This window comes from Allorhodopirellula heiligendammensis (genome assembly GCF_007860105.1).
Taxonomy (GTDB): domain Bacteria; phylum Planctomycetota; class Planctomycetia; order Pirellulales; family Pirellulaceae; genus Rhodopirellula; species Rhodopirellula heiligendammensis.
Map to the genome: position 1 here is coordinate 1,745,491 of NZ_SJPU01000001.1, position 57,671 is coordinate 1,803,161.

Annotated in this window: 48 protein-coding genes and 4 pseudogenes (2 of these 52 only partly in view); 23 read left to right on the forward strand and 29 right to left on the reverse strand. The window is 55.8% G+C overall.

Features of this window, described 5'->3' with window-relative positions:
• A protein-coding gene (locus tag Poly21_RS06575; RefSeq protein ID WP_302117878.1) for a reverse transcriptase domain-containing protein crosses the window boundary here: on the reverse strand, positions 1 to 167 show its 5' end (the start). The gene continues 673 nt to the left of window position 1, outside the view; 167 of the gene's 840 nt are visible here — the first part of the coding sequence; the start codon lies at positions 165 to 167; its stop codon lies off the left edge, out of view.
• A 13-nt stretch (positions 168 to 180) separates the two neighbouring features.
• On the opposite strand from Poly21_RS06575, the gene Poly21_RS06580 reads away from it, so the two are divergent.
• Both Poly21_RS06580 and Poly21_RS06585 read left to right on the forward strand, forming a co-directional pair.
• Positions 181 to 444, forward strand: coding sequence for a hypothetical protein (locus tag Poly21_RS06580; RefSeq protein WP_146406103.1), 264 nt, complete (start codon positions 181 to 183; stop codon positions 442 to 444).
• Positions 441 to 2,138 (forward strand): recombinase family protein, encoded by a 1,698-nt coding sequence (locus Poly21_RS06585; RefSeq protein WP_146406104.1) that lies wholly within the window; start codon positions 441 to 443, stop codon positions 2,136 to 2,138. Before Poly21_RS06580 ends, Poly21_RS06585 begins: the two co-directional genes overlap by 4 nt.
• A 12-nt stretch (positions 2,139 to 2,150) precedes the next feature.
• Here Poly21_RS06585 and Poly21_RS28225 read toward each other — a convergent pair.
• Positions 2,151 to 2,900: pseudogene (locus tag Poly21_RS28225) on the reverse strand (reverse transcriptase domain-containing protein); the annotation flags it as partial.
• 772 nt (positions 2,901 to 3,672) lie between these two features.
• Here Poly21_RS28225 and Poly21_RS28230 point away from each other — a divergent pair.
• The 3 genes and pseudogenes from Poly21_RS28230 to Poly21_RS06610 all read left to right on the forward strand — a co-directional run.
• Positions 3,673 to 3,867, forward strand: a pseudogene (locus Poly21_RS28230) (phage integrase N-terminal SAM-like domain-containing protein); the annotation flags it as partial.
• A gap of 60 nt (positions 3,868 to 3,927) precedes the next feature.
• Positions 3,928 to 4,185: a tyrosine-type recombinase/integrase gene (locus Poly21_RS28235; protein WP_367302530.1), complete on the forward strand. Its 258-nt coding sequence runs from the start codon at positions 3,928 to 3,930 to the stop codon at positions 4,183 to 4,185.
• Positions 4,076 to 4,666 (forward strand): annotated as a pseudogene (locus Poly21_RS06610) (IS91 family transposase); the annotation flags it as partial. The gene Poly21_RS28235 and the pseudogene Poly21_RS06610, both read left to right, overlap by 110 nt.
• 27 nt (positions 4,667 to 4,693) lie before the next feature.
• Here the strand turns inward: Poly21_RS06610 and Poly21_RS27165 are convergent.
• The 6 genes from Poly21_RS27165 to Poly21_RS06630 form a co-directional block, all read right to left on the reverse strand.
• Entirely contained in the window at positions 4,694 to 4,897 is a 204-nt protein-coding gene (locus Poly21_RS27165) for a hypothetical protein (RefSeq protein WP_302118515.1), read from the reverse strand.
• Entirely contained in the window at positions 4,894 to 5,322 is a 429-nt protein-coding gene (locus tag Poly21_RS27170; RefSeq protein WP_302118516.1) for a DUF6932 family protein, read from the reverse strand. Before Poly21_RS27170 ends, Poly21_RS27165 begins: the two co-directional genes overlap by 4 nt.
• 64 nt (positions 5,323 to 5,386) lie before the next feature.
• Positions 5,387 to 6,103 carry a hypothetical protein gene (locus Poly21_RS06615; protein WP_146406105.1) on the reverse strand — a complete coding sequence of 239 codons (717 nt, stop codon included), beginning with the start codon at positions 6,101 to 6,103 and terminating at the stop codon, positions 5,387 to 5,389.
• A gap of 151 nt (positions 6,104 to 6,254) precedes the next feature.
• Entirely contained in the window at positions 6,255 to 6,578 is a 324-nt protein-coding gene (locus tag Poly21_RS06620) for a 50S ribosome-binding protein YggL (protein WP_302117883.1), read from the reverse strand.
• Positions 6,579 to 6,675: 97 nt separating this feature from the next.
• Entirely contained in the window at positions 6,676 to 7,140 is a 465-nt protein-coding gene (locus tag Poly21_RS06625) for a hypothetical protein (protein ID WP_146406107.1), read from the reverse strand.
• A gap of 110 nt (positions 7,141 to 7,250) precedes the next feature.
• The gene (locus Poly21_RS06630) at positions 7,251 to 7,805 is read right to left on the reverse strand and encodes a hypothetical protein (RefSeq protein WP_146406108.1); all 555 of its coding nucleotides are present in this window, start codon (positions 7,803 to 7,805) and stop codon (positions 7,251 to 7,253) included.
• Between Poly21_RS06630 and Poly21_RS06635 the strand changes: the two genes are divergently transcribed.
• Positions 7,799 to 8,560, forward strand: a complete 762-nt coding sequence (locus Poly21_RS06635) for a hypothetical protein (protein WP_146406109.1) — start codon at positions 7,799 to 7,801, stop codon at positions 8,558 to 8,560. The two genes, Poly21_RS06630 and Poly21_RS06635, sit on opposite strands and share 7 nt — an antisense overlap.
• Positions 8,561 to 8,587: 27 nt before the next feature.
• Positions 8,588 to 9,034, forward strand: coding sequence for a tyrosine-type recombinase/integrase (locus Poly21_RS06640; RefSeq protein WP_302117886.1), 447 nt, complete (start codon positions 8,588 to 8,590; stop codon positions 9,032 to 9,034).
• A 274-nt stretch (positions 9,035 to 9,308) separates the two neighbouring features.
• On the opposite strand, the gene Poly21_RS27175 is transcribed toward Poly21_RS06640, so the two are convergent.
• On the reverse strand, positions 9,309 to 12,857 hold the full coding sequence (locus tag Poly21_RS27175; protein ID WP_436967476.1) for a sulfatase-like hydrolase/transferase: 3,549 nt from the start codon (positions 12,855 to 12,857) through the stop codon (positions 9,309 to 9,311).
• A gap of 236 nt (positions 12,858 to 13,093) precedes the next feature.
• Here Poly21_RS27175 and Poly21_RS06655 point away from each other — a divergent pair, with 236 nt between their 5' ends.
• The 3 genes from Poly21_RS06655 to Poly21_RS27180 all read left to right on the forward strand — a co-directional run bounded on the left by Poly21_RS06655 (position 13,094) and on the right by Poly21_RS27180 (position 17,222).
• Positions 13,094 to 14,017, forward strand: a complete 924-nt coding sequence (locus tag Poly21_RS06655; RefSeq protein WP_146406110.1) for a helix-turn-helix domain-containing protein — start codon at positions 13,094 to 13,096, stop codon at positions 14,015 to 14,017.
• Between the two features lie 342 nt (positions 14,018 to 14,359).
• A complete protein-coding gene (locus Poly21_RS06660) occupies positions 14,360 to 16,837 on the forward strand; it encodes a family 78 glycoside hydrolase catalytic domain (protein ID WP_302117889.1) in 2,478 nt (825 codons plus the stop codon).
• Between the two features lie 217 nt (positions 16,838 to 17,054).
• A complete protein-coding gene (locus tag Poly21_RS27180) occupies positions 17,055 to 17,222 on the forward strand; it encodes a hypothetical protein (RefSeq protein WP_302117890.1) in 168 nt (55 codons plus the stop codon).
• 39 nt (positions 17,223 to 17,261) lie between these two features.
• On the opposite strand, the gene Poly21_RS06665 is transcribed toward Poly21_RS27180, so the two are convergent.
• On the reverse strand, positions 17,262 to 18,152 hold the full coding sequence (locus tag Poly21_RS06665; RefSeq protein ID WP_146406111.1) for a helix-turn-helix domain-containing protein: 891 nt from the start codon (positions 18,150 to 18,152) through the stop codon (positions 17,262 to 17,264).
• Between the two features lie 226 nt (positions 18,153 to 18,378).
• On the opposite strand from Poly21_RS06665, the gene Poly21_RS06670 reads away from it, so the two are divergent.
• The 5 genes from Poly21_RS06670 to mqo all read left to right on the forward strand — a co-directional run bounded on the left by Poly21_RS06670 (position 18,379) and on the right by mqo (position 26,622).
• Entirely contained in the window at positions 18,379 to 19,668 is a 1,290-nt protein-coding gene (locus Poly21_RS06670) for an L-rhamnose isomerase (RefSeq protein WP_146406112.1), read from the forward strand.
• A gap of 72 nt (positions 19,669 to 19,740) precedes the next feature.
• Complete coding sequence (locus Poly21_RS06675) at positions 19,741 to 21,171, forward strand: purine-cytosine permease family protein (protein WP_146406113.1); 1,431 nt, start codon at positions 19,741 to 19,743, stop codon at positions 21,169 to 21,171.
• Complete coding sequence (locus Poly21_RS06680) at positions 21,168 to 21,365, forward strand: hypothetical protein (RefSeq protein ID WP_146406114.1); 198 nt, start codon at positions 21,168 to 21,170, stop codon at positions 21,363 to 21,365. The genes Poly21_RS06675 and Poly21_RS06680 overlap by 4 nt, the downstream gene beginning before the upstream one ends.
• 36 nt (positions 21,366 to 21,401) lie before the next feature.
• Positions 21,402 to 24,830 (forward strand): glycoside hydrolase family 78 protein, encoded by a 3,429-nt coding sequence (locus Poly21_RS06685; RefSeq protein ID WP_302117894.1) that lies wholly within the window; start codon positions 21,402 to 21,404, stop codon positions 24,828 to 24,830.
• Between the two features lie 292 nt (positions 24,831 to 25,122).
• Positions 25,123 to 26,622 carry a malate dehydrogenase (quinone) gene (mqo, locus tag Poly21_RS06690; RefSeq protein WP_146406115.1) on the forward strand — a complete coding sequence of 500 codons (1,500 nt, stop codon included), beginning with the start codon at positions 25,123 to 25,125 and terminating at the stop codon, positions 26,620 to 26,622.
• Positions 26,623 to 26,719: 97 nt separating this feature from the next.
• Here mqo and Poly21_RS27185 read toward each other — a convergent pair whose 3' ends face one another.
• The 6 genes from Poly21_RS27185 to Poly21_RS06715 all read right to left on the reverse strand — a co-directional run bounded on the left by Poly21_RS27185 (position 26,720) and on the right by Poly21_RS06715 (position 35,749).
• Entirely contained in the window at positions 26,720 to 26,896 is a 177-nt protein-coding gene (locus Poly21_RS27185; RefSeq protein ID WP_302117898.1) for a hypothetical protein, read from the reverse strand.
• Positions 26,897 to 26,998: 102 nt separating this feature from the next.
• Positions 26,999 to 28,165, reverse strand: coding sequence for a DUF1559 domain-containing protein (locus tag Poly21_RS06695; protein WP_146406116.1), 1,167 nt, complete (start codon positions 28,163 to 28,165; stop codon positions 26,999 to 27,001).
• A gap of 330 nt (positions 28,166 to 28,495) precedes the next feature.
• Positions 28,496 to 31,480, reverse strand: coding sequence for a family 43 glycosylhydrolase (locus tag Poly21_RS28240; protein WP_367302531.1), 2,985 nt, complete (start codon positions 31,478 to 31,480; stop codon positions 28,496 to 28,498).
• Between the two features lie 40 nt (positions 31,481 to 31,520).
• Positions 31,521 to 33,662 carry an arylsulfatase gene (locus Poly21_RS06705; RefSeq protein WP_146406118.1) on the reverse strand — a complete coding sequence of 714 codons (2,142 nt, stop codon included), beginning with the start codon at positions 33,660 to 33,662 and terminating at the stop codon, positions 31,521 to 31,523.
• 141 nt (positions 33,663 to 33,803) lie between these two features.
• Positions 33,804 to 35,231, reverse strand: a complete 1,428-nt coding sequence (locus Poly21_RS06710; protein ID WP_302117900.1) for a FecR family protein — start codon at positions 35,229 to 35,231, stop codon at positions 33,804 to 33,806.
• Positions 35,228 to 35,749, reverse strand: a complete 522-nt coding sequence (locus Poly21_RS06715; protein ID WP_302117902.1) for an RNA polymerase sigma factor — start codon at positions 35,747 to 35,749, stop codon at positions 35,228 to 35,230. The genes Poly21_RS06710 and Poly21_RS06715 overlap by 4 nt, the downstream gene beginning before the upstream one ends.
• A 400-nt stretch (positions 35,750 to 36,149) precedes the next feature.
• Between Poly21_RS06715 and Poly21_RS06720 the strand changes: the two genes are divergently transcribed.
• Positions 36,150 to 37,433, forward strand: a complete 1,284-nt coding sequence (locus tag Poly21_RS06720; RefSeq protein ID WP_146406121.1) for a DUF5658 family protein — start codon at positions 36,150 to 36,152, stop codon at positions 37,431 to 37,433.
• A gap of 72 nt (positions 37,434 to 37,505) precedes the next feature.
• On the opposite strand, the gene Poly21_RS06725 is transcribed toward Poly21_RS06720, so the two are convergent.
• The 3 genes from Poly21_RS06725 to Poly21_RS06735 all read right to left on the reverse strand — a co-directional run bounded on the left by Poly21_RS06725 (position 37,506) and on the right by Poly21_RS06735 (position 40,657).
• Positions 37,506 to 38,531 carry a D-alanine--D-alanine ligase family protein gene (locus tag Poly21_RS06725; protein ID WP_146406122.1) on the reverse strand — a complete coding sequence of 342 codons (1,026 nt, stop codon included), beginning with the start codon at positions 38,529 to 38,531 and terminating at the stop codon, positions 37,506 to 37,508.
• Between the two features lie 24 nt (positions 38,532 to 38,555).
• Positions 38,556 to 39,650, reverse strand: coding sequence for a putative zinc-binding metallopeptidase (locus tag Poly21_RS06730; protein WP_146406123.1), 1,095 nt, complete (start codon positions 39,648 to 39,650; stop codon positions 38,556 to 38,558).
• Positions 39,651 to 39,778: 128 nt separating this feature from the next.
• On the reverse strand, positions 39,779 to 40,657 hold the full coding sequence (locus tag Poly21_RS06735) for a hypothetical protein (RefSeq protein WP_146406124.1): 879 nt from the start codon (positions 40,655 to 40,657) through the stop codon (positions 39,779 to 39,781).
• A 355-nt stretch (positions 40,658 to 41,012) separates the two neighbouring features.
• Between Poly21_RS06735 and Poly21_RS06740 the strand changes: the two genes are divergently transcribed.
• Complete coding sequence (locus Poly21_RS06740) at positions 41,013 to 41,786, forward strand: hypothetical protein (protein ID WP_302117907.1); 774 nt, start codon at positions 41,013 to 41,015, stop codon at positions 41,784 to 41,786.
• Between the two features lie 308 nt (positions 41,787 to 42,094).
• Here Poly21_RS06740 and Poly21_RS06745 read toward each other — a convergent pair.
• Together Poly21_RS06745 and Poly21_RS06750 are read right to left on the reverse strand one after the other, a co-directional pair.
• A pseudogene (locus Poly21_RS06745) lies at positions 42,095 to 43,126 on the reverse strand (sulfatase-like hydrolase/transferase); the annotation flags it as partial.
• 218 nt (positions 43,127 to 43,344) lie between these two features.
• Positions 43,345 to 44,019, reverse strand: coding sequence for a hypothetical protein (locus Poly21_RS06750; protein ID WP_146406126.1), 675 nt, complete (start codon positions 44,017 to 44,019; stop codon positions 43,345 to 43,347).
• 634 nt (positions 44,020 to 44,653) lie between these two features.
• On the opposite strand from Poly21_RS06750, the gene Poly21_RS06755 reads away from it, so the two are divergent.
• Positions 44,654 to 45,934 (forward strand): reverse transcriptase family protein, encoded by a 1,281-nt coding sequence (locus Poly21_RS06755; RefSeq protein WP_146406127.1) that lies wholly within the window; start codon positions 44,654 to 44,656, stop codon positions 45,932 to 45,934.
• 94 nt (positions 45,935 to 46,028) lie between these two features.
• Here Poly21_RS06755 and Poly21_RS06760 read toward each other — a convergent pair whose 3' ends face one another.
• Positions 46,029 to 46,730 carry an ABC transporter ATP-binding protein gene (locus tag Poly21_RS06760; RefSeq protein ID WP_146406128.1) on the reverse strand — a complete coding sequence of 234 codons (702 nt, stop codon included), beginning with the start codon at positions 46,728 to 46,730 and terminating at the stop codon, positions 46,029 to 46,031.
• Between the two features lie 161 nt (positions 46,731 to 46,891).
• On the opposite strand from Poly21_RS06760, the gene Poly21_RS06765 reads away from it, so the two are divergent.
• Entirely contained in the window at positions 46,892 to 47,110 is a 219-nt protein-coding gene (locus Poly21_RS06765; protein WP_146406129.1) for a hypothetical protein, read from the forward strand.
• A 3-nt stretch (positions 47,111 to 47,113) separates the two neighbouring features.
• Here the strand turns inward: Poly21_RS06765 and Poly21_RS06770 are convergent, their stop codons facing one another.
• Positions 47,114 to 48,016, reverse strand: a complete 903-nt coding sequence (locus tag Poly21_RS06770; RefSeq protein ID WP_302117910.1) for a 3-keto-disaccharide hydrolase — start codon at positions 48,014 to 48,016, stop codon at positions 47,114 to 47,116.
• A 102-nt stretch (positions 48,017 to 48,118) separates the two neighbouring features.
• Between Poly21_RS06770 and ilvD the strand changes: the two genes are divergently transcribed.
• On the forward strand, positions 48,119 to 49,837 hold the full coding sequence (gene ilvD, locus Poly21_RS06775; protein WP_146406130.1) for a dihydroxy-acid dehydratase: 1,719 nt from the start codon (positions 48,119 to 48,121) through the stop codon (positions 49,835 to 49,837).
• Between the two features lie 38 nt (positions 49,838 to 49,875).
• Positions 49,876 to 50,319: a GNAT family N-acetyltransferase gene (locus tag Poly21_RS06780; protein WP_146406131.1), complete on the forward strand. Its 444-nt coding sequence runs from the start codon at positions 49,876 to 49,878 to the stop codon at positions 50,317 to 50,319.
• Between the two features lie 600 nt (positions 50,320 to 50,919).
• Here Poly21_RS06780 and Poly21_RS06785 read toward each other — a convergent pair.
• The 3 genes from Poly21_RS06785 to Poly21_RS06795 form a co-directional block, all read right to left on the reverse strand.
• Complete coding sequence (locus Poly21_RS06785; RefSeq protein WP_146406132.1) at positions 50,920 to 51,630, reverse strand: DUF1559 family PulG-like putative transporter; 711 nt, start codon at positions 51,628 to 51,630, stop codon at positions 50,920 to 50,922.
• Positions 51,631 to 51,927: 297 nt separating this feature from the next.
• A complete protein-coding gene (locus Poly21_RS06790; RefSeq protein ID WP_146406133.1) occupies positions 51,928 to 52,311 on the reverse strand; it encodes a SecDF P1 head subdomain-containing protein in 384 nt (127 codons plus the stop codon).
• Complete coding sequence (locus Poly21_RS06795; protein WP_146406134.1) at positions 52,292 to 53,632, reverse strand: serine/threonine-protein kinase; 1,341 nt, start codon at positions 53,630 to 53,632, stop codon at positions 52,292 to 52,294. Before Poly21_RS06795 ends, Poly21_RS06790 begins: the two co-directional genes overlap by 20 nt.
• Positions 53,633 to 53,799: 167 nt before the next feature.
• On the opposite strand from Poly21_RS06795, the gene Poly21_RS06800 reads away from it, so the two are divergent.
• Positions 53,800 to 54,360: an RNA polymerase sigma factor gene (locus Poly21_RS06800; protein ID WP_146406923.1), complete on the forward strand. Its 561-nt coding sequence runs from the start codon at positions 53,800 to 53,802 to the stop codon at positions 54,358 to 54,360.
• A gap of 128 nt (positions 54,361 to 54,488) precedes the next feature.
• Here the strand turns inward: Poly21_RS06800 and Poly21_RS06805 are convergent, their stop codons facing one another.
• The 3 genes from Poly21_RS06805 to Poly21_RS06815 form a co-directional block, all read right to left on the reverse strand.
• Positions 54,489 to 55,748 (reverse strand): sensor histidine kinase, encoded by a 1,260-nt coding sequence (locus Poly21_RS06805; protein ID WP_146406135.1) that lies wholly within the window; start codon positions 55,746 to 55,748, stop codon positions 54,489 to 54,491.
• A complete protein-coding gene (locus Poly21_RS06810; RefSeq protein WP_302117916.1) occupies positions 55,748 to 56,335 on the reverse strand; it encodes a response regulator in 588 nt (195 codons plus the stop codon). Before Poly21_RS06810 ends, Poly21_RS06805 begins: the two co-directional genes overlap by 1 nt.
• 443 nt (positions 56,336 to 56,778) lie before the next feature.
• Complete coding sequence (locus Poly21_RS06815; protein WP_146406137.1) at positions 56,779 to 56,991, reverse strand: hypothetical protein; 213 nt, start codon at positions 56,989 to 56,991, stop codon at positions 56,779 to 56,781.
• 385 nt (positions 56,992 to 57,376) lie between these two features.
• Here Poly21_RS06815 and Poly21_RS06820 point away from each other — a divergent pair, with 385 nt between their 5' ends.
• A protein-coding gene (locus Poly21_RS06820; RefSeq protein ID WP_146406138.1) for a 3-keto-alpha-glucoside-1,2-lyase-like domain-containing protein crosses the window boundary here: on the forward strand, positions 57,377 to 57,671 show its 5' end (the start). The gene runs 1,838 nt beyond the window's last position; the window shows 295 of its 2,133 coding nt (coding positions 1–295); its start codon is at positions 57,377 to 57,379; the stop codon falls past the right edge of the window.

Below are 57,671 nucleotides of genomic sequence, written 5' to 3' on the forward strand. Positions count from 1 at the left end.
TTCGCCAGTAGTGGTGAAATCGCTCCTCCAACGATATTGCAAACAATGGCGGTTTCTTGGATAGATTGATCCCAAGGACGGCGTTGTCGACGGCGTATGGCGATGGCTGGAAGTCGCCGTAAGCTGTTTTCAAGCAAGTGTTTACAGATTGATTGCAAATGTCTCATGGAGGAGATTCCGATGGCAAAGCCTGCCAAACTCAAACCCGACAGCCAATCCATTGCTGTCATTCGTAGTTACCACCCAATTCGGATCGAACGCGAGTTGCTCGATCAGGTTTTTGATCTGGCCGAGCGTGGTTGCTCCGCCGGTAACAGCGGCGTTGCCAGACTCCGTTTGGACGCTGATACGATCGACGACCAGCGGACCGAGCCTTCGAAGCAACACGACTTTGGTGCTCAGAGCGTGCCGCAGCAACGGGATCAACTGGAGGCTGTCGCATGACGACTCATTCCAATTCAAACGTCGAAGCGGCCATCTACGGGCGAGTCTCATCAGACGCGCAGGCTCAAGAGCAAACCATCGAATCTCAAGTTGCCGACATACGTCGAAAAGTGAGTCAAGACAAAGCGTTGCTGCAAGACAAGAACTGCTTTCTCGATGACGGTGTGAGCGGATCAACGCTTCATCGGCCAGCGCTCGAACGACTGCGAGACGCAGCATACGTTGGTCAGTTTCAAAGGCTCTATGTTCATTCGCCCGATCGACTGGCACGCAAGTATGCCTATCAAGTTTTGATCGTTGATGAATTGCAAAAGCTGGGCATTGAACTCGTGTTTCTCAACCGCGCGATCGGTGCCAGTCCTGAAGAAGATTTGCTGTTGCAGATGCAAGGCATGTTCGCTGAATACGAACGCGCCAAGATCATGGAACGCAGTCGTCGTGGCAAGCGTCACGCGGCCACTCGCGGCAGCGTCAACGTATTGTCGGCAGCACCGTATGGATACCGATACATCACCCGTCGTGAAGGCGATGGGCAAGCCGCTTATGAAATTATTGAGGAACAAGCGACTGTTGTCCGGCAGGTGTTTCAGTGGGTCGGTCGCGATCGACTGTCGATTGGTGAAGCGACGCGGCGGCTAACGAAGTCGGACACCGTGACGGCGACAGGCAAAGCCACATGGGATCGAACCACAGTGTGGGGAATGCTTAAAAACACTGCATATAAAGGCTCTGCAGCGTTCGGGAAGACACGCACGGGACCGCGTCGGCCACAGCTTCGCGCGCACCGAGGTAACTCGAAAACGCCGCGACGCACCGGCTCGACTTATGACACCGACACGAGCGAGCAGTTATCGATTCCGGTTCCTGCGATCGTTTCATCGGAGCTGTTCGATGCCGTGCAAACCCAGTTGACCGAAAACCGACAGCGTGGTCATGAGTCACGTCGTGGCGCGAAGTATCTCCTGCAAGGCTTGCTGGAATGTAGCAAGTGTGGATATGCGTTTTATGGCAAACCAGTCAGTCGCACGAGTGCGAAAGGCAAGGTGCGTTCTTACGCCTACTATCGCTGCATCGGAACCGATGGATATCGCTTTGGCGGCAAGCGAGTCTGCGAGTGCAAACAGGTGCGCACCGACAAACTTGATGAGGCGGTGTGGAATGATGCGTGTGAGTTGTTGCGTCATCCTAAACTGCTTCGTAAAGAGTACGAGCGACGCCTGGCAGCGCCGAGCGATAGTGACTCCGTTGCATCGATCAAGAAGCAAGTCGCGTCGTCGAAACGCAGTGTGGAACGCTTGATCGATGCTTACACCGATGGTGTGCTTGATCGGGCTGAATTCGATCCTCGCTTAAAGCGTGCGCGTGACCGTCTAGCGAAGCACGAACGGCAATTGCAGACTCTTGAATCTGAGTCGCGAGAGCAGTCGACGTTGCGTGAGTCGTTGTCGTGCGTAGACAGCTTCTGCGAATCCGTGGGCACGAACCTGGAATCCGCTGACTGGACACTGCGTCGCGAGATTCTGCGAACACTGATTGACAACGTCGTTGTCGAGCCAGATCAAATTCGGATCGTGTACCGAATCAACTTCCCCCTTTTTGCGAAGAAAACTAGCAAAAACGGAAAAGAGAAAGTTTTGCACTTTTGTTGGAGGAGCGCTCACCGCACCTTGGGGCGTCCCTACGGTTGTAGCTGACCATTGTCCATCGTCACTGACTCCCGCGCGGAGCCATTTACGAATTAACCAAAGGATTCGATTGTCGGCGATGCGGTGCTCTAAGAATTTAATCAACCACTCGTGGTCAATCGTGTCGAAGAAGCCTTCTACATCACCATCTAATACCCAGTTCACCTTTCTGTCCGAGAAGCCAACATTGAGCGCATCGAGCGCCTGATGCTGACTTCGTCCGGGCCGGAAACCATAACTGAAATTGGCAAAGTCCACTTCGTAGATGCTCTGCAATACCCAAACAACCGCTTTTTGGACTAGCTTGTCCTCGAGGGACGCTATTCCGATTGGTCGCTGTTGACCGTCCGGCTTGGGGATATAGATCCTCTTCGATGGTCTCGCCCTATAGGCTCCGCGGTGAATACGACCGTGGAGGTCCGCAATCCGATCCTCCAGGCCGATTTCGTAGTCCTGCCATGTGACCTCATCGACGCCCACAGCGGATTTCTTCTTCAGAGCGAAGAAGGCTTCCATTAGGGTTTGTTCGTCGACATGGTGTAACAAGGACGTGAATCGAAACTCGGGGTGTGTCCGAGCCTTGATACGCACGCCCGTCAGTCCGAGGGACCTTCGATTTATCCGCTTCAGAGGGCGGTCGAGGTCAGACTGCTGGGCGTTCCTTTTGGCTAAGTCCCTTTCCTCGACGGAGTCCGCTACTGGTTCAGCTCCAGCATTGTTCCCCCGCGTCGACGGTACTACGGACTTATCTGCCATCCCATCCGCGTTCATACCAGAATTTCCCTCGGAGAGGTTCGCTGGCCGCCCTGGTCGTGTGTCATCGCGACATGACCCCAGGGGCAAATGGGACTTCCCGGTTCTCGCGTTTGGAATTTTCCACGCATGCACAGGCTCTTCGACTCCGCCATGCCCAAGCTATCCTCACCTTGACGGTATAGTTGGTGTTGTCTTCCCGACGCACATGACACGGTCGGCACATGGAGGACCTGATTTCGGAGCTCAATTAGCTGGCCTACGCTTCCCCCTGCGCGGACGCTCAGTGCGATGTTGTTGCCTTCATCGCTCCTCCGCCGGAGGCCGAAGTAGTTGGCTAGACCTTCCTCGTAAGAAACTCTCATTCTCTATTCCAAACCGGTTTTATCCCGGCACTCCATGGCGGTGGCGTCGGAAATTTTGTCACGCTGATGTCAACCGATCAGGTTTCACGTGCGGAAGGGGTGGAAGTAAGCTCAGCCGCTGGGCGATTCTACAAGCAATATCCTGGTCGAACTGGACCCGAAAGGTGCCTTGGGCTGGCGGCGTCTGCGCCAGCCTTCAGCGTTATTTCTGCTACGGCCTCCTTCAATTCGGACGCCACCGCCATACCTCCAAAATCCAACATGCTGGATCTACCCACGATAATCCCGGATGGACCCCCAAATCCTCGCGATACTTCGACGGCTCACTCTATCAGATGATGAGCGAAGACCTGCAACTGGCTGGCTTCAGCAAACGAACCGTACACGGATACCTGCGAGCCGTCAGGTAACTCGCTGATTGGGCGCGAACTCAGCCCGGTCGGATCACCGAGCAGCAACTCCGACACTACTTTCTCTACCTCAAAAACGAAAAATGCTTCGCCTACGGATCTATCCGCGTCGCATTCTCCGGCATCAAGTTCTTTTACACTCGAACTTGCAAGGGTGACCGGGAAACTCTCGCCACCATGAAGCTACAGCAGGCCAGGACCCTCCCCTAAGTTCTCACTATTGATCAGGTCCACGCCATCATCGACGCGTGTCGTGTCGAATGTATTGCCTTGTTCTACTGGACCATCTACTCGATGGGCCTCCGACTCGACGAGACCAGGAACCTGCAGGTCGGTGATGTTGATGGCAAACGCATGATGGTTCACATTCACCGTGGCAAGGGAGCCAAAGATCGGTACGTACCGCTGCCAGCGGAAACACTTCTTGGTTACTTTCACAGTGCCCCGGGAGATTGGCTCGGTGCTGCGCGTCCATCAACGCGAAGGCTACCGAAGTCTGTTCGATGCCAGCAGCCAGAGCATCCGTGATGTTGGTGCGGCAACCAAGAGCTTGAAAGGATGTCAGCTCGGCTATTTCGGGGTGCTGCATACTTGGGGGCGTGACCCAGCGGTCTATCATCCTCACGTTCACTATATCGTTCCCGGCGGCGGAGTGAAGTTTGATACTGACGGACAGCCTGAGGCTTGGCAGAGCACACCGAAGAATTTTCTATTTCATCATGGCACGCTGGTGCAAGTCTACAAGGCGAAGCTTGCCGATGAACTGCGAGCTTGCGAGTTGTACGACCGCGTCCCGGTGTCGGCTTGGGCCAAGAAGTTTGTCGTCGACATTCAAGCCGTCGGCCATGGCCTTGCCACGTTAAAATACTTGGCCCCCTACGTGCATCGCGTTGCACTCAGTGACAAGCGAATCGTGAAAGTAGACGACTCATCGGTGACTTACACGGTGCGTCCATCGAAGTCCACGTCCACAGTGACGCGGACTGTTAAGGGAAAAGCATTCGTAGAAGGCTCCATATCATTGCTTGGTTCGCCGCTAGCTGGACGGAGACGAGCGAGCCTCCTCGCTGCCCTCGTAGACGCCAAGCTCTTCGTTCAGTCTAGAAATGAGTTTCCGGATTCCGGCCTTGGTGAACCCTTTTTCGCCAATGGGATGCTCGCGCTGCAACACCTCCAGGCGATCTTGGAGATCGCGGAGTTCGGTTTGCGCTTTTTCGTACTCGGTTTGCGTAGTAATCAAATCTCAATCTCCACGACGCCTTTGCGTCGGCCATCAGGCTCGCGGGTTCGACTAAAGAATTCTAACCAATCCTCCCAGTCGCGTCGATCTTCTGCGGCGAAGATTTCTTCGGGACGCCGCGTCAGGAGCACCGTTTCCAGTTCCATCGCCTCGAAACTACCATTGGACACTCGCGAGACGAAATCATCGGGTAGCCAAATGACCGCATCCACATCATTGGGCTCAGGATTCGAAGTCACGAAACTGCCGTCAACGAACAGGCGACGAGCGGAAACAGCACGAGCAAGGTCAACCCACCGTCGCAACCGAGGAGCAAGGCGTTTGCGTCGCGGTGTGTCAGAGCCGAATCGGAACGTCACCTCGGCTTCCGTTGCGAGGTGAAGCCCTTCGGGCAAATATCCATCGTCGCGGAAGTCGGGAATCATCGTCGAAGTGTCAATCCAAGGTCAGATCGGCGAACGGCGGCGTTAACGCGGTGGGCGCGTTGGACTATGACTTCAAGACCGGCGTGATCGCCCGCTCGCGTTCAACGTTTGGTTCTGTGCCTTTGTCGTGGCGACTGTAGTCTAAATAGAGGGCGACAATCATGACGCACAAGAGTGCAGCATACCACCAACCCATGTGCGTGCGAAATAGGATGCGGAAAAACGTGAGATCATCGACGTAGAGATACGAGCAGTATAGCACGGCAACAAACATCAGGAAGGAAAACCACACGATCGGTTTCCGTATGTCGGATGAAGAACGATATGACAAGCCAAAGGCGATCAACCCAGCAATCAGATTTGAGACTGAGAATATGTGAAGGTCAGCGATCAAGGCGTTCAGAGTATCGTCGTAAAATGTCCGTATCTCGTTTTTGATTGCAGCGACCTTTTCGATCAGTGGGTTCGCGTTTGCCACCGGTGCATCGCGTAGCTGCTGCCGGGTCAGATCGGCAATGTAAGCGCTGGGATCGTTTTGATAGTCCGCAATCTCACGTCGGATGGCAGTCTCATGGTCGTCCGACAGGAGTTTCTTGACCAGTGGTGAATCGAGTGCCTCGTCAGCCACGTCCACGACAGGCTTGGAATAGTCGAGCGTCTTCTCGGTTACGAAATCGCGAGCAAGAGAGTCGAGGTGCTGTCGGGCGACAAACGTGTAAGCAAGGAAGCAGATGAAGAAAGCGACGACGATCAAGTTGAGCGCTAGTGTCGTTTTACGCATGGATCATCTTTGCCACAGACCGGTAGACATCACGGGGGGACGGAGAGTTGATTCTCCAGTCCAGCAACCGCCGAAAGCCGTCCTCCTGTGCATGTTATGGTTCGCCGCGATTGCGTCGGTGACATTGTAACAAGACTGACGGCCAGCGTGTCTACGACGACCAACCGTACCATGCATCACGCAGCGGACCAGCCTGCGCGTTCAGCACGTCCGGATGCTGATTGAGCCAGTCGAGCACGGTCCGCCGATCGGATTCGGTTGCTGACCCACGGCATGGACCTTGGACGATCCCGGACCAAAGGCTGTTCCCACCGCCGCCAAATTGGAGGCCGTTGGACTCGATCATGTCGATGAACATGTCCGTCAGCGAATTGATGTCATCGTTGCTGAGCGCTGGCGACATCTCAAATGTCAGCTCGAAGCAGTCTTCGCGGAACTCGCCAAGTCTGCGTTTCTTACGCAGGCGTTTTTTCACGTGCAGCCATTTTTAGTCGGGGAACGACCGGCATCACCGGGCCGGGCCGAGAGACGTTTGATCTGCCAGAAACCGTGACGCCCGGCTCTAGTGCTATTCATTGTTCTCCGCCGGTTTCAATCCCTCCAGCGTCTACTGCGGAAATGCGACGACATGCGAGCCAGCACAGACCAACGGTATACACGATTGCCGCAGTGGGAGGAGTTGAGATCATAGCAGATTGGCTCTGGAGGGCGAACAGTACAACCGCAAGCGATGCAAATAGAATTATCGCAACGCTACGGAAGCGAAGGTATCGCAACGATACCGCCCTCGCGCAGTACCAAGAAAGCAATCCGAACGCACCACCGACCACGATATACAGACGAAAGAAAAACGGGACGTCAATATCGTAGAACGGGTCAATTACCTGGCCCAGGTAGAACCAGCCAATCGCAAGGCAGATCCATGTAGCCAAGCTGGCAATTGCGAACAGCGGTTGCGGCAAGCTGCGGTACAGGCTCGAACGCCCAGGCATCGAATCCGCAGCAACAGCCGGTGGCGTGTAGGGATTTACGTTCATTCAAGTGGCGAACGCTGGCGATCACCGAGCCGCCGGAGAAACACTCTCCATTGGCAAACCGCGCGATCGGCGGCTTCGTGTGCATCGCGTTGTTCGTCAGCATTTCGGGGCTACGGAATGGCTGGCATTCGCAGCACCGGCATGAACCGTGATTGTAATTCGTCAAAGTGCTGTCGTACATCTGCCCACGGTTCAAGTGAAAGTTCTGTCGCGAGCATGTCTAGGATTTTGGGAGCGCGATCATCAAAGTCATCATCGTCGATTCCCTGATAGTAGGCCATCGTGTCGTCAAAGAGCAGGTGCAGATTTGCGAGGTTCGCGTATCCATTGCGACAACCTAGGCATAAAAAATCGTGCAGCGTTTCCCCAACAATGAAGTTTGGCGACTCGAACGCCATTGGTATTGTGAGAACAATAGGTGCCATTGGGTCTACTACGTGAGAATCGGTCACGCAACCGACGTGTATGCCATCGACGCCGAGGCCAGCGATCGTCAACGAATTGGTGGGAGTACATCTGTAGCCGGCATTCTTGGGTGGATCATTCAAGAAGAGCCCAATCGCACCAAGTCCAACGTCGAGGTAGTCGTGCGGAAATCTTGCCGCAGCAAGTTCGTGCACACGGCGCAATCCAGTCAGATCGATCTGTTTGGGTGCTGATGCCATGCTCTATTGCTGACGAACGAGGTAATTATCGCCGGTTGGCGGGGACGTCACCCGGCGATAAGGAGCTCGTGGGACGATTATCGCCGGTTGGACCTTCGGTTCCCTCGGTGACACGGGGAGTGTTATCGCCGGTTCGAGGGAATATTATCGCCGGTTGGCGTCTGCTGAGTATGGGGGGTCTGGATTCTTGGGTCAAGCAAAATCCTGTACCCATTTCGGGCGTAAGACTTTACTTACTCTGCGGACATGCGAAGAATCAGCTCGGTCGTGCTGCGGCGATGCAGTACGGCGGAGAGGACGCCCCCAGTCCTTGGAACGCCCCTAGCTCGCATCAAAAATGGTCGTGGAAGAGGGCGGTGGTCGTCACTGGGAGGCTGCGGGTAGTTGGGACGGAATCTGCTCTGTACGATCGACTCGGCGAGTTCCGCGTTGCCGTGTCGGGGGAGTTCACACCAGGCGATGTGATTGAGTTTCTCCGCGACCACGTGCGGCGCAAGACGCCTGCTTGGAAGCGTCTGAAGATCATTCAGTCGCTGATCTGTTATCGTCGCTACGTTCAGGCGGCACCGTTCGATGACCTGAGGTTCACTCAAACGCAACTCAAAAGTCTCGCTCGTACTGAGAGGGTTAAAGAAGAGCGACTGAGAGAATCAGGCGAGGTCACGGTTGACGAGATCGAAGACGTTATCGGCTTTATCGATCCAAGGGAGCCGGATGTGATTCAGAACCTGCGTCGTGCGATACGGGGGCGTTAGGACGCGCCCGAGGCTGAACGAGCGTACGTGTCGAATGTGAAGGCGTTCATGCGTGAACGGGGGCTGCGACGTCATCACTTGCACAAGGATACGTTCCCAGCAAACTTGCGCGCGGCGGTCAAGAAGGCGGAGATTCACAAGCATGTCAGTTCGCATGTGTTTCGGCACAGCTTTGCCACGCGTCTGCTGCGTGAGGGAACCGACATTTGCACGATCCAGGAGTTGCTCGGTCACGCGGACATCAAGACGACGCGGATTTACTCGCACTCGCTCAACCGCGAGGACGTGAAGGCAATCAGCCCGCTGGCCCGGATGACGTCGAGTCATCAAACGATTCCGGCGAACCTCGATGCCGCTGACGCTGCCGCGAGAGACTTGGTGCAAGCGGACGCGAGTGGCGATAGTTCGGCAGTTGAATGCTCGGTCGCGGAGCCAGCAAATCCCGAGCATGTCGCGACTTGCGAGAACGCGTGAAATGCTCGCGAGGTGACGGCGTTGGCGAGGGAACTATCAGCACCCAAGGGTCACACGCTGACGCGTCGCAATGCGGGGCCCGGCGACACGGCGGCGAAACGCGTGAGTGAAGCCGAGCCAGGACCCGCAGCGTCATTGGCGGGGCCACCGCGAAATCGATTGAGGTGGTGGAATCACGTGGCAAGTTGGGCGTTCCAGCGAGCCTCCGTCATCGTGGGAGGTTTCCTGTCACTGAGCTGATCGATCTTTAGCGTGCGGGGACGCTTCTCGCTCTTCATTCACTCAGCGGTACGGGGTTCTCCACGAACGCGGCGGGCCGACTGTTTGCGGCGATGTCGTTGGCGAAGCGTTGCAAATGCTGTTCGAGCTGCTGTACGACCTCCGGATGCGAATCGATGACATTGTTGCGCTCGCCGATGTCGCTCTCGAGGTCATATAGCTGCGTGGGCTTTCCATTTCTGACATGCAGCTTCCACCTCCCGGATCTCACCGCCTGCAGCTGATTACCACTGTGGTAAAAGAAGGCGTCGTGGGGCGTTGGCGCCTCGCCGATGAGCGTGGGCCAAATGTCTTTGCCGTCGATTACCCGATCTGTCGGGATCGCTACGTCGGCCAGCTTGGCGAAGGTGGGGAGTAAGTCCATGGTCGTCATGAGCTGGTCATTGGCTTTACCCGCCGGAATCTTCCCCGGCCAGCGGACGACCGTGGGCTCTCGCATGCCGCCTTCGAGCGTAGTGCCTTTATGGCCACGCAATGGGCCTGGACTGGCGAAGATCGTATTCTTGGGCGGACCGTTGTCGGAGGTGAACAGCACCAGCGTGTTTTCATCGAGGCCATTGGCTTTCAGCGTGTCGAGGATTCTCCCGACGGACCAGTCGATTTCTGCGATTGCCTGGCGGAAAAGTTTGTGCCGCGTCTGATAGTCAACATTGCCGTCTTCTTCCGACAATTTTGCCACAACATCGCCAGCGACGTCTGTTAGAAACGGCGGCGAAACGTGTAACGGAGCGTGGGGAATCGGATGGGGAATATACAGAAAAAAAGGGTGATCCTGCTGTTTTTCGATGAACGCAACCGCCCGCTCTGTGATCCGCTTCGTCAAGAAATCGGCGTCGGGGTCTAATTCGATGACGGTCTCACCATCGAGCAGCGGCAATGGCGGGAAATGATAGTGACTTTGTCTCGGGTGAAACGGGTGGATGTCATGGCTGAAGGGCAGACCAAAGAATTCATCAAACCCCTGTTTCGTCGGTAGAAACTCTGGCTGATCGCCGAGGTGCCATTTGCCGAACATCCCGGTATGGTATCCTGCCGTCCTTAAGACTTCGGCGATCGTAATTTCAGCTGGGTTCAAACCTTTCCGGTCCCCAGCGAGAAGGACTCCGAAGTCGGACCCCATCGCCATGTCGATCCGTTTGGGATAGCACCCCGTCATCAGCGCTGCCCGCGATGGCGTGCAAACTGGGGCGGCCACATAGAAGCTAGTCAGCCGAGACCCCTCAGCCGCCATTTGATCAATCCGAGGTGTGCTGACGTGTCCGCCGCCAAAACAACTCAGATCACCGTAACCCTGGTCATCGGTAAAGATAACCACAAAGTTCGGCCGGCGATTTGGTTCCCGATCATCCTGCAAGTCATGTGCTGGGTGCGGCGTCATGTCCGCAAACTCTGCCAGCACCTCCCCATCAAACTGGAAGTGATCAACGGTGATGTGCCCCCAGCCACCGGTCGATTGATCGACAACCTTCAGAAAAAGTTTCTTGCCTACGTGAGGTGCGAGATCCCAGTGGCCCCTTTGCATCACTTGGTCGTTGATCCCACTTGACCTTTGCAGCTCGGTGCCGTCTGCCAGGCATAATGCCACATAGGTGTCCTGACCGCGGCCTCCGCCGACACGGAATGTCATCGCACCGCCAGCGGGAATGAACAGCGGCGACACAATCACTCCGGTTTGCGAGTCCGTTCCTGTGGTGGCGTCAGGGCTACCTTCGAGCGTCGTCAGGTAATACTCACCTTGCTTGTTGTACTCTCCTTTATTTCGAAAGAAATGATCGCGGCTACCAATTGGGTGTCCGAATTCTCCTTGCACCACCTTCCACGGTCTCAGCTCGCCCGACTCGAAATCGAAGGACGCGCCCCGCGTGCTGGGAATTGCTGGTATTTTCAGTGCAGCATCGCGTGGTGCTGGCGGCTTCACTTTTTTATTGCCCGACGGTCGGGGCGGCGTGTAGCTGGCCAGCAGTTGGCTCATTTCTTTGACCACCTCGGGATATTCGTTGTGAAGGTTCTGCGTCTGGCTGGGATCAGTATCCAAATCATACAGCTGAGCGTACGGCGCATCCGCCTTGTACGTACCATTCTCAAAATCGCTGTTCAGGCTTCCAACAAATGACGCACAGACCGGTCCGCCCGCGGCATGAACACCAGGCCGGCCAGAGAAACCTCCCGAGCCACGAGCGTCGATATACACCCACTTCCCCTTGCGAACCGCTAGATGAGTGGGCTTGTGAGGGCAGAGCACCAGGGTGTCTCGCAAGGGCGACTCAGGTTCACTGATCATGGCGGGTAGAACGTTCACACTATCAGCAAGCTGGTCGGGGTCGAGGGGTTGCTGGGTGAGGGCGGCAAAGGTGGCCAACATATCGACACCACTGATCAGCTGCGTTGAAGTGGTCCCTGGATCGATGCGGCCGGGCCACCAGGCGATGAACGGAACCCGGTGCCCGCCTTCCCAGACACCAAACTTGAATCCCAGCAGATCACCATTGATCCGATGCCCCATCTGGAATGCCTTCTGCCCACCGTGATTGAACATGCCACCGTTATCACTGGTGAAAATTACTAAGGTATTGTCAGCTACCCCTTGCTCCTCGAGCGTCGTCATGACCTCGCCAACAATCCAATCGAGTTCGTGAACAAAGTCACCGTACAGGCCACACTGACTGGTTCCTTGGAAACGCGGAGCCGGTGTGAACGGGTGATGGATATTCGTCGTGGCCAGGTAGAGAAAAAACGGCTGGTCCGACTGCTCACGGATCCAGCTCGTCGCTCGTTCGGCCAGCGTCGTCCCCAGCCTGAAGTCGTTGTAAAGTTGATGCGCTTCAGTCGCACCGCCAAAAAAGTTAGGAACTCGATTGCCGTGTTCTTCGGTTAGCGGTGTGATTGGGCTGGCCTTGTCCCCTGGCTTTCGTCCCAGATAAACCAGCGGATCGTCGGGGACCCGGCCCACAACACGGTCATTTTCCACGAACACATACGGCGGACTGCTATTCACAACCGGCACGCCGTAAAAGTAATCGAATCCAAGATCCTGTGGCCCCGGCCGCAACGGCTGCTTCCAGGTGTTTGCTTTCGTACCAAATCCAAGATGCCACTTCCCCACAGCCGCGGTGTGGTAGCCACAGTTTTTAAACAAGTCGGCGATGGTCAACTTGTTAGTGTCAACCAGCAACGGCGAAGTGACCGGTGCGGGCCCCCAGATATTCTGGCGTACAGGGTACTCTCCCGTCAGCAGACCATATCGAGACGGTGTGCAGACCGCCGATGCCGAATGCGCATCGGTAAACCGCCGTCCTTCGGCCGCAAGGCGATCGATGTTGGGAGTTTGTACCTTTGTCGCCCCGTAGCACCCCAGGTCGCCGTAACCGAGATCATCAGCAAAAATCAGTACGACGTTGGGTGGCCGCTCCGCAGCATTCGTACTCGCGCTCACGAGGCCCGAAAGAATCCACGTGCTCAATAACAGCAGCGGGAAAACTCCGGATCGAACCGGCTTCGAATTTTCTGCCCTCAACCTGCGACCCCAACGAGATTCTGTGTCCATGTGCGTTCGACCCTCTAGATAGTGATGCGATTGGGCTGGGAATTGAATCCGAGGAAGCACCAAGCTTACGTCCTCCACCGTGTTACCTTTTCCACAGTTTACCTGCTCGCCTCGAACAGGAATTGGAAACCAGTGGCAACGCCCTCACATTCGCTTTACTGCACCATCACGCTGAGCGGGTCGCGTCGTCTAGAATAACCAACCGAACTGACGATGACTGCGTGGAGGCAAAACGCTTGAAGAACCAAGGACAAGAAGGCTACTACCACTATTTACCGGTCAATGACGCAGCGATTTCATGGGGTCTCTATTTGACGGGCGTGGGCCACGAGGTCGTGCCGCCCGGCGCCGAGTATCCTCCGGAAGGGCATCCTGGACTCTACCAACTCACCTGGGCGCGGGGGCGGGTGCTGCCAGAATTCCAGGTGGTTTTGATCTCTGGCGGTGAGGGTGTCTTCGAATCGGAGTACACAGAGAAGATTTCAATCACCGCCGGTCACGCATTCCTGCTCTTCCCAGGCGTCTGGCACCGCTATCAGCCATCGACTGACACCGGTTGGCATGAACACTGGATCTCCTTCAATGGCGTCATGACGCACCGCCTGCAAGAGCTCGACCTGATGCATCCGGAGCGGGCTGTCGGTCAGGTCAAGGGATACAAAGGACTCGTCAAAAGCTTTGGTCGTCTGATCCAGCGGGTCAAAGCGTCGCCCAATCAGAATTCCGTACTACTCTCGATGCAAGCCATGGCGTTGGTTGGAAGCGTGATCGAAGCGATGGCGGACCCAGGTCAGATCCCCGGCGGCAATCGGACCGTCCGCGAAAAGGAAATATCTGACCCACTGGTGGCCGACACATTGAACCTGATTTGGACGCACAGCGATCGCGCCTTCTCCGTGAAGGCTTTTGCGGATCGCTTAGCAGTGAGCCGCCGTGTGCTCGAACGACGCTTCAGTGCAGAGTTGGGGCACTCGATTTTAGAGGAAATGATCGCCTGCCGATTAAGCCGCGCCAAGCGACTGCTACGGGAAACGGACCTGGGGGTGAAGGAGGTTGCATACATCTCGGGCTTTCCCAGTGAAGAACGCATGCGGGTGACATTCAATGCGACAGAGAACATGTCACCGTCGCAGTACCGCGTCGCCGTATTTGATAGATGACTCGGGAAGTCGCAAAACAAGGGGTGATGTCACGTTGCCGGTATCGCCAACGGCGTGTAAATTCAGGACACTGGTCCTCACTAGCGAGCCAAGGATCACCATTGAGACGTTCGCTGCCCCCAGGCGGCCACTGGCGGTGAGCCGATGACGGCGTCGCTCGCCGCAAGCCATCGAGTGCATGCGGCGGCGGTTCGGCCGATTCACTAATTCACGCCGCGGAAGCAAGCGGGAGCACCACCTCTCCAGCAGTCCTGACGCACCGCTTTCTAATTGCTCGAATGCGTCTCCGCAGGGGAATACGCCGCTTGGATGCCCTCCCTACTCTTGTACCATCGAAACATCATGACCAGCCGACTTCTTTTCATCCTGATCACCGCCCTCTGCTGCGCGAGGATGAGCACGGGTCAGGACCCGCTCGCTCCATCGATCACGAAGCCTGCCGAGGATCTCGATGGAACTGTGACTTTCGAAGCCATGCTCAGTCGTGGGTACGCTCCTCTGTTTAACGGTAAAGACCTGAGCGGCTGGCGTAACCCTTATCCTCACGGCGAAGCGAAGGTGGTCGATGGGGAGATTCATCTGCTCGGCGATGACAAGTTTTTTCTAGTAACGAAGCAGAAATATTCAGACTTTCGCGTGAGTGTGGAGATTCATCTGCCCGCGGGCCCCGCCAATTCCGGCTTGATGTTTCGCTGTCACGTCGATGACGAGGCAGAGAAAAAAGTCTTTGGCTACCAAGCGGAGTGCGACGGGTCGGATCGGCGATGGTCGGGCGGACTCTTCGATGAATCGCGACGCAGATGGATATGGCCAAGTACCAAGGGGCGTTCGACGGACCAGTTTTTGGAGCACGAAGCAGAGTCGAAGGCGGCGTTTGCCAGTCCCATGATCGCCAATGCACTGCATCGAAACGGCTGGAACCAGTTCGTGATCACCTGTATCGAAGACCGCATCACGATTGAATTGAACGGGGTTCCCACGGTTGCGTTCCGCGATACCACCGATGCGTCGGGCTACATTGGCATCCAACACCACGGCGAAGATGGCCAAGTCTATCGTTTCCGGAACCTGTTCATTAAAGAGCTCCCAGTGATACCGGCCGAAGAGTCGGTGACGCTCACCGAACAAGCTCCCGTCACGGTCAAGAAGATCAATGACAACACAACGCTCGTCGATTTCGGCAAGGTCGCGTTCGGAAATATCACCATGCGGGTGCCGCAAGGTCGCGGTGGCAACGGCCGGGTTCACTTCGGCGAAAAGTTAAAGGATGGCCGCGTTGATCGGAATCCGCCCGGCACGGTTCGATACGGAGCGAGCGACTTTAGAACGGGCAGCGGCGAGATCGGCACCTGGATCGTGCCGGCGCCGGTCGACGTGCGAAACACCGAGCAGGCGGGGGCAACGCGAGCTCATCCTCCAGCCGTGTTGACGCCAAAATCTTGGCTGCCGGTCATGCCTTTTCGTTGGGTGGAAATCGAAGGTTGGCCGGGCGAGTTCAAACCAGAGTATATCGTCCGCCGAGCCGCGTTCGCATCCGATTGGAATGAAGATGCGAGCTCATTCGCATGCTCCGATGAAACGCTCAATCGAATTTGGGATCTGTGCAAATACAGCATTCAAGCCACGACTTTCGCAGGCGTTTACGTCGACGGAGATCGAGAACGCATTCCCTACGAAGCCGATGCATACCTGAATCAACTCAGCCACTACACCACCGACGACGACGTCAAAATGGCCGCGAGGTCGTTCGATTGGTTGATGGAGAACGGCACCTGGCCGACCGAGTGGGCACCCCACATGGTGTTCATGGCGTACGCGGAGTGGATGTACTCAGGAGACCGCCAGTGGCTCGAGCAGCGGTACGAATCGCTCAAAGCCAAGACGCTGATGCACCGTAGCGGAGAAGACGGGCTAGTACGAAGTTCCGATACCGATCAACAGCGGACCGATATTGTTGACTGGCCTCAAAAGGAACGCGATCAGTTCGTGTTCACGGATATCAATACCGTGGTCAATGCATTTCACATCAAGGCACTCGAGCAGATGGCCGCGATGGCTCGTGCGATCGGAAAGAACGCCGACGCGGAGGCGTTCGAATCTCGCGTCCAACTCGCCAAAGAATCGTTTCAAGCATCCCTGTTTGATGAGTCTGCCGGGATCTATCGTGACGGAGTGGGCACCGATCACAGCAGCATTCATGCAAATTTCTTTCCGCTTGCGTTCGGCCTGGTTCCAGACAACAAGATTGATGGCGTATTGAACTGGCTGGGCAAAAAGGACATGGCTTGCAGTCCATACGCGGCGCAGTATTTCATGGAAGCATTGTTTCACTACGGTAGCGACAAACAGGCTATCGAACTGATCACGGCCGATGGCGATCGCAGTTGGAAACACATGGTCAACAGCGGAACATCGATCAGCTGGGAAGCCTGGGACCTGAAATACAAACCGAATCAGGATTGGAATCACGCCTGGGGTGCTGCGCCGGCAAACCTGTTCCCGCGGTTCATACTGGGAGCCCAACCCTCTTCACCAGGTTGGGCGACAGCGACAATCCGGCCGTGCCCCGGCGGGCTGAAGCATGCCAATGGCAAGGTGCCTACTCCGCGTGGGCCGATCCACATCGATTGGAAACAAGATGCCACCTTCAAAATCTCGTTAGACCTGCCTCATGACATGGCCGCTAGCCTGGATCTCCCGGGCACGGATGCGACGTCGGGCGTGTACGCTGATGGAAAGAAGCTAGCCGCAACCTATCAGAACGGGCGCTGGATTGTTCGGGATAATATAACCGGTTCGGTGCAACTCGAAGTCAAGTGAGGGCTTGCAGCCCAACGCCGTCCGCCTCAAGTATGCCCGACCAAGAACGCCAAACAATGACGATGATTTGGTTCGCCGGTATGCGAGGCATCTCGCGCGTGCTTGCGGCCCCCACCGCGCATGCCGAGTGATTACCTGACATTGTTGTGCATCTGATCAATGACCTATCGCACGACCGCAATACGAGCTGTTCGATCTCGATGAAGACCTCCACGAGTTGAACAACCTCGCCGGTGGCTCGGAACTGACGTCCATCCAACAGGACCTGACCTCTGAGCTGAACCGGTGGATGGAGGATCAGGGCGACGAGCTGACGGTTTTCCACGAACCACTGATGCTCAATGCCCCTAAAACTTGGGTGCCACGAAAGAAGACTGAAAACTAGGGTTAGAGTGTACAAACGCAACGTGAGTCGCTTGGTGGATCATGCAGTCCAGTTGCGCAGACCCTGTCTCGCCGGCTGATTATTGCGATACTCTCGTGGCGACAAATTCATCAACGTTCTGAATTGCCGGCTGAAATAGTTGCTGTCCGTGAAGCCAACAGCCATCGCGATCTCGGTGATATTCTTCTCGCTTTGAGCAAGCAATTTACATGCTTGTCGGATCCGCAGGCGAATCAAGTAGGCAATGGGTGGGCAGCCCATCGTTGACTCGAACGCTCTTAGAAAGTTCCGACGAGACATCCCGGATATTTCAACTAATTCATCGAGCGTGATCGGGTCCGCGTAGTGACGCTCAAGAAGTGAGATTGCTTCTGCGATTCTCAGCAGCGATTTGCTCTGTGGGTTGCGGGATTGGCTATAGCAACGTGAGAGAAACGTCACCAACTGCAACAGGGTCGTCGTTGCCATCACCTCAAAGCCCGGTCCACGGTGCAGCAGTTCCTCATCAAGCTGATCGACCAAACTGATTGCACGTACCAATTCGGGCGGAGACAACTGCAAACGACTGCTGAAACCATGTCGCTTCCGCCAAGCGGGCTCGAGCGTGAACAGCGCGTGGTAACCGGAAAGGGACTGCAGATCACCGAGCGTCATTGGCAGATCAGCTGCGTCGAACAGAACATTGATCAACCGCAATTGATCCATGTTCAGATAGTCGTGTGGGCGTGCCGGCCCGATAATGAAGGTATCCCCCGTCACCAATTTGTAAGAATCCTCGCCCGTGATGTGTTCCCCTCTGCCGCCCGTGATGATCACAATTTCGGAGAACTCATGAGCATGAAGTCCAAAGGGCTCTTGAGGATCTCGCCGCTCCACGACGACGGGGAAACCATCCTCATGAAACCAGTCCTGTTTCTTTAGCACCTGCATGGAAAGCCGTCGCTGACAAGGAAGGTTTCGGCACCACCAGATACCCGAGAAGTCACTTACCGCTCCATCAAAGCCTGCCTGGACAGCCTTCTGCGGACGGCACTATTATGCTAGTTCATGGCACAATCGTCAAGGTTTCGGATTCACCGATGGCTTATCTTGTGCATCGAGTGGCTCACTGCTCACACACCCTGAACTCGCTCTCATAGCACGGGATAAAATCTGGATGACGGACGCAGCAAACATTCACAAGGCGTATGAACTTGCCGTCGAGCAATATGAATCTCTCGGTGTGAACGTGCAGAACGCGTTGAATAGATTGAGTCGCATTGCGATTTCGGTCCACTGTTGGCAAGGAGATGACGTTGTCGGCTTTGAAGGCAACGAGGGCGCATTGGGGAACGGGCTCGCCGTGACCGGAAACTACCCGGGACGGGCGAGAAACCCAGACGAACTTCGCAATGACCTGGAAGTTGCCTATTCGCTAATCCCGGGCAAACACCGATTGAACCTGCATGCTCTATATGGAGAATTCGACGGGTTCGTTGACCGCGACGCGATCGACATTGAGCACTTTCAAGGCTGGATCGACTGGGCTCGCAGCCAGGACGTCAACCTAGACTTCAATCCGAGCTTCTTTTCACATGAGAAGGCCAGTGATGGATTCACGCTGGCTCATGCCGACTCCGGCATCCGCCAATTCTGGATTGATCACGGAACCGCCTGCCGCAAAATTGCTGCGGCGATGGGGAAAGCACAGGCCAACGCTTGTATTAATAATTTTTGGGTTCCCGATGGTCTGAAGGATACTCCGGCTAACCGCAAGGAACCTCGTGAGCGACTGGCCGCTTCCCTCGACGAAATCTTCACTGAGAACTTCTCAGCCAACCAAACGCTCGATACGGTGGAGTGCAAACTGTTTGGAATTGGTAGCGAAAGCTATGTGGTCGGGTCGCACGAATTCTATATGGGCTATGCGATTTCGCGGAATAAAATGCTTTGTCTGGACGCCGGTCACTTTCACCCTTCTGAAATGATTTCGGATAAAATCTCATCAGTGCTCATGTATGTACCGCAGCTACTTCTGCATGTCAGCCGCGGAGTGCGTTGGGATAGTGACCACGTCGTGACCTATACCGATGAACTGCAAACAATCATGCAAGAGATTGTACGCGGTGAATATTTAGACCGCGTGCATATCGGTCTCGACTTCTTTGACGCGAGTATCAACCGGGTGGCGGCGTGGGCAATCGGAACACGAAACGCACTCAAGGCACTCTTGGCAGCTTTGCTGGAGCCCACCGAGATGCTCCAACAACTCGAACGTGAAGGCGACTACACTGCTCGTTTGGCACTGATTGAAGAGCAGAAGATGATGCCGCTCGGTGCGATCTGGAATCACTACTGCCAGACGGCCGGTGTCCCTGTAGGGATTGATTGGTTGGAGAAGACTCGCCAATACGAAGCGAACGTCCAATCATTGCGTGAAGTCGAGTTAGGAGCCGCAAATGTGTAGCTCAAGACCTGACGTAGCCCACGCCGACAACGTTCAAACAACGCAAGTATGTAAAAATGGGACAACAGATTAATGAGTGAAAATCATTCGAACTCAGGCGGAGAGTTTGAACGCGAACCGGTTCCCGAGTCGGCGTTGCTGGGCTCAGGAAAGTTCTGGGGCATGTATGCGGGCGAACACGCGGCGGGTACCGAGTTCATGATCGGGCCGTTGTTCTTGGCCGCGGGTGCAAGTCTTCAGGACCTACTTCTCGGCTTGTTGTTAGGTAATTTTCTCGCTGTGCTGACCTGGCGATTCCTGGTGACGCCGATCGCGATGGCAAAACGGATGACGCTGTACTATCAGCTTGAGCGAATTGCCGGCGGTTCGCTGGTCAAGTTTTACAACTTGGTCAATGGTTTGCTGTTCTGTTTTCTCGCTGGTGCGATGGTGACCGTTTCGGCATCCGCCGTGGGGGTTCCCTTTGGAATCACGTTTGACGTCCCCGACTCGATGTTTGGATTCAGCAACCCGTCGTTCACCCTATTGGTGGCGATCGTCGGTGCCGTGATCGCCGTGATTGCCGCGGGTGGATACCAACGTGTGGCACGGGTCGCGAATATCGCAGCCCCGTGGATGATCGCCGTGTTCGCTGCATGTGGCATTGTTTCACTTGCTCAAATGGAAGCCACGAGCCTCACAGCGTTCTCGGAGGGCAAGTTCTGGACCGACGCGATCGCCTTCGTCCAGGAGAAGAATGGCACCCAGACTTTCGGGTTTTGGCAGATTGTGGTTTTCGGCTGGCTTTGCAATGGAGCGATGCATTTCGGCATGGCTGATTTGTCCATCTTCCGCTTCGCCCGCAGTAAATCCTCGGGATGGGCACCGGCGATTGGGATGTTCTTGGGTCACTACATGGCTTGGATTTGCGCAGCGTTGCTCCTAGCAGCCTTGATCAAACTGACACCTGAACTCGCACTGGGGACAGATGGAAAGGTTGCCGCCAATCCGGGGTTGCTGGCGTTTCAATCGCTTGGCTGGACAGGCATTATCTGCGTCGTGATCGCCGGCTGGACGACAGCGAATCCAACCATCTATCGAGCGGGACTAGCGTTCCAAGGAATTGTACCAAAGAGCTCCCGAATCATCATGACACTCGTCGCCGGTATGGTCGCAACGATCGCAGGCGCATTTCCCAATCTCTCCGCCAAACTGCTCGACTTCGTGGGAACCTACGGGACGGTTCTTGGTCCCATGGGAGCGATCATATTCGTTGATTACTACCTCATGAAAAAGTTTGGACTACAAGACGAATATGCCGTCCACAGCGGTACGCGAGTCAACATCGCGGTGATGTTGGCATGGCTACTTCCGGTCGGCGTCGGCCTGTATCTCATTTTCGCACGCGGTTTGTTTGCCGCCTACGCAGTCATTCCTTGCTGGATTGCATGCGGGCTGATCTATCTCGTGCTTAGCAAATTCACTCAGAACTCCGTTGCCGATAATCGAGGAGCGATCCAATGAACGCGATTGCCAAAATGATTTCTGTGATCGCCCTCGGTGCGGTGATCGTTCCATGTCTGCTGTATTTTACCGGCTCGATCAGCTTGGACGCCGTCAAAGCGGCAGCGTTGGCGGGTACGATCGGCTGGTTCATGGCAACTCCGATGTGGATGAGCCGTGATCTCCCCAAAGACGCTGCCGAAGTTGAGATCTAAATCTCCGGCATGCGTCTTTCTCTACCTCGCCCCATCATGCGTTTAATGATCCCCACAGCGATGACCTTCCAAAAATTAGCTACTAAATCCATCTGTTTCGTTCTATTAACCTGCGTTTTGGTGGTGGGCGTCGATGCCGCAGAGCTCACGCCCACTCATCTGAGATGCGAGTATCTCGACAACCCGATTGGAATCGATATCACCAAGCCGCGTTTGAGCTGGCAGGTGGAGTCTGAGGATCGGGGGCAAACTCAGAGTGCGTACCGAATTATCGTCGCGTCCTCTGCTGAAAAACTAGCGGCCGATGAGGGCGACCTGTGGGACTCTGGTAAAGTCGAATCTAACCAGACTTTGTTTGTCCCCTACGAAGGAGCTCCGTTAACGTCACGTCAGCGCTGTCACTGGAAAGTCCAGTCGTTCGATGCCCATGGGACGGCTCGATGGAGCGAGCCCTCATCGTGGTCGATGGGGCTACTCGACGACAATCAGTGGCAAGCAGAATACATCTCTTTCGCAGACGATGATGCGATCCACACCGACACCAAGAGCTTGTTCCTGCCTGCTGCGCGACAGTATCGAAAGAGTTTCGCGGCATTGAGAGAAGTCAAACGCGCGACCGTGTATGCGACTGCGTTGGGAATCTACGAACTGCATCTCAATGGCGAGCGGGTAGGCGATGCCTGGTTTGCTCCGGGATGGACAGACTACCGCCAGCGTGCCTACTACAACACGTATGACGTGACGGACATGGTGGAGCAAGGCGATAACGCCATCGGCGCATGGGTCGCTGACGGCTGGTATAGCGGATACGTCGGCTTTGGCTTGCTGACCGGAATGGGAACAGAAAAAAACGGCCGCTACACCTATGGTAAAACTCCGTCGGTGATGGCGCAGCTGGAGATCGAATATACCGACGGATCCCGAGAAACGATCGGCACGGACACGTCGTGGAAAGTCACCGGCGAAGGTCCGATTCAGGAAGCCGACTTGCTAATGGGTGAATATTACGACGCGCGACGAGAAATGCCTGGCTGGTCAACGGCCAACTTTGACGACAGCACTTGGGACACCGCCATTCTAGCCAGCGAGAATGGTCATCCCACCGCCATGTTCTACGAAGGACGCAATCCTGAGATCAAGGGGGGCGGCCCCAGGATCCAGGGTGCCGAGCGAGATCTGGGATTCAAACGACCGAGACTGGAGGCATTCCCAGGCGTCCCGGTACGAGTCACCGAGGAACTGCCAAGTAAGTCAATTACAAAACGGGATGGCGAAACCTACACCTTTAACCTTGCCCAAAACTTTGCCGGCACGATTCGCTTGAAAGTCAAAGGCCCTGCAGGACACAAAGTCACGATTCGATATGGCGAGATGCTGCATCCCGACGGCCGATTGATGACGGAAAACCTCCGCAAAGCTCGTGCAACGGATTTCTACATTTGCAAGGGCGATCCCGCCGGCGAGGTATATGAACCCCGATTCACGTTCCATGGATTCCAATTTGTCGAAGTTGAGAACTTTCCCGGTACTCCGACATCGGACTCGGTGACTGGCTTGGTCCTGCACAGCGACACGCCCATGACCAGCGAGTTTGCGTGCAGTGATCCGATGGTGAATCAACTGTTTAAAAACATTGTCTGGACACAGCGGGCCAACTTTCTCGACCTGCCCACGGACTGCCCTCAGCGAGACGAGCGAATGGGATGGACCGGTGACGCACAAGCATACGTCGCAACCGCTGCATACAACACCGACATCGGAGCGTTCTATACCAAATGGTTACGCGAGTTAATGGAATCTCAGCGGCCTAGCGGCGCGTTTCCTGGGTACGCACCGTTCCCCTTTCAACATGGCTGGGACTTCGGTTCGGCATGGGCAGACGCGGGCGTGATTTGCCCATGGACAATCTGGCAAGCCTATGGTGACACTCGAGTGATCGAAGATTGTTGGGAACCCATGGTGCGGTTCATGAACTGGCGTGACGAAACCGCCGTCAACAACCTCGGCATCGCGCACGGCAATGCATGGGGAGATTGGTTGTCTCAAGGTGCCGAAACCCCCCTTGAATTCATCGACACCGTTTATTACGCGATATCGGCTCGGATGATGGCCGAGATGGCCGATGCGATCGGACGTCAGTCGGAGGCTGAAGCGTATCACGCGCAGTTAGAAAAAACGAAAGCCGCCTTCCAGGCGAAGTATCTACGGGACGATGGAAGCGTGAATATTAACACGCAAACGGCCCAAGCACTCGCGTTGTTTGGGGACCTGGTCCCGGAGTCAAAGCGTGAGAAAACCGCGCTGCACTTGGCAAAAATGATTGCTGAAAATGGGAACCACATGGCAACCGGTTTTCTTGGCACACGGCCGCTGTTACCGGTGCTGTCAGCGTCCGGCCAGCACGATTTAGCGACCTTCTTGCTACAGTCACGCGAGTTTCCATCATGGGGCTACGAGATTTCAAATGGTGCAACCACGATCTGGGAACGGTGGGACAGTTACACTAAAGAGGACGCGTTCGGTCGGCACAACGCGGCCATGAATTCTTTTTCTCACTATGCATTTGGCGCCGTGTGCGAATGGATGTTTCAAACCCTTGCTGGAATTCAATCCGCTGGTCCCGGTTACGAGAAGATCGTCATTCATCCACATCCGCCTGCTCCTGGCAGCAATGCCATGCACGAGCCGATTGACTGGGTGCGCGCGTCCTATGACTCGATTCGCGGGACGATCTGTAGTGACTGGAAGATTGATGATGGCAAGTTCGTGCTGAACGTAACCATTCCTGCGAACACATCGGCAACGGTCTTTCTACCGACCGACGACACTCACAGCATCACCGAGAGCGGTAAACCTCTCGCGGAACACTCACATGTGCAATTGCTTCGCCATGAAGATGGCAATGCCGTATTGGCGGTAGCATCTGGCAAATATCAGTTTGTTGCCACCAGTGGTGTCTCACACGCTGCGACGTCACTGAAAACGTCGAAACCCAAAGACATGTCGATCAACCCGGACGGCATCGACCTCGCGGGTGCGACTCAGTTGGTGAGCTGGGATTTCACGAACCCAACCGATGCTGCGAAGTGGATCGACCGAAAAAGTGTGGACGTTGTCCAGCGGGATGTTAAAGCATTTTTGGTTGCAACGGGCAATGACTCGCAGATGGCAACGACGCTGCCAATGGCATTGTCGGGTAATCTGGCCATCTCCTTACGTGCGATGCCCACCGCGGGCGCAACAAGTCAGTTCTTCTGGGCGAATCCAGGGCGTGGTTTCAATGGTACCATGCAGTCCAAACGCTCCCTGACTGCCACGGAGAAGTCCAATAATTATCTATTCACTGTTCGCAGCGACGAACCAGTAAAGAAGATTCGATTTGATCCATTCGCGACGTACGACGAGCATGCCAACCCAGGTGAAATGATGATTGAATCAATCACCGTCTATCAACTGAATGACTGATCCAGTAAGGAACTCGCAATCCTGAACGTTAGCTTTCGCGCGGCCAAACGCCACCCGGTAAGTGGCATTGGCGAAGCGAATGAGGACACGCAGGAACCGCTCTGTCCACGTTCGGCGCATGCTGGGAACTCACCTGATGCAATGTCCGACCGCGATGTTACGATAGCTGGGACGCCCATCGTTTGGCGATGCTTGATTTTAGGTATCATTGGACGCTGAAGCGCGTTCAATATTTTGATCACCAGAACCATCTCCGGATGCTCTCTCCTCACGAAGTGGCCTACTTATCTCGATGTCTATCGATCATCCCGACGTCATCCTTGTCGGCAGTGGAATCATGTCTGCGAATCTGGGCGCGATGCTCAAGCGACTGGATCCGAGCTTAAAAATCCAGCTCTACGAAGTCTCCGAAGAGCTCGCTCAAGAAAGTTCTAACGCATGGAACAATGCAGGAACGGGGCATGCTGGCATCTGCGAACTGAGCTATACGCCCAATCGCAGCGACGACGGTACGGTCGACGTCGCCAACGCTGTCACCATCTTTGAGCAATTCGAGCAATCGAGACAGTTCTGGGCCTATGCTGTCGCCGAAGGCATGATCAATACACCGGCTGATTTCATCAATCCGGTTCCACATGTCAGCTTCGTTCATGGACAACCGCAAGTTGACTTTTTGCGAGACCGACATGCGGCGATGTCGTCCCATCACTTCTTCGATGAAATGGCATTCTCGACCGATCCCAATGAGATCGGCCAGTGGTCGCCCCTACTAGTCGCCGGTCGTGGGAATATTCCAATTGCTGCGACGCGGATGCTGGGCGGAACCGACGTCAACTTTGGCGCGTTGTCACGCAAACTGATTGATTGGCTGGAGACTCAGGATAACTGCGCCGTCGCCACAAGCCACCGGGTGATCGGCCTCAATCGAGACTCTGATCGCTGGACCGTTACTGTCAAAGACATCAAACACAATCGGCAGCTCACGAATTCGGCAAAATTTGTCTTTATCGGAGCAGGTGGCGGCAGCTTGCCCCTGTTGCAGAAGTCCGGCATCCCTGAGAGCAAGGGTTTCGGAGGCTTTCCAATCGGCGGACAATGGTTGGTTTGCGATGACCCTGTGATCGTTGCGAAGCATTCGGCCAAGGTTTACGGTCAGGCTCAGGACGAAGCGCCGACGATGGCAGTGCCGCATTTGGACACGCGGGTGATCGATGGGAAGAAAGCAATTCTATTCGGCCCATTTGCCGCCTGGACGACGCGATTCTTAACCAAGTCCGGTGGACTCACGGATCTACCGGGCTCAATCAGACTGGACAACGTCGCCTCTCTGTTGAAAGTCGGCGCCTACAATCTGCCCCTGGTGAAATACTTGGTTGGACAGGGTCTGCAGAGTATGGCCAGCCGCATGAAATTGCTTCGGACGTTCTACCCGGAAGCCCAAACCAAGGACTGGCGCCTGATGGATGCCGGGATCCGTGTCCAGGCGATCAAACGCGAGGACGGGGAAGCAGGGATCGTCCACTACGGGACCGAAATCGTTACCGCCAAAGACAAGTCAATCGCCGCGCTGCTCGGCGCGTCACCAGGCGCTTCGGTTTCAGTTTCTTTGATGCTGCAGGTCATCCAGAACTGCTTACCTGAGCTACTGGCCACCCCAGAAGGTGCCGGCAAAATGAAGGAAATGATTCCGACGTTTGACGTCGATCTGCAAGATCCATCATCAGCGGAATTATTCCGTGAAATCCATCAACGGTGTGATCGCGATTTGCGATTGACCGATTCTCGAAGCTGAACTCGATAACCTGTTCGGACCATCTGATGCATGCCGAGAGGCATGCATCGGACGGATTCCTCGGTCAGACATTGCAATGCGACCGGACTGGCGACGTCTACATGCCGTCCCGAATTGCTTCCTGCCGTGCCTTGTCGCTTTCCTCGTCCATCTTAAGGAGCTCCTCCTGGGAGATCTCAGGTGCAGGATTGACTGTTGTTTCGTTACCAGATCCGCAGCCGGACAACGATAACAGGCACAGCAAAAGGGCGGGTGTGCAGAGTAGAAATTTCATCAGCTAGAACTCAGGTGGAAAGGTGAGAATTGAGAGCGTCAGATCGACGCGAGCAGCACTGATTCCATTGTGGCTGCGCACGTCTCTCGGACATCATTTTAACTATTCTTTCAGCGTCGTGGTTTCTCGACCGCTGATACTGCCTGCCGCACCCCAAACTCCGTAATTGCTGGCCGATCCAGCGGGCGGTGCCGTCGGCGCGGTGGTGCCGATGGGTCCTGTATTCGTGTCCCCGGTATCGATGCTTTCGGTGATGAACTGAACCGATCCATCGCCCATCAGAACATGGCAGCCACCTTGATGCCGACTACCAGCAGAGAATACGCCACCAGGCCCGTTGGCGTCACCGTTGCCGCGCACCGCATTGGCCGAATTGGGAGGGAATGTCTCGCCCATGCCGCTCATCATCGGCTCGCCTTGTGCCCAGTTGGAACCGCGGAAACGGTTCATTTGAGCGCTGGTGTCGATCGCAAGCGTGACACCTGGTTTGTAAAACTGAGGGCGTTCTGGATCTCTGGCGAAATCCAGGATTTCACTCCGGGGCTGATTTCGCATGGTATCGCCACTGCCGTTTCGGACCAGGACATCGCCAGCCAATTCGCGAGTGCCACTGCTGCGTTGGATTTCACCCATCATGATCGAGTTACTCAAGCCATCGAGGACATCACGAAAGCGTGTCACAAATCTATCTTTGAACATCCCCCGATGCTGACCGATGTTCAGCGGAGTGCCGGCATCGTTTCGGGTGTTGTTGCAGTTCCAGAATGAATCGCCAAAACTGAAACCGTAATTCACCTGGCCGAACGCAACAACGCCATTGGGCGCGACATCGGACGGGCATAGCAGCGTTTGGATTTGCGTCCGCCACGGCACATAGGCTGCGTTGTACGCCGCCGGCCCCATCGCAGGCCAAAGGGTGCCACCGGCATCCTGATAGGGATTCGAAATCTGCTGCCACACCGCCTGCTGCTCAAAAAATGGTGTGAGCCCCACCATCGCTGACAAACGAGCGCGGTTGGTCGTGAGCGCACTGGTCGTCGGGGTACCTGATCCGCCACCCTGTTGGGGCAACTGATCATAAGCGGAATGGTAGTTGTGCAGCGCCAATCCCAATTGTTTGAAATTATTCGAGCAGGACATCCGTCGCGCTGCTTCGCGAGCCGCCTGAACGGCGGGCAGCAGCAGGCCAACCAACACACCAATGATCGCGATAACGACCAGCAACTCCACCAATGTGAACCCACTCGTACGAGTCTTTTTTGTAGGCATTCAAAAACATCCAATTAAAACTACACAGAACAGAAAGTAGTCGAAGCCACTGGCGTCAGAAAATTGCATCAGCCCCCCGGCCGAGCCGACTCAGGTGGCGTCGCGGCGGTTCTAAGAAAGTGCCGCATGGGCCGATGCAAATTCAATGGACAACCATAGCTGCGAATCGAATAAGTATTACGTTGTTACCCGCATTGACAATACTGCGGTTCCACGGATTCCCTTAAAGTTTTTACGCTGGTGATTTATGCCCTATCCAATAACCGACAGTGCGAAAAAATGCCCCGCAAGAGACGTTTCTATGCGCCGGCCGAACCAAGACATTTAGTTTCACAGAGCGGCTTCAAACTTCTGAGATTCATCTGGACCGGGATTGGCATAAGCAGGATCCAGAGCGCGTATATAAATCTCACCGTTATCCAACCTACGTACGTCCAGGGGAACGATCGTCACCCCCTGCTCATTGATCGTCTGCGCGTTGTCGCCCAGATCCTTCGATTGAATCCCATCACGGGGCACGGGGGGCACATTGGCGTTGAAAAAAGCAGTGCACCACCACTTGCCGTCCTTTGTCTGGAATGGGGTTCCATGGCCCAGAAAACGACCAGCGAACTGGCGTGGCCCATAGGGACCAGTGATCGCATCAGACACACAGTAGTACAAGTTATAGGAGCCCTTGCGTCCCTGGTCAGTCGACCAAGCCGTCCCGAGGTGAACGTATTTATCGCCGACCTTGATCATGGTCGCACCTTCGTGACCAATCCGACTGATAGGTTGTCCATTGGGACCCGGGCGAGTCCCCGAGGGATCAATCCGGACAGGCTTCGCCGTGTACTTTGACAGCTCCTGGTCCAGGGGAGCAATCAAGGTGTTCTGCCACAACAGATAAGCTTTCCCGTCCTCGTCGGAGAACAGGGAGGGATCATGGCGTTGTCCCATGCTGTCTTTCATCGGATGCGTCCACGGACCGGCGAGCGTACTGCCCTCAGTCGTCGCCAGGCTTGAGAGATAGGCGGGGCAGTGAACCAGTGCCCAGCGATCACCCATCCAATGAACTTCAGGCGCCCATATGCGTTTCGCCTTGGGGGTCTGCTTGGTCGTCTCGTAAAGATCATCTGTCGAAAAGACCGATCCGAGCGATTCCCAGTCGATCAAATCTTGACTGCGATAGACACGAACTTGATTGCCAACAATGCTCTCATTGCCCAACCCGATGTTATAGGGATCCTCGGCTTCACGCGGGTCGCCCTCGTTCGGCTGGGTTCCGGTTAAGTAGTAGTATCCATCTGGACCCAGAGTAATGTAGGGGTCACGAATCCACCCCGACTTGATGTATAACGCACGATCGCGACTTTCCAGTCCGGCACGGATCGTCTCGGCGTCCATGACGGGCCCCGGCTTGCGATCGGTATGTTCCTGGACGAACGCAGGATTAAACTTATCTCCATCGTTATGGGCGGCCCCATTCGAGGTCGCCGGAGGTGCGTCTTGGAAGAGCACCTGGTGCATCTTGGCCAATCTTTTGGCGGGAATCTTGATGACTTTGCGATCATAGGTCATCAGACCGTTAATCTCACCTTCGACATCGGTCGTCTGCGTGTACACGCCCGCCGCGATGCCTTGACCTCGTAATTGGTTGAGCGCTACCAGTGAGGTCTCGTATCGCTGCTGGTATTCCGCCTTATTCTTAGGGAGACCGCCATACCCCCAATTCCTGCGATTGGCATCCCACAAATGACCTTGGATGGGTAATCCGTGTCCTCCAAACTCACCGACCACTTTGATATAGCCTTCAAATCTGCCATCCTTTCCTTGGTCGAATGGGAAACCTGGGTGAGGGTACTTGTGAGCATCAACGATATCACCGACCGGCCAAAAATTTCCGCCACTGGCGACATTTACCAGTCGAGATGGATCCCGTTGGACGGTCCACTTCCCTACCTCCATCGTTTGGTGCTGGCCCCAAGCCTCGTTGAATGGTGTCCAGACGACGATCGACGGATGATTTTCCAGTGCCGAAATCATCTCCTCAAACTCGTACATGAACTGTCCATGAGCATCGTCCGGCCACTGGGCGTCCTTCGGATTGGGAGCCAAACGCGTCCATTTGGGCTTAGGCCCGCCACTCACTTGATCCTGCCACACCATCATGCCAAGACGATCACAATGATAGTAGTACCGGCGGGGCTCAACTTTAATATGCTTGCGGATCATGTTAAATCCCGCCTTTTTGAGCCACTCAATATCAAACAACATCGCTTCGTCAGAAGGTGGTGTCAGTAATCCATCGGGCCACCAGCCCTGGTCGAGCGGCCCCCAGTGAAAAATAGGATCGCCGTTGAGCGTGAACTGCATGTTTCCGTTGGCATCTTGGACTTTGCCAACACTTCGAATGGCGGCGTATGAACTAACACGATCGACTTCCTGGCCTGCGGTATTGAGTAGCGACACATCGAGATCATATAGATGCGGCGACGTGGGAGACCAAAGCTGAGCATCAGGAATCTTCAATGTAATTTCATCGCTTGCCGACTTTTGGGCGACGATAGAATCTCCATCCTTCACGGCAACCGCGACCGCTCCCTTGCCGTGCACGATCGGACGAACCGTAATCGACCCATCCTTAACGCTGGTCGTAATTTTAAGGTCCTTAATGTAGTTGAAAGGAACCTGCTCAAGCCACACCGATTGCCAGATACCGGACACCCGTGTGTACCAAATTCCTTTTGGATCCAGACTTTGTTTTCCTCGCAACTGGGCCCCCTCGGTCTCGTCCTCGACGCGTACGACCAAATCATTAGCGCCGTCGACCAACGCCTCCGAGGCATCACACGAGAAGGCCGTATTCCCCCCTTGATGCCCGCCCACCGACTTGCCATTGACGAACACTTCGCAGCGATAATCAACTGCTTCGAAGTTAAGCAGCGTGCGTTGACCGGCAGCGTTATCAACCTCAAACGTGCGGTGGTACCACAGCGTCTCGGCTGGATCGAGCAATCGCCCGACTCCTCCCAGTTTCGACTCTAAGCAGAACGGAACGAGGATTTGGCCTGTCCAATCCCGGGGCGGCGTGGTCTGTGTTTTCGGTGTGACCGCATAGTCCCAGTTTCCGTTAAGATTGATCCAGTTTTCCCGCTGCAATTGGGGACGCGGATACTCTGTCCACGCATTCTCCGCGGTGAGGGATTCACCCCACTGCGTCATCAGCTCCGACTGAACAGGCGTTGCTGCAGGAGCCTTATTTGCCTCAAGATCATTTCCCTGAATTGGGCTTACCGCCAACGTCGCAACCAGCAATGTGCCGATTGCAGTCATATTTTTTGCGTGGTGTCTCATGGTGTCCGACCTCATGAATTTACTCTTTCGTTAGAATTGAATTGGCTTTGTAGGTTGCGATGGAGTGTTTGATGAGCTCGCCGCTCAAGGGATTGGGCGACTGGTAGTCACCTGCTGCCGAACGGTGGTCGAACCCAATACTCAGCCCATCGACGGGTTGCACCGGTATCAAACCAGGCGACGTCGTCTTGAGGGGCTCTCCTCGGTTGACTGCAAGTGTCATCGTGTCAGCTGTCAATGTGGCCTCGAGTCGCACGCGGCCGCTAACGTTCTGGTCGGAGATCAGCCGCTGAACCTGTCCGTTGACGCGGACGTCGAAGGCGGGTCTGCCGTCGACGAAATGCAATGCGTAGCCATGCTGATTGCCGCCTTGCGCGATCACGACCCCATGGAGCGACGCACCTCTCACGTCAGCGTTTAATTTCAGTTCTTGGTTGGCAATGGGCGGTGAGTCGACTGCATCAGCGGACACCTCGTTCGGTGGGACAACCGTTGTCCACGTTACCCCGACTCGATTCGCCCACGTTTCCCAAGCCTCAATCATCGATTCCAATCGTTCGGGGTGTTTCGCAGCCAAATCATTGGTTTCGCAACGGTCGTCCGCGAGGTTGTAAAGTTCCCACTTCAACTCGTACGGCATGCGTTTACCGAAGACAATCTTCCAATCTCCGTCACGAAGTGCGTGGGCAGCCTGGTGATCAAATCCGATGATCCGCTCCGGTAATTGCTCGCCCCGGATAGCAGGCATCAGACTGGTGCCCTCGGTCGGCTGAATCGACCGCCCGTCAAACTGCTGCGGATACTGTGCACCAGCAACGTCCATCAGCGTGGGCAGGACGTCCATGAGGTGGGCGGGTTGGCGAATCCAATCATCTCGCTTCTGAATGCCAGCGGGCCAATGTGCGATGAACGGCGTGTTGATTCCCCCTTCGTTGGTGAAGTGCTTGTACATTCGCAGCGGCGTGTTACCCAGGTTGGCCCATGCACTGCCATAGGATTGGTGCGTGCCGCGACCGCCGATCTCTCGCAATTCGTCTCCGGTGCGGAGAATGGTTTCCCCACGCCGGGAGACACCATCAAATCCGAACGGCCCCCATTCGTAGCACGCGCCGTTATCGCTTAGAAAAAGTATCAGGGTGTTATGAAGGTCATCGGTCTGCTGCAAGTGGTCAACAATCTGGCCAACGCCGGTGTCCACACCCTCGACCATCGCCGCGAACACCGCCATTCGCCGAGCAAGGTCCGCCTGGCGATCGGCATCGAGCGAATCCCATGCGGGATTTTCATCTCCAGGGAAGCCATTGGCAATGTCGTCACGATCGACAGGCACCATCGAGCGCGGCGTGAGGCTCCAACGATCACCGTCGATGATTCCGAGCTTCTTCATCCGCTCGTAGCGTGCAGTCCGCAGCACGTCCCAGCCCCGCTGGTAGATCGCATCGTACTTATCCGCACGCTCCGCTGGGGCTTGCACGGGAAAGTGCGGCGAGGAGTGCCCTAAAAACAGAAACCACGGCTTGTCGGTTTGCTGTCCCTGGCGAATGAACTCCAGGGCATATTGATTGAACTCGTCCGTTGCATAAAACTCGTCCACGGGCGGATCGATCTCCTTCGGATGCGCCTCGGGCAAGCGGATGTAGTAGTCGGCGTCATACTGGTCGTGAGAGTGGTCCCGCGTGTAACCGTAAAACTCATCAAAACCGCGTTTGATCGGTCCGGTATCGGGATGCATGTGCCACTTGCCGACATAGTAGCATCCGTAACCGGCGGGTTTGAGCACTTCGGCGATAGTGACACAGTCATCTCGCAGACGCCCGAGATACCCTTGGCCCCGATTCTTATCGGGCTTGTTCGTCGTGAAGTCACCGATGCCCGCCTGCGTGGGATACAGTCCCGTCATTAACGAAGCCCGACTGGGACAACAGCGAGCTGAGTTATAAACCTGTGTGAACTTCACACCATCTGCGGCCAACGCGTCGATATGAGGCGTGCTGATCTCGCCGCCATAGCAACCCAGATCAGAGAACCCCAGATCATCTGCGAGAATCAAAATGATGTTAGGCTGTTTCGGCTTCTCAGCAGCGTGACTAGATACAGGTATCATTGCGACGAATGCGAGCAGCAACAGCAGACGAGTGCGGAAACTCAGGAGCCAGTTCATGACGTAGTTACAAATAAGTGATAGGAACGGGTTGTTAGGGGAGAACGACAGCCGTCGGCGTTATCGGGAATCTTTGCTTCGCGACACTCCAGATCGATCACGCAGATCGTCAACTTGCATCTTCGTCAACCAACATCTTCGTCAACCAGCATCTTCGTCGACGAGCACACGGATATTGTCTTGGCCAGCACCGACATACAGGTTGAAATAGAGGTGCCTGCCATCCTTACTAATCTGCAGGGAATCGGCAGGCAACAGCCCCTCTTCGGTCGTTTCCGGTTCCAGGTAACGCATCTCAAGGGACTGATAGTCAATTTCGGCTATTCCAAACAACTTATCCGACTTTGCGAGCGCATTGGCCTTCACTGCCACGCCAATAATCGGTCTTTGAAACGAGATACTCCCACTGATCGAATGTCGCTGGACATTGACGCGGTCCTTTGGGAAGTACACCAACAGATAACTGCTAATCGAGCGGGTCCTCGCGAGATGGGTACGCTCCCCCTGACTCGCTGGCCACGAAGATCCTGGGCGTTGCAACATCAGGAACTGATCTTCGTCGAGACGCCGATTGAGTTTTTCTGGGAAGAGCAATAGCTTGTCATCACTCGCCAATTGCTCAATTGATTTGATAGGTCCTGGCTTCACAAATTCAATGAGCGACGACGCGTCATCGATGCCGACGGTGAGTGGCCAAATATCGTGGTACTGAGCCGCTGCATACGCGACTCCACGGCTCCCCACTGCATCCCGCGTCGTGACAATTGATTCACCCTCGGTCACCGTCTGCCGCTGTGCGTTCGCCGGCCCGCGAACATGCTCCACCGACACCATTCCGTCAAACACGGACAGATCGACTTCGCCGTTGGATCTTGCGGTTACGCCAAATGCAGTGCCGAGATCTCGCATGACCGTTCCTCCCGAACGGACCACCAAATCAGCTTCGTCGTTGGGAAGTCGTGCGGCCAACTTTCCGGACTCTAATTCTATCTCTCCTCGACCCGTTCCCCGAAATGAAGCCGGTGCCGCGAGCGACACGATCGCACCACCTCGGACACACAAACGCAGTGCGCCGGAGGTCAAACGATATTGCACGTTCGGCACGATTTCCGCCCCAACATCGATCGCGGCTGAACCGCTATCGCTCAATACGGCGTGATTGGCATACGTGACCGTCGCGAACACATCCTCTCTGGCAGCGGTGGCTCCGGTGACCAAACGACTCGGAATATCCCCCTCAGGCAACTGACGGACAACAGGATTGAGCATCGCAAACGCGACGACCGCCGCGATAGCGATCGCAACGACGGCACCGCAGACCGTGTTGAAGCGGGACGTTGAAACCTCCCTCGCCGGGAACATCGTCGGCGAGTCTGCGAACGTGAATGCAGCGGCCCGGCAGCACTCCGCGATTTCGCCACTTCGACACTGCACCTCGACGAACAGTCGCTGCCGCTCAATATCACCGAGCAGGTCTGACTCGAATTGCACCAGCTGCGATTCAGACAAACCGCCGTTCTGGAAGGCAGCAATTGACTCCAAAAACGCATCGCGTTCGCTGTCGTTCATGCGTTGAGACCCTCCATCTGCTGACGGACACATTGCCCGAGCGATTTGTGAATCCGGGCGATTGCCTGATAGGCCGATTCGATCTTGCTGCCCATGAATGCCGCAACCTCACTACACGAGCGATTTTCGAAATACCGCATTTTCACAATCTCTCGACTTCGCGGCGTCAGCGATTGCATGCACTTCGCCAGCGCCTCGCGGCGATCATCACTGCTGTGGCGCTGACTCATGGCGTCCCACTCGCGTTCCAAGGCAGACAACGCGTCGACACTCAAGCCGACGTATCGGCCTTCTCGGCTGCGGATCACGTCGATCGCACGGTTACGCGCACACACTCGAAACCAACTGATCAAATGATCAGCCGTCTCAAAAACTTCGTCACGGCTGAGCGCCTTAACGCAAATTTCTTGGTAAACGTCTTCGGCGAGATGGTAGTTGCGGGTCACGCAAGCGATATAGGACGTTAAACCGAGTCGTTGGCGAAGCAGGTATTCGGTGGTTTGCGTTTGGGTCAACATGGAATTCTCCTCTGGCATTAGATACGAGCGGCACTAGCGTTTCTCGACATCAGGCACGCCAATTTCTCGTCAGATAGCTGACGCTCCAACGGCAGGCGAACTGCGTTCACTGATGGCGGATTCCACTTACTAGTGTTCAGAGCTACCGTGGATTCGATGTGTCCTAGGGACGCTTCATGATCGGAAGCAACCCCTTAGCCGGCACTGCATTCTGCAACCCCTTCACGGCCTGCCGGGGCGTCCTCAAAATCCTCCGACACCTCGGAAGAGATCCGGGGTTACAACCGCAGTTGTACTTTGCCGCGTTTTTTGTCCGTCAACAGACCAGCAACCCCGGGGCACCGCGTCCCCGTGCTGGAATAGCTTCGAAGTCAATTCTCCTCGACTCCAACAGTACGCTATGAAATCAATTTGCACGACATTGGGAATGCTGGCAATGGCATTCATCGCCAACACAGCTCTAGCGCAATGGGGCAGTTTCCAGTCACAAAATGATGGAGCCCATTCGATTTCAGCAGACAGGGGATTCCTATTCATTGACAACGAATACGTTCCGCCGCCCTACGAAGTAAAGCTAGGAGAAGACGAACTGATCATTAACGGGAGCGGCTTTCCGGTCGACGCTTTCGATCTCTCTACCTACCGTGTATCGACCAAGTGGCGACATTCCGGGATGGGCGGGGGTAGGCGAGGCGACTGGCACCATGAGCGGTCGCCCATGCCATCGATGGGCCGGGGCGAATGGATGGACCGGGGCGAATGGACGGGCAGGGGCAACTGGGAGGGCAGGGGCGACGGTGCAAGCAGTCCTGAACCTCCAAAGCGAGGTGGCCCGAACGCGCGTAAATCCGATCACTCGCAAGATCTCAAGGGCGAACGGAAGGCTACGGTCAAATCAGACGACACTGAGGCAGAGTCAGCGGCGTCGCAGTTCGCCTTGCGTCAGTTCTACAACAACTTTGAAATGCTCAACCAGCAAGCCATTATCGTGCTTCGCTCGGGTGCGAAACCGCTGATCGTTAACGCCCCAGAAATGGGATATGGGCTGCTCAAGCAATTGCTGGCGATTCCAATGGACGCGCAGGAACTCGCGGAAGCCCAATACGCTATTGCGGAGGGAGCGGACCAAGAAACATGGCAACAGCTAGTCAACTCATTCCAAGCCACCCCCGTTTTTATCGAGCATGCTACTTGTCTGGTCGACGAAATCGATGAGGCTCAGCGTCTGGTTGACGCTCAGGTTGCCTCCGTGCAGTTCAGTGAACGCGTGAGCTACCCCCTCACCATGTTCGCGCTTATCCTGGTGGTCGCTGGTCTGGGACACCTCATGGCGAGTGCCCACGAGGTTTTCTCGACAGCACTGAATCGTCACGAGACCGATGAACTCTCCAAGAACATTATCTTGCTGTTGGTAATCATGGCACTCATGTCGGCGATCGATCTGATCTGGACCGTGATGGCCCATCACAGTGGTGCGATGCGAGAACTCAACCCGATCGGCAGCATGCTGATCGACGATACCACGAAACTCATCGCGTTTAAATTCATCGTGACGGGGATTTCGATTGGCCTACTCTTCTGGCAGCGTCGATTGCCGTTGTCACGGAAGGCAACGTGGTGGTGCTGTCTGACGATGACACTGCTAACCGTTCGCTGGCTGTCATTTCATTCCATGCTGGTTTAGCGTGCTGGCAACGGGGATGGACCAGCCGAAGGGGCACCGCAGGGCCCTGTCCGCAGTAGGCCAGCCAACCGTCTACGCCATCCAAGCCGCTTTATAGTTCAGCCCTAGGTTCAGAATTCTCTGAATCAGGGCCTCATAGGAAATGCCAGCTGCTTCAGCGGACTCAGCGAAATCTTCGCCGTACTCGATATTCGGATTCGCGTTGGCTTCGATTACGAAAATGTCGCCGCCCGGAGTTAACCGCAAATCCATCCGGGCGTAGCCGCTCATCCCGAGAGCCCGATAGATCCGCTTGCACAGTTTGGCGATTCTCTGTTCCATTGCTTGATCGAGGTCTCTGGCCGCGTGGGTTGTGATCTGATGCCGTTCCTGATAATTGCGATCCCACTTCACGCGGCTGGTCGCAATCTTGGCGGCGTCGTCGGGCATGCTTCCGAAATCCATTTCCCAGGTGGGGAAGCAGACGAGTCGGTCGTTTCCCAACACGCCACAATAAATCTCACGGCCGTCGATGTACTGCTCAACGAGTGCGTCGTCCTGCGCCTTTTCATGTACGAATGCCACTCGCTCGGCGAGAGCCTCGTCGTTATGAACGAGCGACGCCTGTGAAATCGCGAACGAAGCGTCCTCGGTGACGGACTTTACAAACAGTGGAAAGGTCAGCCGTTTGGGACGTCGTACAGCGCGGCCCTGCTTGAACACAGCAAATCGTGGCGTGGGTATCCGGTGGTAGGCCAAGATCTTCTTGGAGAGGGCTTTGTCTTTGCTCAACAGTAGCCCGCGAGGATTGCAGCCCGTGTAGGGTTGCTGCATCAATTCGAGGTAACTGATCACCGCGAAATCGTACGTCACTACCCCATGGAATTCCTCGAGCAGCATATAGGTGATATGAGGTTCAAATTCCTTCAGCGCGCGCCGAATCGGCCCGAGGTCATCGTAGAGCCCCAGTGGCAGCACTTCGTGCCCGAGTCCGCGCAGCGTCTCGCAAATATCAAATTCGGCCTTCCATGCCCCCCATTCCTTCTCATCGATCCCCTCGAGGGATTCAGGGGGAACATGCCCGTCCCGCACCAAAACCAAAACGCGAAGTTTGCTCATGTTGATCCCATGCTGGGGCGAATCCTAGATGGCGACACGATGGCCTCCTTCATGCAAGAAATTGGTGGTGCGGACGGCAACTAAAATCATCGCGTCCCGTTTTGTTTCCTCAATCGATCCGCCCAATCGCAGGTTCAGTTCGCGACACCGTTCGATCATCTCTTGCACGACTTGATCGATCGTGTACGCGTATTGGCCTGTCCATTTCGACACCGTGCGATGCAGCTCTATGCGAATGCGGGTTAGGAATGCAGCCGCAGTCATATTGCGGCGGTGGGCCTCGTCCGCTGAAAAGAGACGACGCAGATCGCCGTCGTAAACGCTCGGCAAATCCACACCGTAGTGAGTCCGTTTACGTTGGTAATGGGTGCGGAGCGTCTTGCGCAGGCGTGACAGCGGATCGACAGTCGCCCGCGAACGGACCAGGGGCCGCTTGCCTTGGATGGAACTCATCAACTCATCGACAGTCTCGAGTTTCTTGATGGCAGGCCAGTTGCGATAACGGGCGCGCCACCGCGATCCTGGACGCAGCCATACCGCGAATGTCTCGGCGAAATCTTCGAGCGGATGTGACTGGGCGTACCACATCTCGAGATGATGTACGTAATTTCGGCTCGACGGTTTCGGTTGATAGGAGTCTGGGTAAGGCTCAGACGAACGCCCAAATACCTTTCGGTAGAGGGCCCGCCGCCGAAGTCGAAAGGCGGTGTCGATTGCGTGGCCGGTCTCATGACGGAGGATCTTCATGCACCATTCATGCGTGCCGCCTTCAACGTCGAGCAATTGCTTGCGTTCCAAACGCATCAAACGTCGGTGGGCGAGATAGAATGGAATCGCGATCCCCGGCACGTCATCAGGAGAAAACCAATCTTCGCTCAACCAGAAGTGAGGTTTGAACTTCAGGCCCCGAGCTGCCAATTCATCATTGAGTTGGGCTATTCTTTTTTCCAGATTGGTACCGCGAATAGTCAACTTCAAATTGCACATTCGCAGGTCGAGCAACTCCTCGTCGGAGAGCAGCAGTAGCTGATCATCGGCTTCCTGGACGTTCTTCTGGCGTGCCAGAGGCAATTGCTCGGGCAGGGCCACTCGCGTTCGTCGTGATTTTTGGCCGGGCATCACTCAGTTAAAATCAACTCGCAGGTGCAAACATGAAACTATCGGCATGCAGTGTATTCCAATCGAGGAGTCAGCAAGTCCCCAAGGCCGCTCAAATGGCAAAAAACTCAGTCCTGAGTACTGATAACTTAGCGGAACCACTGTGTCAAAGCAGCGTCATGGATGGCATTGAAGGCGGATGCGGTAGCCGAGCTCTCAATATCCGTGTGTAGATAGTCTTCGATCAATTGATCTGTGCGATGGACCTGATTTTCAATCCGATGCAGACACAATGATTTTAGCGTTCCCACACTGTCGAACAGTTCCGGCCGCAAGATCAATAGCAAGCTATCGGCAATGGATTGGTTTGCGTGCGGTAGGGATGCCTGCAGGGCAACCTTAGGACGGATCGATTCCAATAGTGAAGCTCGGATCAGCCACGCGATCGTTTCCCGCTGCGGCGACGTCACCTGCCAACCATAGTCATCGGCGTGACCATTCGTCCGGTCGGCATCGATTCCGTATCGCACCAGGGCGCGATCATGTCCGGCGAGCTGACCAATCAAAATGTCCATCCACCGCTCGGTGGTGCGACGGAGTCGATTCACCCGAATCGCCTCGCTCACGCTGCATCCGCGACGATCCAGAATCAACGTTTGCACTCGATTGCGAGCCTCGAGGTGCGAGAGATAGATGGCTTGAGCAATGGGGGAAAATTCGTCGCGTCCGGAGGCCCGATCGGTGCCGTCGGCGACCGCCGCAACCACTCGCGTCAACAACTCACTGACCAGTATTTCCTCGATCACGCCAATATGTTCTTGCCACCACTGCCTAAGTGAACATGGACTGGCGTTGGCCTCAGCGCGGTTGAATCGAACCAGCGTGTGATGCCACAAATCCAATCGCTGGCGTGACGCCGTCCAATAGCTGCTGACCGCCTCCGGCGGAACACTGGCGTGCCGATACAGCAGCGCCGGTCCGTGATGAGCCATCACAGCGGCAAGTTCGGCGAGTTCAACAACGTGCATGGTAGGACGAGCACCGAGGGAAGATGAAGAGGCGGCGGTGGGACCGCCGCGTAGACAACCAATCGACGTCCCCCCGGACGCTAAGATGGTGGAAGTGCATTCACCGTGCCCGCTCGCTTGCCAACTCACATGCAACGCCGCTTCTAACAACGCAAGCCATTGCTAGAGAACAACTTCCACGCCAGAGATGAGATCGAAACGAGCTCCCCGCTCGCGTTCCGACGTTTCGTTTTTGCAACATCACTGGTGATTTTAGAAAATTGCCGTCGCTCCCGCGCAGCATCGTACTCGTAACGGTCACCAGTAAAACGACGAAGCTCTCTCTGTCCGCCCTCCTCCGTGTTCTCCTACGCTCATGAATACAACGACGCACACGCCGGCCGCCCCACGCCTCGCTATGGTAGTGAAAATCGGATTCACCGCGTTCATGGCCGTCCTGGTCCCGTACTACTGGATCGAGTACGGCCCCACCAACTTCGTCTACTTTTGCGACATTGCACTGTTTCTCGCACTGGCAGCCGTGTGGACTGAAAAGCCGATTTTCGCTTCGATGGCAGCCGTTGGAATCGCGGTGCCACAACTACTATGGCAAGTCGATTTTCTTGGCAATCTCGCCGGCGTCCCGCTCACGGGAATGACGGACTATATGTTCAATCCCGAGATTTCACTGATCGGCCGTGGGCTATCGTTCTTCCACTTTTGGCTACCGATTCTATTGCTGGGCATCATCTACAGGCTCGGCTACGATCGGCGTGCCTTCTGGGGTTGGACGATGACTGCGTGGGTGGCGATGCTCATCAGCTACTTTCTCTTGCCAGCACCGGGCGACGCACTGGCCTACGTTAATCAACCAAGCAACGTCAATTATGTGTATGGGATGAGTGCGGAGGCCCCTCAATCCATCATGCCGGGCTGGGCATGGCTGGCCATGATGATGGTGGGGCTGCCAGCGTTGGTTTACGCTCCGACTCACTTAATCCTGGCATGGTTCATGCCGCAAGCTCACTCCGGTTCAGGTTTAGGCTGCCACGAGTCGTATATCTCGGCACTATCGCCAGACCAGATGGGCGAGGATCCCCATAGCGGAACCGTCGGCAGCGAGAACTCCCACTCTCCCAGCTTACTGTAAAGCTCGTTGAATCGTGTCGCTGATTCCTGCGAGAGATCCTTGTCTTCCGCTGCATCGGTATCGGGTCGAAACATCTGTGCGGGACGATGGGCGAGCGAAATCAATTTGTCCTCGCCATCACGAACCGACGTTTGCCCCTGCAAACGCCAAAAGAGCGTGCGGTGAACCGGCGGTTTGTCACCGGAGAGCTGCGGAATCAAATCAATACCATCGTAAGCACCGTACCGTTTGACACCTCGTCGCCGGTTCTTCGCATCCTCATGGGACGGCGGATCCTTCAGAGGCATGAGATCCTGTCCCGCCGCAGCCATGAACGTTGGCACGACATCCAGACTCGATACCACGCCACGGTGCAGAGTTTTCTCTGGAAAGTGGCCTGGCCACGACCAGATCATGGGGACACGCACGCCGCCCTCGCGGAGCGATCCCTTGGCACCTGAATACGGCCCATTCCAGCTACCATTGTTGGTGGCACCACCGTTATCGGCAAAGAAGACAATCATTGTGTTCTCGTAATGGCCCGTGGATTTTAAATGCTCCACGATTCTGCCGACCCCACGATCGAGTGCCCACACCATCGCCGCATAGATTCGGCGTTTGGGGTTTTGAATACGATCGAATCGGGCGAGATCCGCCTCGGTCGCTTGCATTGGTGTGTGCGGCGCGTTGTACGATATCATCAGCATCCACGGTTTTCGAACCTTCTCCGCACGCTCGCTCTGCTGGTCGATCCACCGAATGCCTTCGTCGGTGAAGAAATCAGTGAGGTAGGGGCTGCTGAACTCACGCAGCGGCTCGCCGTTTCGCTCAAGTTGATTTTTTGCGGGCTCGGGGAAGTAATCGTGATGCCCCCCGATCATGCCACAGAAATAATCAAAACCCCGGCGATTGGGATGAAAACCGGGACCGCTGCCCAGATGCCATTTGCCGATCAACGCAGTCGCGTAACCCGCACTGCGTAATTGATCACCGACGCTGTGTTCGCTCGGCGCTAGCCCGAGCAGCTCCGGTCTCGTGCCGTACGCAGCGGCAGATTGATTCAGATTGGACTCGTACCCAAATCGCCGTGGGTCGCGGCCCGTCATCAGTCCCGCCCGAGACGGTGAACACACCGAACTGGCAACGTACGCAGCACTGCACATTACCCCGGATTCCGCCAGCGCATCGATATGGGGTGTACGCAGATAGACGCTGTGCGTGCAGCTGAGATCGCCATAGCCCATATCATCGGCTAGCAAGATCAACAGATTGGGCGGGCTCGGCGAATCAGCCCGAGCAGACCCGCATATCCACGCAAAAGACGCTGCCAGCAAGATGCGTAGTGTTAGACGATAGACCATCAGTAGTAGTGGGTTCGGAGGAAGACTCGTCGCGCCACGATTGAAATAACAATCGTGAACGCGGCGGGCTCAATCACACTGTCCCTCACGTACCAGAGTCCGACATCAACGCTGGGAGGACAGTGTTTGCTTCACTATCATCCTAGTCGATCTGCACTGGCGAAGTACACCAACTTAGCCCCGTGGCATCATCACGCTGACTGCGAGAGTTGAACGTCCTAGGCAGCTCGGCGGATGCCGTCGGTGCCGCTCTGACGAACAGCCCATTTTCCTGATGTATTGCTCAGCACGGCAGTACCAACGTGGGTCACCTTGCTCAGGAACTTCGACAAACCTTCCGCATGAGCGGTTTCGACGCTGGCGTCTATCAAGATCATGTCAACGGCCCCGAACCGGTGAGCAACGTTCACGAGCCCGCGGGCAACTGACTCAGGAAAAATCACGGGGCGAATCGCCAGACCAGCGAGTTGACGATGATAGTCACGCATCGTGACCTCACCGCCCGCCATTTCAAATTCGTCGATGACGATCGCTTTAAAGCTCTTCGACTCCGTACCTGCATCAGCCAGCGACGCCAACACCGCTGGCATTCGCGAGCCGTCGCCAATGCCAACCTCGAGAATGCTGGTTGGTCGTGCTTGGCTGATCAGTTTCAGCAGTGCGTCGTGCTCGCCACGAGGCCGCAACGACAGGATGCTGCGCCGCGGGGGAACGACTTCCGCAATAGGTGCCGAACGCGGTTCCACGTTTCTCGCTGGTTGCGGCGCGGGTGCCGACGCCGGCTGCGCCGCCGGTGCGGTGGAGGGCGTGGGCGTGCTCACACTCGCGATGACGGGGGATTCCGGTTCGCTGCGACTGCCGCGAAGTGAATTCCAAAGTTTTTTCAATGACATTGGCGTCCCACCCTGATCTGTCGCTCCCACGAGACAAACGAAGCAGATACGTATGATTTTGTGGATAAGATGATTTGCGTCTCGGCTCGCTACCCACTTCTTTCGGATACTATCGAGCACGAACTCGAATCCCATCGAGCAGTGTCCGGTTGGGTAATCTGGGCGAAAGTCTCCCACCCCAATTTCGCTCAGCACTGAGACGTTTGTTCAGGCTCCCAGCAAGCTACTCAGACGTTCGTTTGCTGACTTTACCAGAGGGTGGATTCACCATTCACGGCAATTCTTCACCAGCAAGCATGCTTCCTGGCGATATTCATTCCGAATGCATTTTCCATCGGGTGGCACTGTCGGTAGTCCGCAATCACGTTGACGCCGGGCAGTAACGACGCCATCATGGAGACCGATCTCGGAGCACGTCTGGAATACCAAGATCGGTGTTCGACGGTTGTGTCAGCAACGTCGTTGAAAGCACCCCACGCGAGGTTACCTCGCGGGCTATTTTGCGCTAGGCTTTGATTGCGCGAGCAACCATCCGTCTACCGACGGATAACGGCTCGCGCCTCCACTTGGACAGGTTGGATTCCAGCGGCTTCGAGATCATTCTCCCGCCCCACTTTGCTCGTGAGCTCGCGCCATGGAGTCGTCGCTGACACGCTCGCAACTCGCGATGCTGATCTCGCGGGACCTGTCGCGGCGGTGGCTGGGAAACAGCTCGGTGATCCATCGACGCCTGCGCCGGATCACAGGCAGTCGCGCCCGTTGGACTGATCAATTGGCCGAAGCACTCCACTTGCAGTTTGGCCGCGCAGGCCACGCCCAGCAGGTTCCGTTGCAGGTTTGGCTGGACGGGCATCCGGTCATGAAGGCTGCGTTTCGCAATCGTCAGACTCTGCGGGTCGACGTGGCGACCGCTAATCAGATCAACCGCCCGGGATATCGCTGGCCGGTACCGGCTGCCGCTAACCTACTCGAACTTACGGACCTCTTGTGTCTGCGTACTCCCCGAGCGATCGATTGGTTGGTCCGCCCTCACCTCCGCCGCAGCACGAGTGTGGACCACTACGTACGGCGGAGGATCCCAGGACGCCAGGGACGCGGACGTTGGCTACATCAACCGCGCCCGTTGTTGATGCGAGTACAACGCTGCATCGCCCGTGAGATCCTCACCGAGATTCCGTTGCACGCTGCCGCCCACGCATACCGCCGGGGACTCTCGGTGCGTGATTGCGCGGCACCACACGTGGGACATCGTGTCGTGCTCAAGATCGATCTGGAAAACTTCTTTGGGACCATCTCCTTACGCCGGGTGACAGCACTGTTTCGGGCTGCCGGATATCCGGATGAGGTCGCGGTGACCCTGGGACGATTATGCACGGTTCCCGCCCGCACACCCTCAGGAACGGAAGATTGCCGCATCGCTGGGACATGCTTGCCGCAAGGTGGCCCCGCATCGCCGGCGATCTCCAACGCGATCGCGTTTCAGATGGATCGACGCTTGGCCGGACTCGCGTCGTCGGTTGGTGCGTCGTACACGCGATACGCCGACGACTTGCTATTCAGCGGCGGCCCCGATCTCGCATCGAGAATTGACCGCGTTGCAACGACCGTGTGCGTGATCGCAATGGAAGAAGGTTTCCAAGTTCAACATCGCAAAACTCGCAAGATGTATTCGGGCGACCGACAGCGCCTGCTGGGTCTCAATGTGAATACTCAGTTGAGCACCGACCGATCCGATTTCGAACTTCTCAAGGCGATCCTCACCAATTGCCAGCGACAGGGCTGGCGGTCGCAAAACCGCGACCAGCACCCAGAGTTTCGCTTGCACCTGCAAGGCCGCATCGCCCATATCGGCCAGACGAACCCTGGCCGCTACCAGAAACTGGCCCGGCTCTTTGACGCAATTGATTGGACCTGACGATCGACGATTGTTGGATCGTTTTACACTGCGTGAACTGCAACGCTCCACCCAACCATCGCGAATCGAAAGTCGACGATCGTCCGCCCGATGCCTAGCTTTGCGAACGTGCTACCAATTGGTCTGACTCAATTTGCCCGTCTCGCATGCAGATGACGCGCTGGGCTGCCATCGCTACCTCTTCGCTATGCGTGACCGTAACAAGCGTCATCTTGCGATCCGAATGCAGTTGCTCGAACAGTTCCAAGATACCAGCGGCGGTGACTGTATCGAGGTTTCCGGTCGGCTCATCGGCGAGCAGCAATCGTGGATCGTTGGCGAGTGAGCGGGCAATCGCGATACGTTGTCGCTGGCCGACGGATAGCTGCTTGGGCAAGTGTTTGGCCCGGTCGGCCATGCCGACTGCCTCGATCAGCTCGCGGGCCTTCTCCACCCGCTCGGCCACCGGCCAACCGCGACCGAACATCGGGACCTGGATGTTCTCTAACGCCGTCAGGGTTGGTAACAAGTAGAACGATTGAAAAACGAATCCGATCGCCCGTGAGCGGAGTTCATCCAGATCCGTACCGGCGTCAATGGACTGGCCCTCAAACGTCAACGATCCCGACGACGGACGATCGAGCGTGCCCAGAATACTCAGCAGAGTCGACTTGCCGCTACCACTCGGCCCCATGATCGCGACGTATTCACCCACCCCCACATCAAAACTAACATGATCGAGCGCCCGCACATTGCCATCGGGATAGTCTTTCGTGACGTCGCTGATCGATAGCAACACAGAGGCATCATCTGACATAAGATTATTTCGTTCGTCCACGAGTTTCGAATTGAAGAGTTAAAACGTGTTGACTGAAACCAAACCACGGTAACATGTTTTCCTGTATGGCGAGCAGGGTGTCATGCGCCGTTCGCTAAACGTAGCTGCGAAGAATCCCCAAACCACAACGACCTGTGTTGATGACCAGCAATAAACCTTGGCTTGACGGAGCGTCGGCCGAAGACCGCGCCATTGTGAAGATGTGGCAAGGTGGCCCGTTACTGCTGATCGGCGTGATCTCCACCGCGGGCACGGCTTACTTCCTAGGATTCGTTTGGATCTGGACGGTGCTGATTGGAATTGTTGGTCTGTTCTGGTTCTTAACGGGATTGATCACCTACTTGACGGGAGCGGAGTGACTCTCACAGGGATAGGATACGGATATTGCGGTACTCTGCTTCGGCGGGGGGACCGCTGTGGATTTGCACGCCGATCATGCCCACACGGGGGATCTCGGGGTCGGTTTCGGTGTAGCGGACCGTCAAATGATCATTCAAAAAAATCTCGATCTGGTCACCCTTGCAGACAATTCGCATCCGTACCCATTCCGTTTCGCGAACGGATTTCGCATTCTCTGCCGATTCGCGTTGAGCATCCGACGGGGCGTCAGCGGATCCTGCCACCTGCCACTTGACCGGAAAGGGTGTTTCCGGCTCAGCCAGCATTTTGCGGCGGCGGGATTCATCGTAGAGCGCTCCCCATACCGAGCGTCCCCATGCGTTGCCCATATCGGCCTGATAGCCGATGACCTCATTACGGGGTACTTCATCGGATGTGTGGGGTCGCCGCGAGCGAAATTGCACGCCGGCATTGGGGTTTTCGCCCCGCATGCGAACCTCCAACCGCAGATCAAAGTCCGCAAAGGTATCAGTCGTGCAGAGAAACTGGTTCTTGGGTACCGGCTTCTCAAGCGTCCCAGCAATAATAGTATTGCCTGCGGTGCGGAACCAATGCGCATTGCCCTCCCAGCCAGCGAGAACGGTACCGTCAAATAACAGCCGGCAGCGTTGTTCGAATTCCTGGTCGGACACCTCGGTGAGCTGGGAGGCGTCGTGGGCCTGGCCAGCTCCGGAGCCGATCAGGGCGACGAGCAGGAAAAATGCTGGCGCCACGATCGATGTTCGCCTGGAGCGCGAGCCGTAGGATGGGACCATCGTCCCGTCCGATGCCTCGTGGCCCCCGTCCGAGACCTCATTTCGTCGAACCGTCGCAAATTTGCTCGCTCGGGACAATGGTCCCAAGCTGCCACTGGGTATCTGTGTCATTTTTTGCCTCATCTTTGTGGATCGTGTCAAAAAGATCATACTCCCTCTCAACCCGTCACGTATTAACCACTGATTTTTATCTCCCCCAACGCCAATTTTGCCATGAGCACCGCCGCCGATCCGAAGTCCGCACCTGCTACAGACACCGACGTTCTCAACAAATACAGCCGCCATATCACGCAGCCCAAGAGCCAAGGCGCCTCGCAAGCAATGCTGTACGCGACCGGCATGACCTCGGAGGACATGAACAAGCCCCAGGTCGGCATTGGCAGTATGTGGTACGAGGGCAACAGCTGTAATATGCACCTGCTCGACCTGGCTGCGGAAGTTCGCAAGGGCGTTGTCGATGCTGGCATGGTCGGCATGCGATTCAACACGATCGGCGTCAGCGACGGGATCTCGATGGGCACCCGCGGGATGAGCTATTCGCTGCAGAGCCGCGACCTGATCGCCGATTCCATCGAAACGATCATGGGGGCCCAGTGGTATGATGCGCTGATCGCCCTGCCGGGCTGCGACAAAAATATGCCCGGTTGCTTGATCGCGATGGCGCGGCTCAACCGACCTGCGATCATGGTCTACGGCGGCACGATCAAACCGGGCAGCTACAAGAACGAGAAACTCGATATCGTCAGTGCGTTCCAGTGCTACGGACAATACCTCGCGGGCCAGATCAGCGAAGAGGAACGATCCGAAATTGTGCATCGCAGCTGCCCGGGCGCTGGAGCATGCGGTGGCATGTACACCGCCAACACGATGGCCACCGCGATCGAAGCACTCGGCATGTCGCTGCCGTATTCGGCCAGCATCCCGGCAGAAGACGAGGAGAAGACAGACGAATGTCACCGCGCCGGGGCGGCGATTTTGAATCTGCTCAAGCTGGACCTCAAGCCTCGCGACATCATGACCCGCGAAGCATTCGAGGATGCCATGGTGACGCTGATGGCCCTCGGCGGCAGCACCAACGCGGTGCTGCACCTGATCGCGATGGCCCGCGCCGTCGACGTGCCGCTGACCATCGACGATTTCCAATCTGTCAGCGACCGGACACCCTTCCTCGCGGACCTCAAACCGAGTGGCAAGTTCGTCCAGGAAGATTTGCACAGCATCGGTGGCACCCCCGCCGTGATGAAGTACCTGCTCGAAAAGGGCATGATCCGGGGCGGACACATGACCGTCACCGGCAAAACGCTCGCCGAAAATCTCCAGGATGTACCGTCACTGAAATCGGGGCAGAAAATCGTTTCGATGATCGAATCGCCGATCAAAAAGAGCGGTCACATTCGGATCCTTCGCGGCAGCTTGGCACCCGAGGGTGCCGTGGCGAAAATCACCGGCAAGGAAGGCCTGCAGTTCTCAGGGCCAGCCCGTGTCTACGACAGCGAAGAAGACATGCTGGCGGCACTGGAACGCAAGGAAATCCAAAAGGGCGACGTCGTGGTGATCCGGTACGAAGGACCCAAGGGCGGTCCTGGCATGCCGGAGATGCTGACACCAACGAGTGCCATTGTCGGAGCGGGGTTGGCCAGTGATGTGGCGTTGCTGACCGATGGACGGTTCAGTGGCGGTAGTCACGGCTTCATCGTCGGACACATCACCCCCGAAGCTCAAGTGGGCGGACCCATCGGGCTGATCCAAGATGGAGATACCATCACCATCGACGCCGAAACGAACTCTCTCGATGTCGACGTTGACAGCGCCGAAATGGATCGCCGCCGCGATGCCTGGACCGCCCCTCCCCTGAAGGCTACGCGGGGTACGCTGTACAAATACATCAAGAGCGTCAAGAGTGCCTCCGAAGGCTGTGTCACCGACGAGTGAGTGATAGTTGACAGACGATTGACCCACCGGAAATCGCGATGAAATTCATTGAAATCGAATGGTGCTCGCCTGAGTATCAGTCGGCGTTGGAACTCCGCCACGAGGTGCTACGAGCACCTCTGGGGTTGAAGTTGACCGCTGAAGAACTCGACGGAGAGCACGGGCAATTGCACTTTGGCGTCGCCGAAGGTGATGAACTCATCGCGACACTCGTCGCCCGGCCCCATTCGACGAACCTAGTCCAACTGCGACAGATAGCGGTCCACCCGAACCGCCAATCCAGTGGCGTGGGCCGGTTTTTGATGGAGTACTGCGAGGCGAACCTGCGGGAGCGAGGGTTTCAGGAAATCACACTCAACGCACGACTCATCACCCTACCGTTTTATGAGAAACTGGGTTACGAAGCCGTCGGTGACGTCTTCAAAGAGATCACGCTCGAACATCAAAAAATGGTCAAGCAGATCGGTGGTGAATCCACGTAGTGGACTGTCGATTGATCTTTTTTGAAAGTTACGAAGCGACGGCAGCATGTCGACTGGGGCGTCGGCCGTGCGGATTTCCTCGCTTATTTTAGGTAATGAAGTCGTTGGGGCTCGGGATAAACAATTAACCCTCCGCTCGCTTGGCTATCCACAATGCAGCATGGGAATTTGTCTCGCACGCAGATGAAATCGTGATTGGGTTCGAAGCCTGCATGACTCAGTCGCACGTTCGTGATGCCACCCGAAAGAAATGGTCCATCCGGGATTATCGTGGGTAGATCCAGCATGTTGGATTTTGGAGGTATGGCGGTGGCGTCCGAATTGAAGGAGGCCGTAGCAGAAATAACGCTGAAGGCTGGCGCAGACGCCGCCAGCCCAAGGCACCTTTCGGGTCCAGTTCGACCAGGATATTGCTTGTAGAATCGCCCTGCGGCTGAGCGTACTTCCACCTCTTCCGCACGTGAAACCTGTTCGGTTGACATCAGCGTGACAAAATTTCGGACGCCACCGCTATGCCTTGAGAATCCCCCACACTTGGCTCACCGCGGCGAAACCCACGGTAAACCCGGATGGACCAAAGAAATGACGTCTGTTGAATCCTCACTCGATTCGCTCACCATCATTTCGAATGATCATCTTGTGCAGTTTCGGACGATCGATCGGGCTCATTCTTTCCACGGTAGCATCCGCTTTTAAGATGAAAATCGATTCATCGTTGAACGGTTCAACATCGCTATCGGGCAAATCGACCCGTTTGGTGATATCGACAGGCTTGGTCCATGGCACACTTTTCTTCGCTGCAATGATCAGTGCAGTGGATGAAGTCCCGTCGGTAAAATCAGCCATCGAATGACCAGTGATCCCCAAACCTCCGTCCTCGGTTGCAAACCCGAGATAGTTCGATTCGCCAGACGCTTGATCGGGCGGCGCCAACGGACAACGGTAGACGTCCGGCATTTTCTCGACCAACGTCAGGTTATGCTCACTGTCCCAAGGTTCATCAAATCGGTACTGCTCAAATAGGTCGTTATTTTCAAGGAAAGGTAATAGCGCAACTCGCCAACTGAACGGATACGGCGCGTCACCGTTGATGCCTCGTTTTCCTTCACGCACGTTCTGACTGCCCGGGATTTTTCGATAGGTAACGTGAAAGTTGTGAAAGGCAACTCCGATTTCACGCAAGGAGATTGCGGTTTGTGCAGATGCATCTGCGGAGAGCAGTGACGCAGCCATTTTCTCAGCGGAAAACTCTGGTGTCTCTTTCAGCAAAACGACAAGCGGAAGCCAGCGAGAATCGATTTTGTCGGCCATCGCCTTTATATCCTTGGGCGATAGGGGAACATTGCCGAGACGATCGAGGACGAAGAGCGGTCTTATTACCACTGGTGCATTTCCCAAACCACTCGATTCCGCCTGATTCGGCTTTGCATCAAGTTGGCTTATTTCTTTGGAAGGCAGTATTTTTAGCCGTCCGTCAAACTCGAACGGGACACGCAGAATGAGAGGCTCCGGATAATGTTGCTGAAAAATAATTTCCTTCGGCAATCGGCTTGAATCGACTGAAAAACGTCCGTACTGCTCCAAAGTCGCCGGATCGCTGAGGTGATATTAGAAGTTTTGATAGAAAATGATCAACGTGTCAGGGTTTGACTTGCCATTCTTCGCAATACCGTCAGCCCAAATTCCTTGCAAACTGGCGGAATCAAGATCCATGTCGATACCGATGGGCGATGGATCGGCCTGCGAAAGCGCGGGTTTGAGCTTTTCCACGGCTTCCTGAACCTCCTCTTCGCTAAAGTTTCCCGTGATATGCACCGAACGTGTTATTGGGGCCCTAACGTAGGGCGCAAGACGCACGGTCCCATCGACAACGATTGCCAATTGTTGTTGCAAATGGTTGCCTGTCAGTTCGCCAAATTGCTTTGCCAGTTGGTCGTCGAACTTCAGCTCGATCGCGGGTGCCCCATTCACGTCAACAATCTGCTTGGCCATTGTGACGTGTTCGGACAGTTTTTCCCATCCGATCCGTGCGGAGCTTGATGCGATCGCCAAGGCATACCGATTGCCGTTGTAGGAATGAACGATCGGAGCGGCGACGTTCGGCTTGCGGTCGTGCCGCAGTGGGTCGCTGTGTCTTCGCTTCGGTTGAGCCTGTCGGATCCGTCGTCCCTAATCGCGGTAAATCCGATCCTTCGGTAAACGCCAACAACCGCTCGGCGACATGCATTGGCGATTGAGGTCGCTTGTTGGGGTCTTTTTCCAACATCGAATCGACTAACGACACCAACCCTTTTTCTGCATCTGGCAACCATTCGCTTAGTCGCGGCGGCGATGCGGAAACATGGGCGGTCATTTTAGCAAACGGGGTTGGAAACGCATCGTTAGCAAAGGGGGCTTCGCCCGTCAGCAGTTTCATAAGCGTGCACCCGAGTGAATAGATGTCGCCACGGATGTCGACGCTGCGACTGTCGGTGACTTGTTCCGGTGAGATGTAATCGGCAGTGCCCATCGTTTGCCCGGTTCCGGTGATCTCCATTTGATCGGGATCGCCATGTTGAAGGCGAGCGAGTCCGAGGTCGAGTGGCTTCACTTCGCCCGATCGACTGAGCATGATGTTGGATGGTTTGACATCGCGGTGAACGAATCCTTGTTCGTTTGAATAGGCAAGAGCCACGGCTACCCTACTGACAATCTGACAAGCATCTGCGACTCGCAGCGGCCCGACCGTATTGACCAACATGCCGAGATCGAGCCCATCAATAAACTCGGTGACCAACACGGCGGTGCCTTCGACCTCGCGAGCATCGTGGGCGGTGACGATGTTCGGATGGCTCAAGCGACCGACTGCCCGCATCTCGGCTTCAAAACGTTGCCCCATTTGTGGATCGCCCAAGCGATGGGTGGCCAAGACTTTCAGTGCGACTTCTCGTCCAAGTTTGGTATGGCGGGCCAAATAGACCCGACCCATCCCGCCTCGTCCCAACGGACGAAGGATCTCGTATACGCCAATTCGTTGCGGCAAGTGTGGCTGGGTTAGATCAGGAGCCGGATCGGTCGTCAGCGTGCCGAGCAGCCTGGCGACGGCCAGATCACAAGCGGGTTCATCGGCAAATCCAACCCACGGATCGGGCGAATGTAAAGACCCGATCAGCGAATCCCCACCGTCATCGATTGTCTCAAGTTCTGCGGAACAGGCCTCGCACTCACGAACGTGCGTAAACATCTCGTCGCTTGCATCGTCCGGCAAACGGCCAAGTACATAGTCTTGCAGTACTTGGATCGGTGGGCATCGAGTTGGCGTTTGGGTCATCATTGTATTCTCCTTAAAGGTCGGTCACATTGGTAGGGGAACTCTCCAAGGCGAGCTTCGCTAATAGATAAACGCAAACGTCTGACAGCATTTTGCCAAGTTCAAAGAAAACTTCTGGTGCCTCCGAACATCCAACGCTTTCGACGGGTGGGTTGGCTGCGGCACAGAACATGGACCCGCAGGCTTGGAACAGGTTGGTGACCACGTTTGGGCCGATCGTCTATCGCTGGTGCCGCGCGTCGCACGTGCCGATGTCCGACGCCGCCGATGTGGTTCAGGAAGTTTTTTCCAGTGTAGTGCGCGGGATCGGCAATTTTGAAAGACAAAAAAACGCAGGCAGCTTTCGTAGTTGGTTAGCCACGATCACTCGCAATCGTACCGCCGATTACTTTCGCCGCGCCGCGAAGTCGCAAGCAGCCGTGGGCGGCACCAATGCGATGAATGCTCTCGAGCAACTTGCCGAATCCGTCGATTCCACGATCACGCCTGAGAGCATCCAAGGAGCATTCACGCGGCAACTACTCACGCAGGTGCGCGTGGAATTTGAAACCATCACTTGGACCGCTTTTTGGTTGACCACGATGGAAGGCAAGTCCGCATCCGAGGCGGCTGGGGCGACAGGTTTGTCGCGGGCGAGTGTCTACCAAGCGAAGTCTCGCGTGCTGCGCAGGCTAAGGCAGCGGCTTTGCGAAGTCGAGAATGTTCATGGCCAATCGAGTGACAAATTTTAATAGTGCGTTTTTGTGAAGGTAGCGTGCCACTAAATTCCGTGAAGAACCCCCTGGGGGAGGGCGGAATCGAATTGTCAACGAAAAATTAATGTTTTTTTTCCGAAGGGTGTCAATCTAGTTCATCGCCGCTAATTCCCCAACGGAATCACAATCGTCGCGACACAGCCCGCCAAGGCTGGCGTCAATTGGAGGGATCCGCCATGCAAGCGCACGATTCGGTCGGCGCGGCACAATCCGAGACCGAGTCCGCGCCCCGCTTCGCGGCCAGAGTAGTACGGGGACATCGCCATTTTCGCAGCGTTCGCAGAAATTCCCGGGCCACTGTCGGCAACCGAAATCTGCACTTGAGCACGATCTTGCGTCACATCGATGCGAATAGTTCCATCAATACCGATCGCTTCGATCGAATTGCGGACCAAGGCTGCGATTGCTTCGCCGATCATCTCGGCATCGCCCGTCACCGACATCGGTGCACCATCGACCGCGCCGGCCAATTGAATATCTACGCCCAAACGCTCGGCAATTTCCGCCAGGGACGAGATGACCAATTCCACCCGCTCTCTGAGATCAAACTCGCTGGGCTGGATCGGCGTCGGATTGGCGTAGAACATGAGATCCGCAATCATGGCATGAGCGCGCGACGTCTGGTCTACAATCCGTTGCACCGAATCCGAGAGCTCAGCAGTTACGCGTGTCTGCAACGCTTGAGCGCGAGTGGAGATATTTGCCAGCGGGTTGTTTATCTCATGACTCAAGCCGTACGCCAGTGAATGAGCGAGTTCGCGTTTCGCGGTTTCGACCGCGACAGCAAACATCTCATTACGAACGTGTTGATTGTCATCACTGCGAATCTGCGAAGCGATCGCGAGGTGCGCGTCGGCGAACTCCTCAACAGCAAACCGCGAGTCCTCGCCGGAATCTCCGTCTAACTCAACCGAATCAGCAAGTGGATTTCGAATACCGATCGCCGTAAACCATAAGTCTGCCTCGCTAATCCATCGGCCGCGCGGGAGCAATTGAAAATAGTCATCGAGCTCGGCCAAACGTGACAGCTGATCTGTCGCGGCCGCGCCCATTGGTGCAGCCAACCAGTCCGTGTCACGCCATAATGAACGTCCATGCCGACACCACCAATCGCCCAACTGCGTGAGCGTGGTCGATCCAGCGCAGCAGACACCATCACAGGACGCGGCTGCGAGTGTGAACATGAACAGTGCCGGATCGTTCGCTAACGATCGGCGTAGTGAATCCCCAGCCGACACCGCCGGCTCACAGGCGACAGCGCCATTGATCGCAGCAAATGACGTCGTCTTGAACGCCAGCCAACCAGTGCTGCCGCCATCGCGGATGGGTGGTAACCATCCGGAGTAACGCGTCGTCGCAGGCATTAGCCATTCACGCCACGATCGATGTCGAGCAATTCACAAGCTCGCATGACCAGGTCGTCAATTGAAAACGGCTTTTGCATGAAATCGTTTGCACCAGCGGCTTTCAATCCATCCACCTTGCTGTGCTCGACCATCCCCGAAATGCACAAGATTTTCACCGTGTCCATCGATGGATCGCTGCGCACCCGCTGGCAGACTTCCTTGCCATTGATGTCGGGTAACATCACGTCGAGTACCACGAGATCCGGGCGAAACTCCTTCACACCCATCCCGGCGTCAAAGCCATTGTTGGCCGTGCGAATCTCGAAACGACCGTCGCGTTGGAAACCGTCTTGCATCAAGTCGACGAGATCTTGGTCATCGTCGACGATCAGTAATTTTTTCTTGCCGCTTTCCAGAGCGTCGGTAGGAATACCATTGTCCTTCATGAACATATACAGTTGTTCACGAGGAATGCGGCGGAACTTGCTACCGGGAACTCGAAAGCCCTTGAGCGACCCGTTGTCGAAGCAGCGGATGATCGTTTGCTGGCTTACTTTGCAAATTTTTGCAGCTTCGCCAGTCGTAAATACAGTTTTCTTGGTCATGGCCGGAACCATCCTCCCTGTGGGGTAGTACCATTACCTAAAATATAGTGAAGGCTTAGGTCTCCCACCTTCACTGCGTCACTTCATTTAGCAAAACCACGGGCACGATGCACTAGCACTTATGCCATGCAGTCGAGCAAGTGTCCCTAAATGCTTGCAGAGCATGCAAACCGCTTAAACGGGCGTATACCTCGCTCAACCTGCAGGCACCCTGTCTTCACTGGCTTGCCACACCGCATGGATTCTAACGATTTGGCAAACTGGGTCAAGATTGATCACCCCGCCATCTGACCAGATCCCGCGAGAACTCCCACACAGAGCCTCGCGGAGCAACACGCCGGTTCATGGCGCGCTGCTGGTACGCATCTGCCAAAATAGCGTCAGGCCCGAAAATAACCGCCCGCGATGAAACTCCAGAGGCGCGATGAAACTCCAAAGGAACGTCAAATGACGAGCGATAGCCCCACCGATACCGCCACGACTTGGCCACCCCAGTGGATCGACGCCTTCGGCCCCATGTTGCGTTTCGATTCCTCACCCGACTCGATCATCGAGCGACACGGACCTGAACCTGCTGGCAAATTGCGAGGGTTCGCTTCAGCGATTCCATCTGCTGGGCAACCCCGACGCACAGTTGGCGCAGGAGATCGCATCATTCCTTCATGTGCCACTTGTTAAAACGCGGTGCCCCGCAGAGTACTATCGGTCCTCAGATGCCAACAGCGACGCCAACGTCACGAATGCTCAGCGGACCGATCGCTGAGTTCAACAAGCGACTGGGCAGGGAGGTTCGGGCCGACCTAGTCGTGATATGGCCGAAACATGCTTTGGACTCTTGGGAATCTCTTGGACTCCCGGGCAAATGCAACGATTTGACCGCGAACCGCCGGTCCGCTTCGTCTCAATTACGAACCGGCCCAAGGAAGGGAAATCGTCGAGCAATTTGAAATGCAATTTCCTCTGGGCGACAACACTCTCCCTCACGATTAGCTTACGATCTGCACTTGATCACCTCTGGACGCGATTCTGAATGAGACTCGTATGATGACCGTATTTCGGATTCTATTTTGCTTAGTCGCGGCCTTCACTGTCGACCTGCAGCAGTCGCATGCTCAAGACGGCACGAGCCCGCAGATTACTCCCGAGCAGAACGCGAACTGGGCGCGACGCGGCTTTTGGCAGACCACTCGCGGTACGCCTGTCTCCGATGGTTGGCAATTTCAGAACGGCGAAATCACGCTTGCGAAGCCACGCCAGGGTGGCAGCATCGTCACCCAACCGATGCCACCCAACTTTGAACTTTCCTGGCAGTGGAGAATTGAGGCAGGCGTCAACA

Coding starts and splice junctions, on each gene's coding strand:
- Poly21_RS06580 (WP_146406103.1), top strand. CDS start 181: ATGGCAAAGCCTGCCAAACTCAAACCCGACAGCCAATCCATTGCTGTC.
- Poly21_RS06585 (WP_146406104.1), top strand. CDS start 441: ATGACGACTCATTCCAATTCAAACGTCGAAGCGGCCATCTACGGGCGA.
- Poly21_RS27170 (WP_302118516.1), bottom strand. CDS start 5,322: ATGATTCCCGACTTCCGCGACGATGGATATTTGCCCGAAGGGCTTCAC.
- Poly21_RS06615 (WP_146406105.1), bottom strand. CDS start 6,103: ATGCGTAAAACGACACTAGCGCTCAACTTGATCGTCGTCGCTTTCTTC.
- Poly21_RS06625 (WP_146406107.1), bottom strand. CDS start 7,140: ATGAACGTAAATCCCTACACGCCACCGGCTGTTGCTGCGGATTCGATG.
- Poly21_RS06635 (WP_146406109.1), top strand. CDS start 7,799: ATGCCATGCTCTATTGCTGACGAACGAGGTAATTATCGCCGGTTGGCG.
- Poly21_RS06630 (WP_146406108.1), bottom strand. CDS start 7,805: ATGGCATCAGCACCCAAACAGATCGATCTGACTGGATTGCGCCGTGTG.
- Poly21_RS27175 (WP_436967476.1), bottom strand. CDS start 12,857: ATGGACACAGAATCTCGTTGGGGTCGCAGGTTGAGGGCAGAAAATTCG.
- Poly21_RS06660 (WP_302117889.1), top strand. CDS start 14,360: ATGACCAGCCGACTTCTTTTCATCCTGATCACCGCCCTCTGCTGCGCG.
- Poly21_RS06665 (WP_146406111.1), bottom strand. CDS start 18,152: ATGCAGGTGCTAAAGAAACAGGACTGGTTTCATGAGGATGGTTTCCCC.
- Poly21_RS06670 (WP_146406112.1), top strand. CDS start 18,379: ATGACGGACGCAGCAAACATTCACAAGGCGTATGAACTTGCCGTCGAG.
- Poly21_RS06675 (WP_146406113.1), top strand. CDS start 19,741: ATGAGTGAAAATCATTCGAACTCAGGCGGAGAGTTTGAACGCGAACCG.
- Poly21_RS06680 (WP_146406114.1), top strand. CDS start 21,168: ATGAACGCGATTGCCAAAATGATTTCTGTGATCGCCCTCGGTGCGGTG.
- Poly21_RS06685 (WP_302117894.1), top strand. CDS start 21,402: ATGCGTTTAATGATCCCCACAGCGATGACCTTCCAAAAATTAGCTACT.
- mqo (WP_146406115.1), top strand. CDS start 25,123: ATGTCTATCGATCATCCCGACGTCATCCTTGTCGGCAGTGGAATCATG.
- Poly21_RS27185 (WP_302117898.1), bottom strand. CDS start 26,896: ATGAAATTTCTACTCTGCACACCCGCCCTTTTGCTGTGCCTGTTATCG.
- Poly21_RS06695 (WP_146406116.1), bottom strand. CDS start 28,165: ATGCCTACAAAAAAGACTCGTACGAGTGGGTTCACATTGGTGGAGTTG.
- Poly21_RS28240 (WP_367302531.1), bottom strand. CDS start 31,480: ATGACTGCAATCGGCACATTGCTGGTTGCGACGTTGGCGGTAAGCCCA.
- Poly21_RS06705 (WP_146406118.1), bottom strand. CDS start 33,662: ATGAACTGGCTCCTGAGTTTCCGCACTCGTCTGCTGTTGCTGCTCGCA.
- Poly21_RS06710 (WP_302117900.1), bottom strand. CDS start 35,231: ATGAACGACAGCGAACGCGATGCGTTTTTGGAGTCAATTGCTGCCTTC.
- Poly21_RS06715 (WP_302117902.1), bottom strand. CDS start 35,749: ATGTTGACCCAAACGCAAACCACCGAATACCTGCTTCGCCAACGACTC.
- Poly21_RS06720 (WP_146406121.1), top strand. CDS start 36,150: ATGAAATCAATTTGCACGACATTGGGAATGCTGGCAATGGCATTCATC.
- Poly21_RS06725 (WP_146406122.1), bottom strand. CDS start 38,531: ATGAGCAAACTTCGCGTTTTGGTTTTGGTGCGGGACGGGCATGTTCCC.
- Poly21_RS06730 (WP_146406123.1), bottom strand. CDS start 39,650: ATGCCCGGCCAAAAATCACGACGAACGCGAGTGGCCCTGCCCGAGCAA.
- Poly21_RS06735 (WP_146406124.1), bottom strand. CDS start 40,657: ATGCACGTTGTTGAACTCGCCGAACTTGCCGCTGTGATGGCTCATCAC.
- Poly21_RS06740 (WP_302117907.1), top strand. CDS start 41,013: ATGAATACAACGACGCACACGCCGGCCGCCCCACGCCTCGCTATGGTA.
- Poly21_RS06750 (WP_146406126.1), bottom strand. CDS start 44,019: ATGTCATTGAAAAAACTTTGGAATTCACTTCGCGGCAGTCGCAGCGAA.
- Poly21_RS06755 (WP_146406127.1), top strand. CDS start 44,654: ATGGAGTCGTCGCTGACACGCTCGCAACTCGCGATGCTGATCTCGCGG.
- Poly21_RS06760 (WP_146406128.1), bottom strand. CDS start 46,730: ATGTCAGATGATGCCTCTGTGTTGCTATCGATCAGCGACGTCACGAAA.
- Poly21_RS06765 (WP_146406129.1), top strand. CDS start 46,892: ATGACCAGCAATAAACCTTGGCTTGACGGAGCGTCGGCCGAAGACCGC.
- Poly21_RS06770 (WP_302117910.1), bottom strand. CDS start 48,016: ATGACACAGATACCCAGTGGCAGCTTGGGACCATTGTCCCGAGCGAGC.
- ilvD (WP_146406130.1), top strand. CDS start 48,119: ATGAGCACCGCCGCCGATCCGAAGTCCGCACCTGCTACAGACACCGAC.
- Poly21_RS06780 (WP_146406131.1), top strand. CDS start 49,876: ATGAAATTCATTGAAATCGAATGGTGCTCGCCTGAGTATCAGTCGGCG.
- Poly21_RS06785 (WP_146406132.1), bottom strand. CDS start 51,630: ATGGCCGACAAAATCGATTCTCGCTGGCTTCCGCTTGTCGTTTTGCTG.
- Poly21_RS06790 (WP_146406133.1), bottom strand. CDS start 52,311: ATGGCCAAGCAGATTGTTGACGTGAATGGGGCACCCGCGATCGAGCTG.
- Poly21_RS06795 (WP_146406134.1), bottom strand. CDS start 53,632: ATGATGACCCAAACGCCAACTCGATGCCCACCGATCCAAGTACTGCAA.
- Poly21_RS06800 (WP_146406923.1), top strand. CDS start 53,800: ATGGACCCGCAGGCTTGGAACAGGTTGGTGACCACGTTTGGGCCGATC.
- Poly21_RS06805 (WP_146406135.1), bottom strand. CDS start 55,748: ATGCCTGCGACGACGCGTTACTCCGGATGGTTACCACCCATCCGCGAT.
- Poly21_RS06810 (WP_302117916.1), bottom strand. CDS start 56,335: ATGACCAAGAAAACTGTATTTACGACTGGCGAAGCTGCAAAAATTTGC.
- Poly21_RS06815 (WP_146406137.1), bottom strand. CDS start 56,991: ATGATGCGATCTCCTGCGCCAACTGTGCGTCGGGGTTGCCCAGCAGAT.